Below are 48,439 nucleotides of genomic sequence, written 5' to 3' on the forward strand. Positions count from 1 at the left end.
GGAATTTCGTTAACTATTCAAAGCAAAAGATCGCGGAGTGGTAGTTCAGTTGGTTAGAATACCGGCCTGTCACGCCGGGGGTCGCGGGTTCGAGTCCCGTCCACTCCGCCAACTTTGTTTCATAATCTTCCTTGTTATTTCGAAAACCCTTCAGCATAGAAAATCCTGCAGTATAAATACCTTAAAAATAAAACTACGTGAATACTTTACCACAGTGTTTTAATTTAATTTTTATAAGACTCTTTATTAAAAATCATCAAAAGTATCCTATCGTCTTAGTCTATTTGACTTTATTCATCAGTTAACTACCTTCATCAGTTAATTACCCTGGTTTGTTGAACGCTACTTATGTGTCGTATTTAAGAGCTGTAGAAGTAGGTAGGCTTTTATAACGCGGATTTTTGCGGTTACGTCTAGTATGTATACCTAAGTAAAATTATTGAAGATAAGGTTCTGTTGAGCGGGAGGATTTGGTAAATATTTAAAGTAGTAGAGAAAGTGCAAAGGCAATAAAGCCTCTATAGTGTTTGGGCTATAATTGTCGATAAAGTTGAAATTGATGAGAATAAGCTATAACGATAATAAGCTCGTTATAGCTTATAGAAGTGTTATTTTATGATGTAGAGTCGGTATCTTTTTTCTTACGAATACTCAACCCTAATTCTTGACCACGATATTTGGCATAATAAGTCGCGCCTAAAAACATGGTAGTTGCAAAAAGTAATTCTAAACTCGCCCAAAGCGTATCTTCAGGCACAACCCAAAGGGTAGTCAAGCTATGTAAGAAATAAATCAATACAATAAAGTTAGACCATGCATAGGTAAAAGGGTTACCTTGGAGTATACCTTTAAGCGGAAATAATAGCGGCAAGGTAAACATAACTAAGGTAGTTACTGTATTTAAACTCTTACTCGGGCTTAATACTAGTAACCACAAAGGCATATAAATGAGTAAAGAGAAGTAGCCCGTTAATGCAATTTTCTTTAAATTGCTAGTTGATATTCGTTGTGTTGTCATAATGTCGTTAGGTAACTCTTAGTTGAAAAATGTTAATACATTTTCAGGAGGGCGTCCGATAATGGCATGGCTACCATTACTAACAATAGGGCGTTCAATTAATTTAGGTGTATTAACCATTGCGGTAATAAGTGTTTCTTCATCGGCACCTTTTAAATTTTGCTCGGAAAATTCAGCTTCTTTAATACGCATCATGTCAATAGCGTTGCAATTAAGTTGCGTTAATAACGTGCTAATAGTTTCACGGGTGAGCGGTGTTTTTAAGTACTCTACAATAGTGACTTCTTGGTTGTTTTTTGATGCACTTTCTTCGAGTAACGCTAAAGTTTGACGACTTTTAGAGCAGCGGGTATTGTGATAAATAGTAAACATAATCTTTCCTAAATGGCTAATATGGGCGCTTAATTATAAACGCTTTAAACGATTTTCTTGTTCTTGAAGTTGTAATATACGTGCTTTGATGCGCTTTTGTTGTAGCGGTTTGTCTTCAAAGAAGCTGTAACTGGTTTGTAACTCATCTACTGCCTTAGAGTAACCGCCTAAAAGAGCAAGTAACTCGGCTTTGTTAACATGCATTAGCCCCATATTACCTTGTTCTCGATATAATGTGGTCAGTAAATCATAAGCGATAAAGTTACCAGGGCTAACAATTAAGAAGTCTTGTAGTAAATGTGCAGCCTCTTGATATTCTTTAGCTTTTAATAACGCATTAGCATAGTTTAAAGTAACTACTTGGTTGTTTGGCATTAACAAGTTTAAGTAACTTAACATTGCTAAAGCATCTGAAACTTTACTATTAGCAATATACACGTCGGTTAGTGCATCTATGTAAAATAAATTATTTTTATCTTTAGCGCGTAAAGCCTCAAGTAAATCTTGTGCTTTATCTAACTCGTTGTTTTCAAAATATGACAAGGCTAGGCCATACTGAGCCCCTTCTTGAAGAGCGTAGTGCTTTTTATTTAATAAACGTTGGTAGTAACCAATATTTGTTTTAGGGTCGCTCTCGTAGCGTGCGGTAATGCGTGCTTTAGCCAGTTCAAAAGCTAAACTAGGTGCTAGAGGTCTTGCTGGGTAATTATGAGCGCGCTGCCTTGCGTCAGTAATACGACTCTCTGGTAAAGGGTGAGTGAGCAACATTGCTGGAGGTTTACTGGCATAGCGATATTTTTCCGACATTTTTTGGAAAAAGCTTGCTGCGCCTTGAGGGTTAAAATTACTACTTGCTAATAGAGCAATACCGACACGGTCTGCTTCTTTTTCATTACCTCGAGTATAGTTGATGCTAGCCTGTTGGGATGCAGCCATCGTGGTACTTAATGCCGCCATACCTAATGCTGGGTTTATTAAGCTAATAACAATACTTGATATCATTGCGGCGGCAGTAACACCTTGGCTTTGATTTTGTGACTCTAGTCGTCTGGCTAAGTGGCGTTGTGTTACGTGAGATATCTCATGAGCAAGTACCGACGCTAATTCACTTTCAGTATCGGCTGCGGTAATCAAACCGCTGTGTATACCTACATGACCACCAAAAAACGCGAATGCATTCAGTTCATTATTATTAACTAAAAAAAATTCAAAAGGGTAGCTAACATTTTCAGCATTCTTAACTAATTTATTACCCAACTGGTTTATGTACTCAATTAACACCGGATCTTGAATTAATGGCTGTGACGCACGAATTTGACGCATCATAGCTAAGCCAATTTGTCGCTCTTTATCGAGTGATAGTACGCTATAGCCTGATATTCCTATATCGGGCAATTTATTTTTGCTATATTCACTCGCCTTAATGGTGCTGGAAAATGAGGTTACACAAGCAATACTTAAGGATAAGGTGAGTGTACTTAATAACGGTTTTATATTCAGCAATCGTCAATCCTGTCGTTGATAGCCCTCAAATAAGTGAGCTTTTTAAGTAGGGGGCAAGTTTTAATCTTCGGCTAAAAGAATATTACCATTTTTTCTCGCAATTTCTTGGTAAAACTCAGCAATGTTATATCCTTTGACCGACGTTATTTGGAAATATTTCGATAAAGTTGTAACTAATTGTTCGACGCGTTGGTGGGCCTGCTTTAATAAGGCAATATCTGCTTCGTCACCATTTTGATAACAAAAAATGCTAAATGCAACTAAACTGTTGACTCTAAAGAGCATTTGCATACTTTCTGGTGACCAACGAATAAAAGGGCAATCAAGGTTGTTTTCAATGCTGTGTCTAATTATTTCGCCATTAATAACAGGGTAGCAGTGCAGTTCATAACCCATATCATTATATTCATGACGTAAGCTAATCTGAGGTTTTTTCTGATAAGTTACATTGCCTTGTAAGTCTTTCATCGGTGCAAAAGCTGCCATATTCCATGACTCGGTATTTAGCATACGTTTATAGGCACTATCAAAGCCGTGGGTTAAAATACCTTCAAGGTCGCCTAGCGATGTCGAAACCATATGGTAGATAGCAGGTACATCACCCCAGTTAATCTTTTTTTTATAGGCATTTATTTCTTTTAATGTTGATAGTTGAACTGTTGAACTCATTTACTTAATAACCTTAACAATTTTATAAGACTTGTTTACACAGGTAGGCTATGATGCCTAGAGGTAATTATTATGCTAATTTTGCAATATGGATTGTCGCAAATTAACGAATTAAACAAAAGGGCTGTTTAGACAATTTTCATGATTTATTCATATGACGGAACCCGTGAGCGATGCCCAATACCGTTAGTGCAAACACGATTACTACTGAAAAAAATGCGGGAAGGGGATTGTTGTCAGTTGCAATTAAAAGATAGTGGCTCCATTCAAGATATCCCTAAGTTATTAAGTAAGTTAGGTTACAGCTATACACAACATAAAAATAAAGATGATGTTGTTGAAATAACAATAAATAATAAGTTAAAGGAGTAAAGGTCAGGTTATGATCAAATTGTTTACTGAATGGTACACGCGCAAGTTTTCCGATCCACACGCCGTAACGCTAGTCGTTATTTTAGTTTGCCTTGCATTATTTATTGCCTTATTTAGTGATTTGTTGATGCCGGTATTTGTTGCAATCGCGATAGCTTTTCTCTTAGATTTACCAGTGAACAAGCTGATGCACATATCTTTCTCTCGTACCAGTGCAACGGTTATCGTTGTTGCTACTTTTGTCAGTATTACTTTAATTGGCTTATTGGGACTTATGCCGGTGATTTGGCAGCAAAGTAGTAATTTATTGCAAGAAGCACCGCAAATGATCACTCAAGGGCAAGGGTACTTATTAACCTTACCTGAAAAATATCCTGAGTTAGTACATGAAGCTCAAATCCAAGGGTTAATTGCCTTCGCTAACGATAAGTTTCTAGAATGGGGGCAAGTTGCGCTTAAAGCATCACTTAGTTCTATTTCTGATATTGTTGCTTTAATGGTCTACCTTATTTTAGTGCCATTAATGGTGTTCTTTTTTTTAAAAGATAAAAAAGCACTCTTAACCAGTATTACGTCTTTCTTACCCAAAGAGCGACGCATGGCAATACAAGTTGCTCATGAAATGAATCAACAAATTTTAAATTATATTCGCGGTAAAGTGATTGAGATTATCATTGTTGGCGCTGCAACAACTATTGCCTTTATGTGGCTGAACTTAGATTATGCAGTGCTATTAGGGGTATTGGTTGGGCTGTCTGTTTTAGTTCCTTATGTAGGGGCGACGGTAGTAACTATTCCTGTATTTTTAGTGGCATTATTTCAATTTGGTGTGAGCAGTGAGTTTGGCTATGTAATGCTTGCTTACGGTGTTATACAAGCTATAGATGGTAATGTTATTGTTCCTCTATTATTTTCTGAAGCTGTTAACTTACACCCGGTAATTATCATTGTCGCGGTGATATTTTTTGGAGGCTTGTGGGGTTTTTGGGGAATATTTTTTGCCATACCGCTAGCTGCGTTAGTTAAAGCGGTATTGAATGCATGGTCTTCAAATCAAGAAGCGGTAATCGCAAATATTACGGAATAGACCTTAAGTACTTTTCCATCAATTACTTATAGCTTGCAGCAAATTAAGTTGTTATAAAGTACTGATAGTAAAGTAGTAACAGTCAAGTAGTAAATATATCACCTTGGAGAACAATAATGAATATTGGCTCAACAACCAGAATCATGCCTAAACATAAGCGTATGGCATTGGTTGCTCATGATAATAAAAAGTCAGATCTTATCGAGTGGTCTACACAGAGGGTTGATGATTTAAAGTTTCATCATTTATTTGCAACAGGCACTACAGGACACATGTTAAGCAAGCATACAGGTTTACCAGTAAAGTGTTTATTTTCAGGCCCGTTAGGTGGCGATCAGCAGCTTGGTGCTTTGATTGCTGAGGGGGAAATTGACGTGATGATTTTCTTTTGGGATCCACTTGATGCTGTACCACATGACCCTGATGTTAAAGCCTTATTAAGGTTAGCAGCTGTGTGGAATATTCCTGTTGCTACCAATAAATCAACGGCAAACTTTTTAATGGATTCTGTTTTAATGAAACAAGAAAGTGAAATAGAAATTCCAGACTATAAGAGCTACCTTGAACAACGTCTTGGTTAACGTCAAGTTATCTCAAGTAGAGTAGCCAAATAAAAAGGGTTAACGCATTAATACGTTAACCCTTTTTTGTCATAATTTATTCGTTGTAAGTCTATTTGTCGTTTAAATAAGCAAGCACGACTTCATGGTGATCTTTGGTTTTAAACTTATTAAAGATGTGCTCTAAGTTACCTTGCTCATCAATGAGGAATGAGGTTCTAACCACACCCATATTTTCACGGCCCATGAATTTTTTTAATTGCCATACATTGTAAGCTTCACATGTGGCGTGGTCTTCATCGGCTAATAAAGTGAAGTTAAGCGCTTGTTTATTGGTAAAGTTAGTTAGTTTTTTTGGTGTGTCAGGGCTTATGCCTAATACCACAACATTTAATGCTTCAAGCTCAGCTTTGCTATCTCTTAATGCGCAAGCTTGAACAGTACAACCTGGGGTAGAAGCACGAGGGTAAAAGTAAACTAATACTTTTTTCCCTTTAAAGGAGTCGAGTGCTACTAGTGTGTTATTTTGATCACTTAACGTGAAATTTGGTGCGGGTTTACCTACTTCAAGCATATTTTAATTCCTAATTTCTAGTGTTAATTGAGTGGAGTAAACTCAGTAATTAAAGTAAATTTGCGTTTGCTTTTTTAATACAGCCTTGTACATCGATTTGTTGGCACAGTTCTAAAAAGTCATGCTCTAATTCATCGAAACTAATTTTTTCTGTTAGTGCAAATAAAATATTGGCGCTCATTTCATTAGTAACAGGGTCAATTTCTGACTTTAATGACGATATGTCAATTTTTCGAGTAGCAAAAAAAGCGGTCATTGCTTTCAAAATACCCGGTTGATCAATACCAGCATACTCGGCTTGATAATGTTTCACTAAGTCAAATACTCGGTGACCAGAGGTACGCTTCATCATCGTTATAAGCTCTAAAGAGTGAGCAACAGAAGGGAGGCGTACTTCAATTTTATTAATAGCTCTAGCGTCACCATTAAGTAACATAATAAAGGTAAACTCAGAGCCGAAAATAGCCATACGGCTATCTAAGATATTACATTCGCATTCACTTGCTAATTTAGTTAACTCACTAACACAACCTGTACGGTCTGATCCCATCGCTGTTAGCACTAAATATTGTGACATTCACTAAATCCAAGTTATCGAAAAAAAGCTATTATACCGAAGCCGATAATAAATGCGAGTTTGGCGCTAAAATTGAAACCAAGCATTTATTTCCTTTTACTTATTTTCGTTTAGGTGAAAATAAGTTGAAACTTTAGTAAGTTTATTGGTCATATATCTTGTGTTTGCAAAAACAGCCAAGTACCATGAGGCGCAATAATAATCTTAGTATTTTTACGTGTGCTTAAAATGGGTTTAACCATTATAGAGGTAAGCCACAGGAGCTTTAATGAGTCGTCGAGTATTATATTTTTCACTTTTATCATTATCACTAACGGCGTGTAGCTCAGTGAATAATAAACAAGCAGAGGGTGGTTTTGACTATGCTGAGCAGGAAGAAGCAGCACCGCTTATTATTCCTCAGGGGCTAACAAAGCCAAAACAACCTAATGACTATGCTGTTACCAACGAAGTCAATCATCAAGGACCTGTTGGTCAAAATATGGACATTAGGGCGCCATCACTTGTTATGCCTATAGCCGCTTCTTCACGGGTTGTTGAAGAGTCGGGTATTGCTATTATTTGGTTTGATAAAGTATTAGAAGAGCAAGATTTACTTAACTTTATTGATAAGGTTGTTAAAGATAAATTAGCTGACGATAACATCAGTTATAGCGTTATTAACGAAGATACCGAGCTTACGCTAAGTAAAGTGATTGAAGGAGCAACAAGCTTAAAAGAAACTTCAATCGATCGTGATGGTGTGAGAACTTCAATTATTGAGTCTGATTGGTACCATAATGAAGTCGACAATGGCTGGATATTTACCGATATAGAACAGTCAACCAGCTTACGTTTTCGTTATCAGCTATTAGCTAAACCACATGGGCGCAGCGTGTCATTACGTGTTTCGTTGGTCGATTATTTACAAACCGATAAACGTGGTGGCTCTAAAACTATGGACCCTATTGATAAACAGCGCGCTGAAAAGTCGATGCTTAACTCAATTATTTCATTGGTTGATTACAATTATCGAGTACAGCAACGTGAAAACCGCTTATTACGTGCTAATCAAAAATTAGTTACCTTAGGTCAAAATCCTGTATCCGAAGATGCTTTTGTTGTTGAAATGGGCATTGATAATCTTTGGGATAATATGCCAATTTTCTTTGAGAAACATGGCTTTACTATTAGCGATTTAAACGAAACTAAACGTATTTATTATGTTGATTTTGTTAAACCAGATACCAGTATTTGGGATTCGCTTTGGGGTGACGACGTACCTGTTATTGACGTGAGTGATGCTCATTACCAATTTGTACTGGCACCACTTGACGAGAAGAATGAAAAAACGTCAGTCACTATCTATAAAGCTGATGGAGAGCCATTAAGTAAAGAAGTACTTGATAAGATCTTCCCTGTTATTGAAGCTGGGTTATCTTTTAGAAACGTATTCTAGTACTAAATAGTGGCGCAACACTTAAGTGTTACGTTATATTGAATAGGTTAAGCGCCGTAGTTATTTTGTAGCTACGGCGTTTTTATTTGTGCTACTTTTACTAACGCGGCTCTTGGTAGCTGAAACGTTAGCACTCAAACACTAAATAGGTAATTTTATGTCAGATCACATTAATTATATTGAGTTTCCAGCAACCAACATTTCTGCTACCAAAGCGTTTTTTACGCAAGCATTTGGTTGGACATTTGAAGATTATGGGCCTGATTATACCGCTTTTAATAATCAAGGCTTTGATGGTGGTTTTTTTAAATCTGAACTTTGCTCGAGTATAGCGACTGGCGGAGCGCTTATCGTTTTGTTATCAGATGATTTAGAGCGTAGCCAAGCGAATGTTATTGCGGCTGGCGGGGTTATTAGCCAAGAGATTTTTAGTTTTCCTGGTGGGCAACGTTTTCACTTTATTGAACCTAGCGGTAATGAATTAGCGGTTTGGTCTAAAACAAGTTAAATAACCTGAATTCGCTTTAACTAAGCTCTTGATAACCTTGTAAAGGCTGGGTTTTGAAAAAGCGTAAATTAATTTGGCTATCTTGGTTGTTTTTATTACTGGCGCTTCTTAACGATAAGGCAATACGATGCTGCTCGTTAACTTGCGGATAAATTATCCAGCTACGCCATATGCTTGGTTCATCGACTCGATGTGGAGCGAAGCTTAACCGAATATTATCTTTAATCTGAAAATGGTTGTTGCTGACTGTTGATTGTTCTTGGTCTGTTATCAAAAAACTAAAGTCAGCTAACGGAATTGCTAACCCTAAACCCCATGCTTTAATATAGGATTCTTTTAAGGTCCAATAATCAAAAAATCGACTACGCTGCTGCTCACTTGGTAAGGAAAAAAGCTCTGTGGTTTCTTGGCTTGAAAAGTATCGCTCAGCAATAGCTAATACATCGTTACTACGACTAGTATCTTCTACATCACAGCCAATATCGTCATGCAAGGTTACCGCACAAGCAATAAGCCCTTTAGTGTGACTAATGTTAAAACGCAGTGCTAAGGGGGGATTAACCAGTTCAGGTTTATCTTTTTCACCTTTTTCAAAACGCCATGCTTGAGGGGCAATATCAGCGTAGTACGATAATAAATCACGGACAAAAGCACGAGTAATTAAAGCGTCATGTCGGTCTTTAGCAAACTTATAGCGCTGTTGTTTAATGGTTTCTTGCTCACTGAGTAGGGTACGATATTGACTGAGTAGCGACTCATCATTTGCTGTTATGTCGTTCGGATCTGTTAGCCATAAATGTATTTCATTTGGCGCTAAAGCAAGTTTTTCTTGGCATAACTTAAGCGTTGTAAAATTTGGCGTAGAGGTTGTCATAAAGTATCGTTAGGTTAGTGGCAGATAAGCCTTTTTACATGGTTAGAAAATTTTAACATAAAGGTGATTACTATATGTGATTTTTTAGACTTTTTATAAAGCAAAATTATTTTTTTATTTTAAGCTAACATAATATTTTTATTATGTTTTTTATTTTCGCTCAGGTAAGCCTTTAAAATTAAGTAAAAAAGTCAATAACTGGTCGAGCAGTTGTCGTTCATAAGACAAGTTAAAATTGTTACAGCCTGTATCGGGTGATTGTTTTGGGTGGTAAAGCTGTGTATATTAGCCATCCTTTATGAATTTATGATGACGCAAAACGGATGTTAAATGACTAAGTTACATGCAAATGCAACCACAACTCCCGAGATGCGTGCATTTATTCATGAATCAGATTTACCTACGGCAGTATTAGCACGTTTATTGAAAATTTCTGAAGCAACCGTTCGCAAGTGGCGTAAACGTGAATCGTTTACTGATGGCTCCCACGTCCCCAAACAATTAAATACTACGTTGACTGAAGCTCAAGAGTACGTGGTGATTGAACTGAGAACACGGCTACTACTATCACTTGATGAATTACTTGCGGTATGTAAACAGTTTATTAATGCCAATGTTTCACGTGCTGGCTTGCAACGTTGTTTGAAGCGTCATGGCGTGTCAAAACTCACTGACATGCAAGCATGCGGGACTATGGTTGATGCGGATAATAATGACAAAAGCCCGATTCAAGTCAGGCTGGAAGACAAGCAAGAAAACCAAGAGTTACTCGCTGAAATTAGTCCTCAGGCAATGCATCAAGTCTTAAACCGCTCACGTGAACTCAGTGTTGAGCAGGTAGTACAAGTGAAAGTAACCCCGCTCCCCGATTTTTCCAATAAAACCAGTGACATTACTGAGAAATTAAGCGAGCAATTAACTGAGCAATTAACCGAGCAGCTAACAGCGCATTCTAACGATAAGTTAGCTACAAACCGTACTCAGCAGACAAACCAAAACAATCAAACAAAACCAAGTCGCTTACTTATTGCTAATGATCCTGCATCTGGTTGGGTTTATGTCGATATTTATGATAGCAATGAGTCTGAAGCCGCCAGTCGTTACATGAGCTATGTGCTCACCAAAGCCCCATTTCATATTCGTCGAATTTTGGCGGGTAATTATAGTGAATTTTTAAGTCGTTTTCGTTTATTAAATGACAGTGCTGATAAGCAAGATGCTAGCACTGAACATCATAAGCAGAACGAAAATGCACGCAAGTCTTAATCGGAGAAGCCAATGGCTAACAAGAATACTTCCCACGAAAACGCACAAGAACATAATGACGAGCAACACGCACAGTTAAACTCTCGTCTTCAAGAGTGTCCCATCGCTGTTGTTGGTATGGCATCAATGTTTGCTGATGCGAAAAATTTAGACGAATACTGGGATAATATTTTTGAGTCGGTTGATGCGATTAAAGATGTTCCAAGTGATCGATGGGCCATTGAAGATTACTATAATAGCGACCCTAAAGTTGCCGATAAAACCTATTGTAAACGTGGTGGTTTTTTACCTGATATTGACTTTGACCCAATGGAGTTTGGTTTACCACCGAACATTTTAGAGTTAACTGATATTGCACAGTTGCTTTCTTTAGTGGTGGCTCGTGAAGTATTGAACGATGCCGGCATTGGTGACGGCTCTGGTTACGATCGCGATAAAGTAGGTATCACCTTAGGTGTCGGCGGCGGTCAAAAGCAAATCTCGCCATTAACTTCTCGATTACAAGGGCCAGTACTTGAAAAAGTATTAAAAGCCTCAGGGGTTGATAGTGACGATCGCGCGATGATCATCGAAAAATTCCAAAAAGCCTATATTAGCTGGGAAGAAAACTCATTTCCAGGCATGTTAGGCAATGTTATCGCAGGGCGTATTGCTAACCGCTTTGATTTTGGTGGCACTAACTGTGTGGTTGATGCTGCTTGTGCTGGCTCATTAGCGGCAATTAAGTTAGCTATTTCAGACTTATTAGAATATCGCTCAGAAGTGATGATTTCAGGTGGCGTTTGTTGTGATAACTCGCCATTTATGTATATGTCATTTTCGAAAACACCAGCCTTTACCACAAATAATGATATTCGTCCGTTTGATGTTGACTCAAAAGGTATGATGATAGGTGAAGGTATTGGCATGATGGCGTTTAAGCGCTTAGAGGATGCTGAGCGTGATGGCGATAAAATTTATGCGGTACTAAAAGGTATTGGTACTTCATCTGATGGTCGTTTTAAATCAATTTATGCGCCGCGTCCTGACGGACAAGCAAAAGCGTTAAAGCGTGCCTATGAAGACGCAGGTTTTGAGCCGAAAAGTTGTGGTTTAATTGAAGCTCATGGCACAGGCACTAAAGCGGGTGATGCCGCTGAATTTAGTGGTTTGATGAAGCATTTTTCTCAAAATAACGACGGCAAGCAGCATATTGCTTTAGGCTCGGTTAAATCGCAAATTGGTCACACTAAAGCAGCCGCTGGTGCTGCTGGTATGATTAAAGCAGTATTAGCGCTGCATCATAAAGTGTTGCCGCCAACATTACATATTGATCAACCTAATCCTGCACTTGATATTGAAAACAGCCCACTGTATTTAAACAGTGAAACTCGTCCATGGATGCCTAGAGCCGATGGTTTACCGCGCCGTGCTGGTATTAGTTCGTTTGGTTTTGGTGGTACTAATTACCATATGGTATTAGAAGAATATCAGCCAACAGCACAAGGCCAGTATCGTTTAACTAATGTTGCACAAACTATTGTTATGGTTGGTAATGATGAAAGCTCGCTTAAAGATCATTTACGCCAATGGCAAGAAAAACTAACCGTTAACGTGGATGAACAGCCATATATGTTTAATGCGTTAGTGACGCAAAATACGCTAACAACACCAGCAAACGATTATGCTCGTTGTGGTTTTACTGCTAAAAACGCTACAGAAGCTTTAGCGATGATTTCAGCAGCGTTAACACAGCTCGATAAGCAAGCGGGTAGTGAGCAATGGTCATTACCGCATGGTATTTATTACCGCAAATCGGCAATTACTGCCAATGATAAAGTTGTCGCGCTATTTTCTGGGCAAGGCTCGCAATATGTAAATATGGGTCGTGAACTGGCGTGTAATTTCCCAAGTGTGATGCAAGCGGCTAGTGATATGGATAATGAATTCACCGCGGCACAATTAAGCCAATTATCACCGGTAACTTACCCGATTCCTGCGTTTACGAATGATGCTCGTAAAGCACAAGAGGAGGCATTACGTTTAACACAATATGCACAACCGGCCATTGGTTGCTTCAGTGTAGGATTATATAAAACGTTTACTAATGCTGGCTTTAAGGCAGACTTTACTGCAGGGCATAGCTTTGGTGAATTAACTGCCTTGTGGGCTGCTGGGGTTGTTAACGATAAAGATTATATGATGTTAGCACGTAGTCGTGGACAAGCAATGGCTGCGCCTGTTGGTGATAACGCCAAAGATTTTGATGCTGGTACTATGGTTGCCGTTGTGGGTAATCCTGATGCAGTTGCTAATGACATTAAAGATATTGCTGATGTATCTATTGCTAACTACAACTCAAATAATCAAGTGGTTGTTGCCGGCGTTAGTGCGCAAATCGCGTTAGCCTCAACGATATTAAAAGATAAAGGTTATAAAGTGGTGCCATTACCGGTTTCGGCTGCATTTCACACACCGTTAGTCGGTCATGCTCAAAAACCTTTTGCCAAGGCAATAGATAGCGCTAAATTCAACAAGCCAACTATGCCTGTATTTGCAAATGGCACGGGTAAAGCGCATTCAAATAAGGCCGCTGATATCAAAAAGGCTCTTAAAAATCATATTTTAGAGTCAGTACATTTTAATAAAGAAATAGATAACCTCTATGATGCAGGTGGTCGAATATTTATTGAATTTGGTCCTAAAAATGTGTTGACTAAATTAGTTGAAAATATTCTCAGCGATAAAGACGATGTGGTGGCTATTGCGGTTAATGGCAATGCCAAAAAGTCAGCCGATTTACAATTACGCCAAGCAGCAGTACAGCTATGCGTTTTAGGTCTGTCGTTAAATGAAATTGACCCGTATTCAGCGGTTAAACGCCCATTAACCCCGCCTAAAATGTCAGCGTTGGCAATGAAGCTTAATGGCGCATCTTATGTGAGTGAAAAAACGAAAAAGCAATTTAGCGACGCGCTATCTGATGGACGAACGATTAAGCAAGCGATAGCAACACCGATTGAAAAGCCTGTTGAAAAAGTAGTAACCAAAGAAGTCGAAAAAATCGTAGAAAAAGTGGTTGAAAAAATTGTATACGTTGATGTGAACGGCAATATTATTGATGAAAGTCAGATTGATAAACAGTCAACTAACACTCACTCAGCTAATAGCCACAGTGTAAATAAAGCTGTTGACGCTACAGACTTAGCGGTAAGTATTGAGCGCAGTGTTGCTCAGTTTGTTGAACATCAACAACAGTTATTGTCAGTGCATGAACAATACATGCAAGGACCAAAAGAATACGCACAAACAGTTGATAAAGTACTTAGCGCAGTAGCGCAATCTGAAGGTGAGAGTCAATTATCTGAAAGTTTAGATCGTACTTTAGGTATGTATCATCAATTTCAATCTGAAACGCTACGTGTGCATGAGCAATACCTAAATAGTCAAAACGATACAATGGCATTACTGTTAAATAATGCCTCTGCAAGCTCAAATGTGGCAACGTCAACTACTGAAAGTAGTAGCGCAGCTAATACCGGGCTAGCTAGCTCAAATACATCGGCAATATCGCAAAAGACTGTACCTGAAAGTAAAGCACCTGCAAGCATAGCGCCTGAAAGTATAGCCCCTCAAAATATAGCGCCGAAAAGTGTAGCTGCCAGTGTTTCAGCCGTTAATGCGGTAGCTACTATGTCAACAAGTGTTAGCGCGCCAGCTAATACTCAAACTCAAGTTGCAGCAGCATTAGCGCCACAAACTGTTGTTGAGCCTTCACTTGATCTTGAGTTGATTAACAACGTGATGTTAACGGTTGTTGCAGATAAAACCGGTTATCCCACTGAAATGCTAGAGTTAGGCATGGATATGGAAGCCGATTTAGGTATTGACTCTATCAAGCGTGTTGAAATTTTAGGGGCAGTACAAGATGAAATTAACGACTTGCCTGAGCTTAACCCAGAAGACTTAGCACAGCTTCGTACTTTAGGTGAAATTGTTGATTATATGCAATCAAAAGTGAGTGTTGCAGCGCAGCCGCAAAGCACTACTTTGCATTTAGTCGAAACATCAGCAGAAGCTACGCATAGCGTTGCTACTACTCTTAACCTAGATCATATTCAATCGGTAATGATGGCTGTTGTTGCTGATAAGACTGGCTACCCCACTGAAATGCTAGAGCTAGGCATGGATATGGAAGCGGATTTAGGTATTGATTCAATTAAACGTGTTGAAATTTTAGGGGCGGTACAAGATGAAATTACTGACTTACCTGAGCTTAACCCAGAAGACTTAGCACAGCTGCGCACCTTAGGTGAAATTGTTAGTTACATGCAATCAAAAGTATCCGTTGCAGCGCCTGCCAGTACCCCAATAGCTAGTACCGCAACATCAACAGCCAACTTGGCACCCGCAATCGACTTAGATCATATTCAATCAGTAATGATGACGGTTGTTGCAGATAAGACTGGTTATCCCACTGAAATGCTAGAACTAGGTATGGATATGGAAGCGGATTTAGGTATTGATTCAATTAAACGTGTTGAAATTTTAGGGGCGGTACAAGATGAAATTACCGATTTACCTGAGCTTAACCCAGAAGACTTAGCACAGCTGCGCACCTTAGGTGAAATTGTTAGTTACATGCAATCAAAAGTATCCGTTGCTGCGCCTGCCAGTACCTCAATAGTCAGTACCTCAATAGCCAATACTTCAATAGATAGTACCCCAATAGCTAGTACCTCAACATTAGCAGCTAACTTGGCACCAGCAATAGACTTAGCTCATATTCAAGCGGTGATGATGACGGTTGTTGCAGATAAGACTGGTTATCCTACTGAAATGCTAGAGTTAGCGATGGATATGGAAGCGGATTTAGGTATCGACTCTATTAAGCGTGTGGAAATTTTAGGGGCGGTACAAGATGAAATTACCGACTTACCTGAGCTTAACCCAGAAGACTTAGCGCAATTACGTACCTTAGGCGAAATTGTTAGTTATATGCAATCAAAAGTGAGTGTTGCAGCGCCTGACAGTACCTCAATAGCCAATACTTCAATAGATAGTACCCCAATAGCTAGTACAGCAACATCAACAGCCAACTTGGCACCAGCAATCGACTTAGATCATATTCAATCAGTAATGATGACTGTTGTTGCAGATAAGACTGGTTATCCCACTGAAATGCTAGAGCTAGGCATGGATATGGAAGCGGATTTAGGTATTGACTCTATCAAGCGTGTGGAAATTTTAGGGGCAGTACAAGATGAAATTACCGACTTACCTGAGTTAAATCCAGAAGACTTAGCGCAGCTTCGTACTCTAGGTGAAATTGTTAGTTACATGCAATCAAAAGTGAGTGTTGCAGCGCCTGCCAGTACCTCAATAGCTAGTACCTCATCATTAACAGCTAACTCAACACCCGCAATCGACTTAGATCATATTCAAGCGGTGATGATGACTGTTGTTGCAGATAAGACTGGTTATCCTACTGAAATGCTAGAGTTAGCGATGGATATGGAAGCGGATTTAGGTATTGACTCTATCAAGCGTGTTGAAATTCTAGGGGCGGTACAAGATGAAATTACCGACTTACCTGAGTTAAATCCAGAAGACTTAGCGCAGCTTCGTACTCTAGGTGAAATTGTTAGTTATATACAGTCACGCGTTACCAACAATAATCCGCCGCCGACAGAGCCGACGCCACCTACAAGTAATAAGTCATTAAGTGCTATTGAACAGGCGCCAAGTGCCATAGTGGCGATAAAATCACTTCCTTCAGTGACTAAAATTGTTCCCGCCGTTGGTGGTAACGCTTTAATTGTTGATGATGGTAGTGGCGTAGCGATACCACTAAGTGAGCAATTAATCGCAGACGGTTTTAAGGTGAATGTGCTGCAACCAGCGTGGATAAAATCACAAACAAACAAACCTTTTAACAACCAAGTCAATGTTGTTGAACTTGTTAATGCTTCAGACGACAACGTAGAAATTGATGAGACGGGCGTTAAACAAGCTCTGGAAAACATACAAACAGCGCAAGGTAATATTGACGCGGTATTTTATCTGCATGCTAATACCGAAATTACCGCAATTGAATACCCGCAAAGTGCAAAACAGGGCTTAATGCTTGCTTTTGTTTTGGCGAAGCTTTGTCATGTAAAGGGAGCGACTACCACCCGTGCTAGTTTTGTTGTGGTAACACATCAAGGAGGAAGCTTAGGTTTTTCAAATGATGACTTTAAAGCTCATGAACAAAGTGATTTAGTACAAGCGGGGTTAAATGGTTTAGTAAAAACCTTGTCCCATGAATGGCCAACGGTTTTCTGTCGTCTTATTGATTTACCTCTAGTAAGTGCCTCATCAACAAAAGTTAGTGCAGCGAAAGCAGCAAGTTATATTTACGATGAGTTTTTAGATGCAGATGCCTCGTTGATTGAAGTAGGCTATAACAGCACATTATCAACCAGTATTAATCGCGTGACATTAGTGGCACAAACCACTAATAGCTATAATCTTGAAGCGGGTAATCGTATTGATAACAACGCCGTTTTTTTAGTGAGTGGTGGCGCCAAAGGTGTTACTGCGCATTGTGTCATTGAATTAGCTAAGCAATATCAAGCGAGCTTTATTTTACTTGGGCGATCTGCTTATGAAACGAGCGAAGCAACCTGGGCGCAAGGGGTTAACGATGAAGCTGAGCTGAAAAAGTCAGCGATGCAAGCGCTAATTGCTCAAGGTGAAAAGCCAACGCCAGTGAAAGTGAGTCAACTTACTAGCGCGGTATTAGCTAATCGTGAAATTGCTCAAACACTTGATGCTATTACTGCTGCTGGCGGCAAAGCACATTATGTTGCGGCTGATGTAACTAATGCCAAAAGCGTTAATAATGCCGTTGCGCCTCTAGTAAAAACCTTGGGTGACATTAGCGGTATTATTCACGGAGCAGGGGTTTTAGCCGATAAGTTTATTGAACAAAAAACCTTAAGTGAATTTAACCGTGTTTACCGTACTAAAATTGATGGTTTACTGTCGTTACTATCGTGTGTTGATCAACGTCAACTTAAACATTTAGTACTGTTTTCATCGGCTGCTGGTTTTTACGGAAACCCAGGACAGTCTGACTACGCCATTGCTAATGAAATTTTGAATAAAACCGCGTACCGTTTTAAAGCATTACACCCTCAAAGCCAAGTATTAAGCTTTAACTGGGGACCTTGGGATGGTGGTATGGTTACCTCAGAGTTAAAGCGCATGTTTAATGACCGTGGTGTTTATATTATTCCACTAGATGCTGGCGCGCAGCTATTAGTGAGTGAATTAGGCGCTAATAGTAATCGTTGTCCGCAAATTTTAGTTGGTAACGACCTTTCTAAAGATAGCACTAAAACGACTGAAAATGAGCAAGGTGCGCAGGTAAAAAAGCCGCAAGTTAGTCGCTTATCAAACCGTGTTATTAAAACACTACAAGTGACTAACAATGCTTTTTTAGTCGATCACACCATAGGAAATGATCAAGTACTACCCACCGTGTGTGCCTTAGCGTGGATGAGTGAAGCCTGTCAGGCAAGTTACCAAGGTTATTACTATCAAGGCAGTAGTGATTATAAGCTTTTTAAAGGCGTTACCTTTGATGAGGCGACAATTGCGCTTGCTCAGGCTGTTGATTTTATTATTGAGATGAACGCTCAAGAGCAAAATAATAACCACTTACAGGTAGAGGTCACGATATCGAGTAAGGTTATTGATGAGCAGGACAATGAAAAAACGATTTATCATTACGGCGCAAAAATTCACTTAGCGCCAGCTAGCCAAGTAAAGCAAGCAATTACTGAAATGACGCTTACTGATCAGCAGCGCCTTTTAGTTGATGAACTAAATAGTGATGCAGCTAAGCAAACAGTTGCAGCGACTAACGCAACTGACCAAGCACAAGCCTTGTATAACAATGGTACTTTATTTCACGGAGAAAGCTTACAAGGCATTCGTGCGATATTGCATTGTGATGACACTAGCTTATTACTTGCTTGTCAGGTTGCTGAATTAGCTCAGGTTAAACAAGGTGATTTTCCATTAAGCGCAAATAAAGACAGTGACGTGCATAATGTTTTTGCCAATGATTTGGTTTATCAAGCGATGCTAGTTTGGGTAAAACAGCAGTTAGGTTTAGGCAGTTTGCCATCAAGTACGCAGCAGTGGACGGTTTATCGTCAAGTTGCATTAAATGAGCGTTTTTATTTACTACTCAATGTTGTTAAAGCCACAGGTAGTAAATCTACTAGTAAAGCTGCCAGTAAACGTGGCTCTTTGGTGGCCGATATTCAATTGTTCAGCGAAGATTACCAATTACTGGCTGACGTTAAATCAGCAAAAGTTACCGCAAGTGCAACTTTAAATAACGTATTTTTACCTGAAAATACGTTAAGTAAAAGCCAAGCGACAACAAAGGTACAAGCTAGCTCAAGTCTCAAAGAACATGCACAAGAGAATGTACAAGAAAGTGCACAAGAGAGCGCAAAGGGAACAGCAAAAGATAAAGCTGAACTAGTGTAATGATAGATAATTTTAATGATAGATAACAGACTCGCCATTATTGGCATCGACAGCCACTTTGGTCAGTATGAAAATATTGATCAAGTGGCGCGAGCACTTTATTTAGCGAAAGTGGAAAACACCACAGAGCAGAATCATACCGCTTTTAATCTTGGTGAGCATAACCTTGCTAAGTACGTTGCAAAGTCAGTTGAACGTATGATTGCGCCTTGTCACTTTCCTGCAAATAACGTTGCTAATATTGAAGAGCAATTAGTCACCATTGTTGTTTGTGAAAGCCCTGCTTGTGAAACTGCTGTTGATGAATGTATTACAGCTCAGCGTTTAAACAGCTTTACCGAAAAAGCAGCAACGGCAAACTCTATATCCGTTGTTAGTGAGCTTGCTCAAGCATTAACCTTAAGTGCAACCTTAATTGAGCAAGGTAAAATAGTGGCCTTAGTTGGTATTAATTTTAATGTTAATGTTAATCAAACCATTAACGAAAAAATATCAACTAATACGGTCAGTTTCGATAGCCACTTTAACGGATATCAAACAACGAGTGGTTTAGCAGCAGTTTTACTTTGTAGTGAAAGATTAGCAATAACGGAAAAGTTCGCGATTTATAGTTGGATAAATGGTATTAAAAGCCTTATCAGTAAGGCTGTATCCGCAAATGATATTAATCAAATAGCTGAGCAAGCGTTAAAGCAATCAGGGGTAACAACAAGCAATATTGGCTTACTTGAAAGCTCAGCTTTAGCCCAGCAAGATTTAAGAAATGCAGAGTTACAAGGCTTGTGTCAGCTTTATTGTGGTGGTGATGACCAAAACGCATTGTCTACTGTATTCTCTACTGCAATGACTTCTGCGCGAAGTATTGTTGGGGAAGGGGCTGGTTTTTCACAAGTGCTGGGTTTAGTCCGCACCGTTATTGCATTGCAACAACGTTATATTCCCGCTATTAGTGATTGGCAATCACCACTTGATACGCAATTACCATGGTTTGAGCAATCTAGCTTTTATTTAGCAACTGAGGCGCGCCCTTGGTACCCTAATGTTAATGGAGATTGCCATAGTGCGGCATACAGTTGTTTAACCGAGCACAGTTATTGTCATCTTATTTTAACGGAACATAGCCTTGCATTCGAAGCCGATGTTGCAGTTGATGTCGTCGCTGATAAGTTCCCATTAGCCGACGTGAGAAAAAATGGTTTTATCGCCAGCAGCCCAATGAAATTAATTTTGGTTTGTGGTGAGAGCCAACAGGTATTAACCCAAAATTTACAGCAGGTAACAACGCAAGTTGCTAATTTAGCCAAGGCCTCGTTAACGTTCTCACCAAGCGCTGAACTCACTTTATTAGCTAAACAGCAATACCAGTATTTTTTACAATGTAACGCAGCAGAGCAAAATAAAGTATTCACGATAGCGTTACTTTGTGAGTCTATACCTGAGTTACAAAAAGAGCTTAGCTTAGCGCAATTAGGTATTGAAAATGCTTTTGAAAGTGGTATTGATTGGAAAACACCTAAAGGCAGTTATTTTAGCGCTCAGCCGGTTACTCAGTCTGTTATTCAGTCACCTACTCAACATAGCCGCGTAAATAGTACTGTGCCTTTGGGAGCAAATAACCGTAAAGGTGATACTAGTCAGGTAGGCAATAATATTGCCTTTATTTACCCTGGCATTGGCGCAACGTATGTCGGTTTAGGACGTGATTTATTTCACTTGTTTCCTGAAATATACCAAAGCGTTGCCGCACTAGCCGATGATATTAGTAGTAGTTTAAAAGATAGATTACTTAATCCTCGAACGATTATTCGGCCAACATTTAATGAATTAAAACAGCTTGATATTCAATTACGTGGCAGTTTAGCGGATATTGCTGAGGCTGGTGTTGGTTTTGCTTGTGTATTCACCCAAATATTTGAGCGCGTTTTTAAGGTCAAGGCTGATTTTGCTACCGGCTATTCTATGGGTGAAGTTAGTATGTATGCTGCGTTAGGCTGTTGGCAGCAACCTGGTTTAATGAGTGCGCGCTTAGCACAATCAAGCACTTTCAATCATAAACTTTGTGGTGAATTATCAACGTTACGTGAATGTTGGGATTTATCAAATGATGAAATAGCCCAGCAACCCTTATGGGAAACTTACACTATAAAAGCGACTTTAGCTGAGTTTGAGCAAGCGAATGTCGGCGAAAAGCGAGTTTACTGCACCATAGTGAATACTCCTGATAGTTTACTGGTTGGCGGCTTTCCGCAAGATTGCTTACGGGTGATTAAAAATTTGGGTGTTAGAGCCATGCCATTAACCATGGCAAATGCTATTCATAGTGCCCCAGCAAAAGCCGAATATGATGCCATGGTTGAACTCTATACTATGGCGGTTAATCCACGTATTGCCACCAGAATGTACTCGAGCTCATGTTATTTACCAGTACCGCAATTTAGTGGCAGCATTGCTAACTCAATTGCCAAATGTTTATGTGAGCAGGTCGACTTTCCACGCTTAGTGAATACCTTGTATGAACAAGGCAGCAGAGTATTTATTGAAATGGGGCCAGGGCGATCATTATCGAGTTGGGTCGATAAAATTTTACCTCATGGTAGTCATCCGCATTTATCCGTTCCTGTTAACGCCAAAGGAACCCGTGATGAAGTCACCTATTTTAGAGCATTAGCGAAATTACTTAGCCATGGCGTTAGTGTTGATCTTGAGAGTGTTTTTAATGGTTCAATGATCATTAATCATAAAAACCCACACCAAAATTGAATGTAATTAAATAACTGATTGATTAAAAACATAAAAATTAACCTATGTTAAAGAGAGAATTCATGGAAAACATTGCCGTTGTCGGTATCGCAAATTTATTTCCCGGATCATCACAGCCCGATGAATTTTGGCAACAATTACTTAACAAGCAAGACTGTCGCTCAAAAGCGAGTCATGCTCAAATGGGCGTTGATCCTGATAAATATACCGGTAAAAAAGGAGACACCGATAAGTTTTATTGTGTGCATGGCGGTTATATTCGAGACTTTAACTTTAATGCCACAGCTTTTGTAACTGATGCACAGGGCAAAGCGTTAAGTAATGGTTTAACTGCTGAGTATTTAACGCAACTAGATGATTTAAATCAATGGGCATTATATGTTACTGAGCAAGCTCTTAGTGATGCAGGATATTGGCGCTCAACGGCACTAGAAAACTGTGGGGTGATTTTAGGTAATTTATCGTTTCCAACTAAATCATCAAACCATTTGTTTCTCCCTTTATACCATCAAGTGGTTGAAAATAGTCTTAAAGAAATCATCAATCAAGACTTACAGTTATCAACATTTTCAACCGATACTGCCAATGTTAATACCAGTTTAAATCAGGCTCCACATGCTGATAATGCACTGGTAGCTGGTTATCCTGCGGCGCTACTTGCGAAAGCTGCTGGTTTAGGCGGAGCACATTTTGCACTTGATGCGGCTTGTGCATCCAGTTGTTACTCGGTAAAACTGGCATGTGATTATTTGCATACTGGTAAGGCTGACATGATGCTCGCAGGTGCAGTGTCGGGCGCCGATCCTATGTTTGTGAATATGGGATTTTCAATATTCCAAGCATACCCTGAAAACAACGTGCACGCGCCATTTGATAAAAATTCACAAGGGCTTTTTGCCGGTGAAGGCGCTGGTATGATGGTGCTAAAACGTCATAGTGATGCGGTGCGAGACGGTGATAAAATTCACGCTATCATTAAAGGTGGTGCGTTATCTAACGATGGTAAAGGCGAGTTTGTGTTAAGCCCTAATACTAAGGGACAAGTACTCGTTTACGAACGTGCTTATGAAAATGCAGACGTTAACCCTGCCGATGTTGACTACATTGAGTGCCATGCCACGGGTACCCCTAAAGGGGATAAAGTTGAGCTTGGCTCGATGGAAACCTTTTTTAGTCGTTATCACAACAAACCGCTGTTAGGCTCTGTTAAATCAAACTTAGGTCACTTACTTACCGCCGCAGGTATGCCGGGGATGACTAAAGCGATCCGCGCCTTAAATGAAAAAATTATTCCGCCGACCATTAATTTAACCGATCCTATTCGCTCTAAGCAGGAATATTTAACGGCAGCGCAAATGCCAACACAAACCGTTAATTGGCCCGTTGCCAATAGCGCTGCCAGTGCAACTAAACCACGTATTGCTGGCGTTAGTGTTTTTGGTTTTGGCGGCGCTAATGCACATATTGTATTACAAGAGCAGAGTGATACGCTTGATAATGCAGCTAGCACTCAAAACCAGGTGAATGCTCAAGAGCCATTGGCTATCATCGGAATGGATGCTCATTTTGGCCATGCTGAAAACTTAAGTGCTTTTTTGCAGTTACTCTCCAATCAAGGTAATACCTTTACAAAGCTACCCGTTAAGCGCTGGAAAGGCATTGAGCAAGATAGCAGTGTGATGAATGCATTAGGGTTAGCACATGCACCCAAAGGTGGCTATGTGGAGCAGTTTGATATTGATTTTTTACGCTTTAAAGTGCCGCCAAACGAGCAAGACTGTTTGATTCCACAGCAATTAATGATGATGAAAGTGGCTGATAATGCTGCTAAAGATGCTGGCCTAAAAGAGGGTAGCAATGTTGCGGTTTTAGTCGCTATGGGTATTGAGCTTGAGCTGCATCAATATCGCGGTCGCGTTAATTTGGCGACTCAAATTGAAACTAGCTTGCTTGAGCAAGGCGTCACGTTAACTGACAAACAACGTAATACCTTAATCAATATTGCTAAAGATGGCGTTGCTTCAGCTGCACAGTTAAATCAATACACCAGTTTTATTGGCAATATTATGGCGTCGCGTATCTCGGCGTTATGGGATTTTTCAGGGCCAGCAATTACGCTCTCAGCAGAAGAAAACTCGGTGTACCGTTGTGTTGAGTTGGCGCAAAGCTTATTTCAAACCAGTGATGTTGAAGCTGTTATTATTGCTGCGGTCGATTTAGCAGGCTCAGTTGAAAATATTACCTTACGTCAACATTACGCAGAGGTTTCGTTGAGCGCTGATGGCAATACTGATAGCCATCAATGGAAAGTTGGTGAAGGTGCGGGTGCCTTAGTTGTTGTTCCTCACTCAAAAGTTAGCTGTAGTGCCATGGGCGAGCACAGTGTTTATGCACAAATTGACAGTAACTGCTTTGCTAATTATCAGGGTAAAGTCAGCGCTGATGTTATTAACACTGCGGCGAAAAAAGCGTTAAATAGCGCAGGTATTAGTGCTGAGCAAGTGAGCGAAGTAGAAGCGCATGGCAGTGGTTTTATTGATGAAGATATTGCCGAACAACACGCTTTACCAAGTATTTACCCGTCAGTGAGTCAGCAGCAAAAAATTAGCTCGGTAAAAAATACTATCGGGCACACTTTTAATGCATCAGGCATGGCCAGTATTATTAAATCTGCGTTGCGATTAAATGCTCAGTCCAATAAAAATAATAAAACTTATATTGCGATTAATGGCTTAGGTAAAGATGAAAGCTGTGCACATTTGATTTTATCGTCAAGTGGAGATCAGCACCAAAGTGCGCCAAGTCAAATAACGAAAAAGCGTCCAGAGCTCATTAAAACAATTACCTTGGGCGGCGATAGTATTCGTCAATTAATACATCAACAAAGTCATAACGAGCATATAGCCGAAATTAAACAGGCATATAGCCATGTTAATGCGAAGCACGGCATTAGCGCGCCTATTGCGTTAGCTAATTTAGTGCCGCAGCGTTTACTTAAAAGCGTTGCGAAAAGCACTTCAAAGCCAGTATTAGCAAACTTATCAACAAACAGCGCCGCAAATATCGCGACTGTTATTGGAGTACCTGTGAAAAATAATAGTCAAGATAACTCTCATGCCAATTATCAAAGTAAGCACCTAAGTCAGCATCAAGTCGTGGCAAATAATACGCACCATGTTGAGACAACCGTCAGCAAAACCATTGCCCAAGCAACGGCAACTCATCAGTCGTTTTTAACTAGCCGTCAATTAGCGCAACAGCATATTGCCCAGTTAATTAGCTTACAAGCCGATGTGTCTCAAGGTGTTGATGTTATAAACTCTGGCGACAATGCACATATACAAGACAGTCCAGCGATGAAATTGGACAGTGAATCTCAAGGTTTAGGGTTTGCCATTAAAGGGCCTGCTGGTTATCACTATCCACCTTTGCAATTACAAGAGCGCTTTAATCAACCCGATCATCTTATTTGGGATACCGCCGATTTAGTAGAGTTTGCCGAAGGTGATATTGCAAAAGTGTTTGGTGAAGAATATGCCATTATCGATAACTACTCACGCCGCGTTAGATTACCTACCACAGACTACTTATTAGTGTCACGCGTTACCGAATTAGATGCCAGAGTACATGAGTATAAAAAGTCTTACATGTGCACTGAGTATGACATTCCGGTCGATGCGCCTTTTTTAATTGATGGTCAAATTCCTTGGTCAGTTTCGGTTGAATCAGGTCAGTGTGATTTGTTATTAATCTCTTATATTGGCATTGATTTTCAGGCGAAAGGTGAACGAGTTTATCGCTTACTTGATTGCGAACTAACCTTTTTAGAAGAAATGGCCTTTGGCGGAGAAACCCTGCGTTATGAAATTCATATTGACTCGTACGCCAAAAATGGTGAACAGCTGTTATTTTTCTTTCACTACGATTGCTACGTTGGCGATAAAAAAGTACTGATCATGCGTAATGGTTGTGCTGGTTTTTTCACGGATGAAGAATTAGCTGACGGTAAAGGTGTTATTTTAAATGATAAAGATAAAGCACAACTTGCTAATGCGGTTAAAAGTCGCTTTACGCCATTAATCACTAATAAAGATTCAGCCAAGCAGGCGAAACAACACTTCGATTATAACGATATGATGAAGCTAGTTGATGGCGATGTTGCAGGCTGTTTTGGTGAAGAATACAACCAACAAGGGCGCAATCCGTCATTGAAATTTTCATCAAAGAAATTTTTAATGATTGAGCGTATTACCAAAATTGATGCTCATGGTGGACATTGGGGCTTAGGTTTACTTGAAGGACAAAAAGATCTCGACCCAGAGCACTGGTATTTTCCGTGTCACTTTAAAGGTGATCAAGTCATGGCTGGTTCATTGATGAGCGAAGGCTGTGGGCAAATGGCAATGTTCTTTATGCTAAAATTGGGCATGCATGCCAATGTTAATAACGCACGTTTCCAGCCTATGCCTGGAGAGTCACAAACGGTGCGTTGTCGTGGTCAGGTTATTCCGCAGTACAATACCTTAACTTACCGTATGGAAGTAACTGAAATGGGCATGCAGCCTTATCCGTACTTAAAAGCCAATATTGAAATTATTCTTGATGGCAAAGCGGTAGTTGATTTTAAAAACTTGTCAGTGATGATCACCGAGCAAACTGATGAGTCGCCTTATCCTGTAACATTACCTGATAATACGGTGCTCGTTAATTCGCAAACGGCTATCGATACAACCGATACAAGGGTTAGTGAATTTGCTGAAAGTAATAGTGATAAACAAGGCGTTGATGAACGTGGCATAGTGCCATTTAAAAATGCACAGCGTCCATTAATGAAAGTAATGTCTGATCACCTTGCACCTAAAAATAAAGGCGTAACACCCATTCAGCATTTTGAAGCGCCGTTCGTTGCAGGGCAAAACCGTGTGCCTAATACTGCACCTTTTACCCCGTGGCATATGTTTGAATTTGCCACCGGCAATATTTCTAACTGTTTTGGCCCTGATTTTGATGTTTATCAAAATCGCATTCCACCGCGTACGCCTTGTGGTGACTTACAAGTGGTTACGCAAGTTGTTGAAGTTACTGGTGAGCGCTTAGATCTTAAAAACCCAGCAAGCTGTATTGCAGAATATTTTGTTCCAGCAGATGCTTGGTACTTTAGTAAAAATAGTCATAACAACTGGATGCCATATTCATTGATTATGGAGATTGCACTGCAACCTAACGGCTTTATTTCTGGCTACATGGGCACTACCTTAAAGTACCCTGAAAAAGATTTATTTTTCCGTAATCTTGATGGCAGTGGCGATTTAGTTAAGCAGGTAGATTTACGTAACAAAACTATCGTCAATAAATCAGTGCTATTAAGTACAACCATGGCTGGCGGTATGATAGTACAAAGTTTCACTTTTGAACTTTACGTGAAAAATGAAACAACAGTGGCACAAGACATTGATGCACACGAGCTGTTTTATCAAGGTACTGCCGTATTTGGTTATTTTGGCGCAGATGCATTATCTAACCAATTAGGCATTGATAACGGTAAAGTAACTCACCCTTGGTTTGTTGATCATAAAACCCCTGCGAGTAATATTGAAATTTTTGATCTTAGCAATAAATCATTAAGCTTATATCAAGCGCCAGAGGCTAAGCCGCATTATAAATTAGCTGGTGGTCAAATGAACTTTATTGACACTGTATCTATCGTGGAAGGTGGCGGTAAAGCCGATATTGCTTATGTGCATGGCCAACGCGCTATTGACGCCACCGACTGGTTCTTCCGTTATCATTTTCATCAAGACCCAGTCATGCCTGGCTCTTTAGGTGTTGAAGCTATTATTGAGCTGATGCAAACCTACGCATTGAAAAACGATTTAGGCGCACAGTTTACTAATCCACGCTTTATTGCACCAACAACACAGGTTAAATGGAAGTATCGTGGGCAAATTACGCCACTAAATAAGCAAATGACGTTAGATGTGCATATTACCGACATTGTAAAAACCGCAACAGAAGTGCGTTTAGTTGGAGATGCTAACTTGTCTAAAGACGGCTTACGTATTTATGAAGTAAAAGACATAGTGTTGGCGTTAGTTGAAGCTTAAGAAAGCACTCTTAGCGCTTATCAAAGTATTTATAAAGATAAGTTAAATAGCGTGAAAAAAAATATCAAACGAAAAGTTAAGCATCATTTAAAACGATGTCGAGCACAGTGGTGGTGCGGTAAAGCGGAGTCAAACTCACAAAACCGACAAACTAAAGCAGCGAGCTAGTATTGATCTAGTTTTGAGCAAGCCATTACGTCGCAACGAAAATGAAAAATTTAAGTATAGGAATGAAAATGTCAAACATAGGATTTACACAACGCAATACCACTGATTGGGCATGGCATGTTGATAGCGAAGTATTGAGCACTGACGATAGCGCAATTAAAGCCGCATTATTAAATGTTGATATGCCCGTGTATATTGCCAAAAAGGGTAATGAATTTGCCGTAACGCAAAACAAAAACGCGAGTGAAACGTCTACTAGTACTGAGGTACTGGCATTTGCACAGCAACTTAATCCTGAAAATTTAGGAGATGCCGACTTTAAAGCGCAGCATGGGGTGAAATACGCTTATCATGGCGGCGCTATGGCTAATGGTATTGCCTCTGTTGAATTGGTAGTTGCGTTAGGTAAAGCAGGGCTTTTATGTTCTTTTGGTGCCGCTGGTTTAGTACCTGATGCAGTAGAAGATGCTATTAAACGCATTCAAGCCGAATTACCTAATGGCCCATATGCGGTTAATTTAATTCATGCGCCAGCAGAAGAAGCTTTAGAGCGCGGTGCTGTTGAGCGTTTTATTAAATTAGGCGTTAAAACGGTAGAAGCGTCAGCCTACTTAGGACTAACCGAGCATATTGTTTGGTATCGTGTTGCTGGTTTAAGTGAGAATAGCGATGGCAGTGTTAATATTGCCCATAAGGTTATTGCGAAAGTTTCACGCACAGAAGTAGGTCGTCGCTTTATGGAGCCAGCACCACAAAAGCTACTCGATAAATTACTGGTCCAAGGAAAAATAACACCACTACAAGCAAAGCTTGCGCTACGTGTTCCTATGGCTGACGACATTACCGCAGAAGCGGATTCAGGCGGACACACCGACAACCGCCCGTTTTTAACCTTACTACCAACCATTATTGCACTACGTGATGAAGTGCAGGCCAATTATAACTTTTCTCCAGCACTACGTGTTGGCGCAGGGGGGGGTATTGGTACGCCTGAAGCGGCACTTGCCGCCTTTAATATGGGCGCTGCCTATATTGTACTTGGTTCAGTTAATCAAGCGTGCGTTGAAGCTGGCGCTTCTGAATATACGCGTAAGTTATTAGCCAGTGTTGAAATGGCTGATGTTACTATGGCTCCTGCAGCGGATATGTTTGAAATGGGAGTTAAATTGCAAGTGGTTAAACGGGGCTCTATGTTTGCGATGCGCGCGAAAAAACTCTATGAGCTTTATGTTACCCACGACTCAATTGAAGATATTCCTAGTGCTGAGCGTGAAAAAATAGAGAAACAAATATTTAGAGCAAACCTAGATGAAGTTTGGGCAGGTACCGAGGCCTTTTTTACAGAGCGCGACCCTGAAATGCTTGCCCGTGCACAAAGTAGCCCTAAACGTAAAATGGCCTTAATTTTCAGATGGTATTTAGGCTTAAGTTCTCGCTGGTCTAATATTGGAGAAAAAGGCAGAGAAATGGATTACCAAATTTGGGCAGGTCCTAGTTTAGGGGCATTTAATAGTTGGGTAAAAGGCACTTATTTAGAAGATTACACACGTCGAGGTGCGGTTGATGTTGCCTTACATATGCTTAAAGGGGCAGCTTACTTACAGCGTATAAATCAACTTAAATTGCAAGGGGTTAGTTTAACGACAGACTTAGCAAGTTACCGAGTAGACAACTAACTTAACCCGAACTCGATTTAAGAGATATTGTTAACGAAGAAGTTAGAAAAATAGCCGCGAGATAAACATTTTGAAGCCACAAGCAGGTTAATTTACCGTAAACTTCGATAAAATTAATGAATAACATCCTATAACATTGTTTATATTATGTTATTCATTTTTACATTTAGGTGGCTAATTTAGTGTTGAGGTCTATTATAAAATAAAGGAATGAGAGGGCTCAGTAAAGCATGAAATCACACAGCGTTAACAATGCACTGACACAACAGTATGTTATTAATGATTCACTTCATCAATTGTTTGACGCGGTGAATGTTGTTTCAGTACAAGGATACGATGAAGACCGTCGGGTTATTTATTGGAATGTTGGCAGTGAATTACTGTACGGATATAGCAAAGCTGAAGCCTTAGGTAAAAAAATAGAAGAGTTAATTATTCCTGAAGCTATGTGCGAATTTGTTATTGCAGCACATCGTGAGTGGATAACCAAGGGCGTTGAAATTCCCGCGGCAGAAATTACATTACAAGATAAGTATGGGCAAGACATTAATGTCTTTTCAAGTCATGTTCTCTTTACTAATCAATATAATAAAAAACAAATGTACTGTCTTGATGTTAACTTAGCTGATGTTAAACAGGCACAATCTCAAGCACAGTTAAAAGAAAGAATGGTGAAAACCATTATTGAAGCAATACCCGATTTGTTCTTTTTAATGGAAGTTGATGGAACAATTATTGATTATCATGGCTCTGATCAAAAAAACCTATACTTTGCACCCGAGCAATTTATTGGTAAACGCTTAGTTGAGCTATTACCCAGTGCCGTTGTTAATAAATTTCAAAGTCATATTGATAAAATAATCAACCAAGAGGGCATGATAAGCTTTGAATATGAGCTTAATATGTCACATGGCATAGTCTACTTTGAAGCAAGAGTTAGCTACTTACCTGAATCCCATCAAATTGTCGCTATTATTCGAGATATTAGTGAACAATACAAATCAGCAGAAATAATTAGAAACCAAGCCTATTTTGATAAGTTAACTGGCTTACCTAATCGCTTTTTAGCACTTGATCGTTTATCACAAATGTTAAGCGAAGCTGAGCGTAATCAGGAAAAAATAGCAGTATTGTTTCTTAATTTAGATGATTTCAAAAAAATAAATGACTCGTTAGGCCATGAAACTGGCGATAAAGTGTTAGTACAATCCGCAAGTAGGTTAACCGAATGCTTAGGAGAGGGAGATACTGTAGGGCGCTTAGGGGGCGACGAATTTATTATATTACTACGTGCTACCACTGAGCAGAGTGATGTTTTATCAATTACTGAAAATTTACTCACTAACTTTAGAACCCCCTTTGTTATTGATAACCGTGAGCTAATGATGACCTTAAGTATTGGTGTAGCAACGTTCCCTGAAAATGGCAGTAACGCAGCAGATTTACTGCGTAATGCTGATAGTGCTATGTACCAAGCTAAAAGGTTAGGGCGAAATACCTACTCTTTTTTCTCTAAAGAAATGAATGCCAAAATGTTGCGCCGCTTTAAAATTGAAGAGCAAATGCATGGTGCTTTAGAGCGTAACGAACTTGAATTATATTACCAACCGCAATTTGATGTTAAAAGCCAAAAAATTATTGGCGTTGAAGCACTATTACGTTGGCATAATATTGAGCTAGGTAATGTTACACCCGATGAGTTTATTCCAATTGCCGAGCACACCGGATTAATTATTCCTATTGGGCGGTTTGTATTACAACAAGCACTAAGCTTTTTGTATGAGCTGCAACATATCCATCATAAAAAGCTGACGATGGCGGTAAATTTATCTCCTCGTCAATTCAGAGATGCTGAATTGCTTAGCTTTATTAAAAAATCACTCAGCATAGCCGGTGTTAGCGCCGAATATTTAGAGCTAGAAATAACCGAAGGCGTATTAATGAGTGGCCAATCTCATATTCATGATGCCTTAATTGAAATTAGCAACATGGGTATAAAGCTATCTATGGATGACTTTGGTACGGGCTATTCATCATTAAGCTATTTAAGACAATATGCTTTTGATGTCCTGAAAATAGATCGGTCTTTTATTAATGGCATTCCTGCAAGTAAAGAAGACTGCGAGTTAGTTAATACCATTATTGCAATGGCACATAGCTTAGGGTTAATGGTTGTTGCTGAAGGAGTTGAAACCGCTGAACAGCTTAGTTTACTCGATAAATTAAATTGTAATTTGGTACAGGGTTATTACTTTAGCAAGCCACTCCCAGCCAAAGGTTTACTGAGTTTTCTTGTTGATTAAATTTCTGGCTAGCGGCTATTTTTCGAACTGCTTCGCTAAATTTAATGAGTTTTCCTCGCTACTTATGTTTCACAATTGAAGTCACACTACAGCTATTTAAGTCACGCTTATACCTATACCAAGATAATAATCCTTTAAAATGTTATTAAACAGTTTAATTTATGCTGTTTATTTGTAATGATACCAGCTCTTAATTTTTCAAAAACTTTTCAAAGTCTCATCAAGATTTAAATGTAATATATTGAAAAATGGTTATTTACAGGTTCTGACCTATTGTTAAGCAAGGATTGTTTAGGTGATTGATAATAATGAATTTAAAGGCATCAAGTCTATTTTACTGGTGTGTATGGGCAATATTTGTCGCTCGCCAAGTGCCGAGGCAGTATTACGTCATAAGGCCATGGAACGTGGCATATCTCTTAAAATAGATTCTGCAGGAACCGTTGGTGCACATGCGCGAGAAAAACCTGATCATCGCTCTATTAAAGCAGGTGCTGCTCGTGGTTACTCATTTGATGGCATTAAAGCTCGTAAAGTGGTTGTGCAAGACTTTGTTGATTTTGATTTAGTATTAGCAATGGATGAGAGCAACTTGGCCGAGCTTTATAAATTATCACCCGTAGCGTTTCACCATAAAATTCATTTGTTACTCGCTTTTGCGACTGAGTTAGAAGAAATGCAAGTGCCAGATCCTTATTACGGTGGAGCAAAAGGCTTTGATTATGTACTTGATTTAGTTGAGGCCGGTAGTGATGCTGTACTCGCAAAAATTAGCGACTAGTTGAAGTTGTTTAGGGTTGCTAGCTTAAAAATTATTAGCATTAAAAAAGGAAGCCATGACTTCCTTTTTTAATGAATTTTTGGGTGATAAAATAGGTGGTTAGCGTGTTTTTACTGCATTAGCGAGTAGCTCAAGAATTTCTTCACTAACGGTTAAATCAACACAGGCATCGGTAATACTTTGTCCATAAGTTAGCGGTGTACCTGCTTTTACAGCTTGATTTCCTGGCACTATAAAGCTTTCAATCATAACGCCAAAAATGCTCTTTTCACCATGAGTGATTTGCTCAGCTAAAGAGCGAGCAACATCAATTTGTTTGTTGTGATCTTTGTAGCTATTACCGTGGCTACAATCAATCATAATACTTTGCGACAACGAGGCTTGCTCAAGCTTAGTGCAAGTATCTTTAATATCTTCAGCGTGGTAATTAGGCACTTTACCGCCACGTAAAATAACATGCGAGTATGGATTACCATGAGTTTGATAAATACACATTTGACCGCTTTTATCAGGAGAATACAGCACATGCGGTACGCTTGCCGCTTGAATAGCATCGAGTGCTATTTTAACGTTACCGTCAGTACCGTTTTTAAAGCCAACAGGACAAGATAACGCTGAGGCTAATTCACGATGAACTTGGCTTTCAGTCGTTCGAGCACCAATAGCGCCCCAACTGATCAAATCAGAAATATATTGACCGGTAACCATGTCTAAAAATTCAGTACCAGCAGGTAAACCTAGCTCATTTATTTCAACCAATAAATTACGTGCTAACTTTAAGCCCTTAGCAACATGAAATGATTTATCTAAATCAGGATCACTAATTAACCCTTTCCAGCCAACTGTTGTGCGTGGCTTTTCAAAGTAGACGCGCATAACAATCAATAATTCGTTTTTGTATTTGTCACGTAATACGGTTAACTTTTTAGCGTAGTCAATTGCTGCGGCGGTGTCGTGAATTGAACAAGGGCCAATAACAACCAATAAGCGCTTGTCTTCACCGCTGATCACCGCTTCAATTTCTTTACGGCTTTGCATAATAAAGTCAGCAGTGGCTGCACTTAATGGAATTTGCTCAGCAAGCTCAGCAGGCGAGGCTAAATTTTCAATTAGCGTAGTACGTAATTCATCAGTTTTAATGGTCATGTAGTTTAAATTTTTTAAATTGGTGCGTTTATATACGCTAAAAACAACGTATAAAGTATTTTATCGCGCTAACATAGCTAAATTCACTACTAATGTGAACCGTTTTACTGATAAAAAACCAATAAAAGTACCAGTGCTCCGATACTCCCTTGCTATTAGTTAGCACAAATTAGTATTTATATCGTTGTAAACCTGTTTGACTAAGCACTTTGGCGGCAATTTCTTCAACCGATAGTTTGGTGGTATTGATAAAAGGAATTTTCTCTTGTTTATAAAGTTTTTCAACTTCTCGTACTTCCATACGGCACTGCCTTGCTGACGCATATTGGCTATGCGCCAGTCTACCTTCTCGGATGTCAATTAACCGCTGTGGGTCGATGGTTAAACCAAAGAGCTTTTTTTTATGTTCTTTTAAAAAAGCAGGTAAAGATAAGTTTTCCATATCATCATCAGTAAAAGGGTAGTTAGCTACTTTTACTCCGTATTGCATTGCCAAATAAAGTGAGCTTGGGGTTTTTCCAGATCGTGAAACACCAATTAAAATAACATCGGCCTGTTCAAAATTGGTAATACTACTGCCATCATCATTTGCCAGCGCGTAATTAACCGCATCAATTCGGTTATCGTAGCTATTCTTATTAATACTGTGTGTGCGGTGTGCTTTGGGACAAGCTGTTATTTGTAACTCTTGCTCGAGTGGTTTTACAAAGTGTTCTAAAAAGTTATAAATAACGCCATCGCAACTATCAATAATTTCACGTACTTCAGGGTTAACAAAGGTATGAAACACTAATGCTGGCTCACCATTTTGGTTACAAACCTTATTAATAAGCGCTTTAGTGGCTTGTGCTTTTTCAACTGTTTCAACAAACGAAATAGTGCGATGTTGAAATTGCATTGGAAATAACGAGAGTAAAGCATGACCAAAAACTTCTGAAGTAATGGCTGTACCATCAGAAATATAAAAAACGGTGCGCATTATTTAATCCTTAAAGTATGGTGAGCTTGTATTTATGTTCTATTCTTAACATGCGTTTACTCACAAAAAACCGTACAGCATTAATGATAGCAATATCGTCAAAAAATGGAGATTTATTATGCAAGAGAATATTCGTTGGTATAGAGACTTAGGCATGAATGATGTGGAGTGTGTTGGCGGTAAAAATGCTTCGTTAGGTGAAATGATCTCAAACTTAAGCAGCGCCGGTGTACAAGTACCTGATGGCTTTGCAACGACAGCTTTTGCGTTTAATGAATTTTTAGAGCAAAGCGGCATTAATGAAAAAATATACCAATTGCTTGATGGCCTTGATGTTGACGATGTTAATGCGCTAAGCCAGTGCGGAAAAACCATTAGACAATGGATTATTGACACCCCTTTTTTACCTGCAATGCAGCACGATATTGAAGCGGCCTACGCCACTTTGGCTGATGGCTATGCTAGTGATGCCTCTTTTGCGGTTCGCTCATCGGCAACTGCAGAAGATATGCCAGATGCCTCTTTTGCAGGACAACAAGAAACTTTTTTAAATGTACGTGGTTTTGAGTCGGTAATGATTGCCATCAAGCATGTATTTTCGTCACTGTTTAATGATAGAGCTATTTCATACCGTGTTCACCAAGGCTATGATCACCGTGGTGTTGCCTTGTCGGCAGGTATTCAACGTATGGTACGCAGTGATATTGCCTGTGCGGGTGTTATGTTTACCTTAGACACTGAGTCGGGCTTTGATGATGTTGTTTTTATTACCTCTAGTTTAGGCTTAGGCGAAACCGTTGTGCAAGGTGCAGTAAACCCCGATGAATTTTATGTACATAAACCCACCTTAGCCAAAGGCAAGCCCGCTATAGTACGTCGCAATATTGGTAGCAAGGCAATTAAAATGGTGTTTACCGATTCGCAAGTTCATGGTGAGCAAGTTGAAACATTAAATGTTAACCCAAATGAAGCTAATGCATTTTCCTTAACGGATGAAGAAATCACACAGTTGGCAATACAAGCGGTAACGATAGAAAAGCATTATCAGAGACCAATGGATATTGAATGGGCAAAAGATGGTGTCGATGGCAAGTTATATATAGTACAAGCTCGGCCTGAAACGGTAAAAAGTCGAGAAAATAGTAATGTAATGGAAGAGTTTCAACTCAACAGTAAAGAGCAGCTTACGGTGGTTTGTGAAGGGCGCTCAATTGGTCACAAAATAGGGGCGGGCACAGCTAAGGTTTTATCGTCACTGGCTGAAATGGATAAAATACTACCAGGAGATGTTTTAGTCACAGATATGACTGACCCTGACTGGGAGCCTATTATGAAACGCGCCTCGGCCATTGTAACTAACAGAGGCGGGCGTACATGTCATGCTGCCATAATAGCTCGAGAAATGGGTATTCCTGCGGTGGTAGGTTGTGGCAATGCAACAAGTTTAATTCATACCAATGATGAAGTTACGGTATCGTGTGCTCAAGGAGATACTGGCTTTATTTATCAAGGTAACATTAGCTATGAAATAAATACTTCACAAATTGAGACAATGCCTGATATACCAGTAAAAATTATGATGAATGTTGGTAACCCCGATCGCGCTTTTGGGTTTGCTAAACTACCTCACCATGGGGTTGGTTTAGCGAGACTTGAGTTTATTATTAATAAAATGATTGGTATTCACCCAAAGGCCTTACTTAATTTTGATGAGCAAGCGCCAGAATTACAAGCAGATATTAACGATATTATTGTTGGTTATAACAGCCCAGTAGAATTTTATATTGCAAAGTTAACAGAAGGTATTGCGACGTTAGCAGCCGCTTTTTATCCCGAAAAAGTCATAGTGCGAATGTCAGACTTCAAATCAAACGAATACGCTAATTTAGTGGGCGGAGAATATTATGAGCCTGAAGAAGAAAACCCTATGATAGGTTATCGTGGGGCCGCCCGTTATGTATCTCCAGACTTTAAAGGCTGCTTTGCTTTAGAATGCCAAGCAATGAAACGTGTTAGAGATGAGATGGGTTTTACCAATGTAGAGGTGATGATTCCTTTTGTTAGAACGGTTGATGAGGGGGCGCAAGTTATCGCAATACTTGAACAAAATGGCTTGCAACGTGGCATAAATGGCTTGCGCGTAATTATGATGTGCGAGTTACCAAGTAACGCCTTACTCGCCGATGAATTTTTAAACTTGTTTGATGGCTTTTCTATCGGCTCAAATGATTTAACACAATTGACTTTAGGTTTAGATAGAGACTCAGGTCTAGTCGCCCACTTATTTGATGAACGAAACCCCGCGATTAAAGCTTTACTGTCAATGGCAATTAAAGCCTGTAAAGATCGAGGGAAATACGTGGGAATATGTGGACAAGGGCCCTCTGATCATGAAGACTTTGCAGCATGGCTATTAACGCAAGGCATAGAAAGTTTATCGCTAAATCCTGATACCGTGATCCCAACATGGCTTTACCTAGCTGGAAAAACAAAGCAATAGAAAATCTGTGATTAAATATAAGCGATACAACAGATAAATTGATTTAAGTTAAGCTCATTAGTCAACGCTATACGCTTACAATTGCTATGTTAAATGACTATTTTTACGATAATAATATTGATTCATATATCGATATTATTATCTTTTTTAATGAAGATTGAAGATTGAAGATTGAAGATTAGTAGCTGACAAATGCTATAGCAGATCTGATAACGGACTGCGGACACCATGACCGCCATGCTCAATAACATGGGTATAAATTTGCGTGGTGCGAATATCGGTATGCCCTAGTTGCTCTTGCACTGTTCTAATGTCTGCTCCGCGCTGTAATAAATGTGTTGCGAAAGAGTGTCTTAGTGTGTGGCAGGTGACATTTTTTTCAATACCTGCTTGTTTAGTTGCTATTTTTACCGCTTTACGCAGTACGGTTTCATTAATATGGTGTCGTCTTGTTAGTTCACTTTCAGGATCAATACTTAAGCGAGTAGAAGGGAACAAATAATGCCAACCAAGCTCTTGGCTTGCTTGTGGAAATTTTCGCGTTAATGCAAATGGGAGCCAAACTCCTCCGTAGTTATGTTTAGCACTATCAATCTCATAATAGCTTTTGGCTAAGGCTATTTGTTTTTTTAACCCATCGTGTAACTCTTTAGCTAACGTAACTCTACGATGTTTACCGCCTTTACCATACCACACTTGTACAGCGTGATAATCAAAGTCGATATCGTTAATACGTAAGCGAACCGCCTCCATTAAACGTAAACCACTGCCATACATTAGTTTGCAAGGTAGCATGTATTTGTCACTTATGTTCTTTAATAAATTGGACACTTCATCGGGTGTTAAAACACAGGGCAGCTTCGGGCTTAAATGACTCTTATTGAAGTTTAACGATAATGTTAATGGGGATTTAAGCACATGTTCGTACAGATAAACTAAGGCGTTAAGTGCTAACGATTGCGTACGGGGCGCGACATTTTTATTGTTGACCAAATATGATAAAAACATTTCAACTTCAGCATCATGGGTTTGGATAGGGGGTTGCTTATGAGTAAAATTGATATAGGCTTTTATCCAGTAAATATAAGATTCAATAGTGCGCTTAGCATAACGTTGCATACGCATTTGCTCTATAACGATGGTTAAAAATGGCGATGACATTATGAATCCCAATTAATTACTGTTTTTATATACAGATTAGTCGTGTTTTAATTTTACGCAAGAAATAGAGCAAAATGCACGCTTTCTACGCAACTTAATGATTATGCACTAAGGTGAACTTAACTTATTGATTCGGTGTGATTACTCGTATAAAGTTGTTAACAATTAATTTTTACGGGGAAAGAGCGCAACTGGAAAAGGGCGCATTTTTCCTCCTAATAAACTGTTATAAGCCAGGAGTAAAATGGATTTTGTAATCAAGCCGAATGATGGAATTGGCCCCATAAAACTTGGAATGCTTAGAAAGCAAGTTAAAGAGTTGCTTTCCAAATATTTCGTATCTTCAGAAGGTTCTATTGATTATTATTTTGAAAACAGTCTTCAAATTGAATTTGAAAATGAATTAGCTAATTTCATCGGTATATCACAAAGTAACTTTTACAATGTTATATATGAAAATATTGATGTTTTTAAAACTGATGGGAGTGAACTATTTCGTTTAATAGCTTCAAATGAAACAGGAAGTCATACATTAAATGCATCTGAGTATATGTTTCCTGAGCAAATAGTTACTTTATGGGATTTAGATTCGCAATACGATCATATTGGTAATTACAAAAAGGCCGTTTGGGCACAAATTGGCATAGGTACAAATTCGTATCTCCAATTCGTAAACGGCTTATAACAAGTTGCTTAAACGGACGTGTAACAGTTGGCTCACGCTCGTACCTCGCAAGTTTAGCCAACTGTTCCACGCCGCTTAGCAAGGCGTTAGCTTTACAGGAGAAAACTTTGAAACATTTGTTACTTCCAATTTTACTTTCTTTTTCTTTTATCTCGTATGCCGATGATAAATCAGATATCGATAATTTAGCCAATCCTGTAATTGAGCTATTTGAAAAAGGAGAATTGAGTAAAATTGCTTCAACAGCTTTATCAAAAAGCTCTGTTTCTGATTACATAAGTAAATCAGACATGGATCAAACTGACAGTCAGTTTGAAGGTAATTTCAAAATAATGGGAGAATTCTTTAGTTCTGAAATACTTCACGAACAAGGAATAGAAGGAACTTTTATAGCTCGGTGGTACCTTTTGAAATTTCAACGTCAACCCGTACTTTTACACATAGAATTCTATAAAGCAGATAAAAAATGGAATGTTCATTCTATTCAAATGGTAACAGAGCTCGATGACTTTATTGAAGAGAGAGGCAAATTAGACTTAGGCCTTAAAGGGGCTAAGCTCCACAAGTAAAGCTAACAAGGCATTAAAGTCGGACTTGTAACAGTTTGCTCAGTTCCGCTTCGCTTCACATTTTAGCAAACTATTACAAGCCGCTTAATGTGGCGTTATATTGCCGGAGAATTATGCACTATCTGCTAGTTCTAATCATGTTGCCTTTTTTAGCTTTTGCCAATTCTGTATCTATTTCTACGAAAGTATTAACGCAAAGTGAAGCTAGCAATTTTGGTATAAATAGACTTGTTTCAGGAAACCAAAGTAATTGGATTGTTTTGGTATACCCGCACCAAGCAAACGATGGCCAAAAGTTAACAGAAATCATTGTAACCCTTAGTGAGTCGGGGGAACGTATAACTACATTTCCTGCGCAAATTAGAAACTTTGAAGTTGCACCATGGAAGCGTTTAGATTTAGTGCTAGAGAAGCACTCTAAACGTATTATGCAAGTTGAAATTACTTATGGTTCAAAAAGCTACATTGTCGAGAATGTCATGAATTTACAAGCACTTGAATATGAGCAGTTTACACGGCAATATAACAAGCCAATTAAGCGGGACTAAAAACAGTTTGCTCGGTTTCGCTTCGCTACACATTTTAGCAAACAATTTTTAGCCCCTTATTGGGGCGTTATGCGTCAGATGCGAATTCGAATAAAATTATTTGTTAGGTTTGGCATTTTACTAAAAATTCTGCGTTTGTTGCCTTTTCTTTACCTTGGTAACTTACGCGCAATAATTCTGTTTCAGCTTTTAGTTAAACAGTTTTTCGCCAAAATAGGGCAGTTATAAAAGTCACTGTAATTCAGTGGCTCAAAATTCATGGTTTTGTGGGTTGCACTGAGGTGTTTTTTACTACTGCTTTTGCTGCCACGAAATTTTATATACGTTGTGCGGTTTGTGGTTATTGCTACCAGTCGCATAACAAGGTGCTTAAAAGGACTAAAACAGTTTGCTCGTTTTTTGCAAAGCAACGCAAAAAAGCCAGCCAACTATTTTAGCCTCTTAGCAAAACGTTAGCCGTCTCCAGCATTTACCGTAATCAAGGGGTTTATTTTGATCCGAGTTATTTCTCCATCCTCCACAAATAACAAGAAAGAAAAAAGTATCAAGTTCTACTTGCGACAAGATAATTGGAATGATCATAGCTTCCAAACGCAGTATCAATTATTTTTATCTGGTGCATTTAGCTCAGATGGAGAGCCCGTTTCTATTGGAGATGTCAAAATCCTTAAAAAAGGTCAAGAGTCTAGCGACTCTCATGCGCTTGTCGTTGGAGATATAGATAGTCTTGGCTCAGAATTTTGTTCTTTAGGCCAGTCTTTAGATTATTATGAACGCTTAGCTAATATTGACTCTGCTTTAAGAGATTACATATTTTCTGCGTTGAATGATGTAGTTATAGAACCAAAATTAAAAGAGCCTTTTGCTAAGGAAGAAGGTTGGGGTACTTCTGTAATGAGGTATATCGATGAAAGTGATGATCTCTTTATATTACCGCCGATGATGATCAGTAAAGATTATCAAAAATTACCTAGTATTGATTTAAGCTTTAAATTTAGCAATGAGTCATTAATCTCTCCGATAGAGTTTAACTTCGACTCACCAGAATATTCTCACCGTAGTAAGTTACCTAGTAGAGTTATTGTGTTAGTAGGAAGGAATGGCTCAGGTAAAAGTACACTACTGTCAAAGATTTCGCGAGTAGCTTTTGCTTCTGGAGCGGACCGAAGAGACCCTGTACTTCGCGAAGTTGGGGAGTTTGAACCTGTTGGATTGGGTTTCCCTAAAATAATTAACATTTCATATAGTGCATTTGATAGCTTTCAGGTGCCTGGAATATATATCCATGAAAAAGAACAAATACTAAAAGATATGGATAATGGTCAAGGAAGATATATATTTTGCGGTATAAGAGATATATGTAAAGAGCTAGATACTTCAATTGAGAACTTTGAGCGAGATACGCGAGGAAAACTCACTAAAGATGAAATTTTAAAAGATCGCCAATCATTCACAAACCTTAAATCAATAGAGATTCTACTGTCTGAAGTTGAAGGTTTGGTTGATAAAATTACTGATTTGAAAAGGGTAGATATTTTATTCGCGGTATTCAAGATCTTATCAAAAGAAAGTTCTTTTTATGATCTATTTAAAAGTATAGATTTTGATAATTTATCTAGCAGCTTATCAGATGTGTTTAGTAATTCTTCAACAGGCCATAAGTTCGTCATACATTCAATAGTTAATATTATTTCTCATGCTGATAAGCGTAGTTTGGTTTTATTTGATGAACCAGAGACACATCTTCACCCACCTCTATTAGCTGTCTTAATGAGCTCAATCCGGTATGTATTAGAACAACTGGACGCTTTTGCTATAGTTGCTACCCATTCCCCTGTTGTTGTTCAAGAAACATTAAGTAGACATGTAAACATTATTAGAAGGCGTGATGATGTTACGAAAATTATATCACCTGAAATACAAACATTCGGCGAAAATCTTGCGTCCATCACATCTCATGTCTTTAGTCTATCAAGTGAGGTAACAGATTTTCACTATGAATTAGACAATGTAATAACAGAACTTAGGACAGGGTTTATAGTTCCAGATAATTCTGAACTAATAAGTAAGGTAGAAAAGCTATTTGATGACGGAATGAGCATGCAGGCTAGAGCTTATGTTATGTCAGCCTTGTTCAAGGAGAAGTAATATGTGGTCACTGCCATTACCTGATAATGAAAATAGTAGAGAAATCATAACCACAGCGTTAACGTATAAAAATGGTGATCCTAAATATCAACTAGAAGAAGAAGAATATGAAACGTTAATTTCCACATATGATCGATATGAAGAACTCAATGGAAAAGTTCATGATGATTTACTTGCAAATACTTTATCTGATGAAACAAAACAAGCAATTCATGATGGTTACAGTGAAGTGCAAGAAAATAAACGTTTAACAGATTATCGTTCAGCATTACTATTATCAGCTGAACGCTGTCCTTGCTGTAGCATTAGCGCTGCTGACGAATTAGACCATCATTTGCCTAGATCAATATACAAATCATTAGCTCTATATTCTAGTAATCTTGTTCCTATGTGTCACAAGTGTAATAACAAAAAAAGGACAGCCGCAGGTACAGAACCTTCAAATAGTTTTCTTCATATATATTATGATCAGATCCCTACTGAGGATAGGTTTGTAAAAGCAAATGTTGAATTAGTCGATGGTAAGTTAAAAGTTTCATTTGAAATAGAAAATATAGAATCTTTGGATGATGACTTATATGAAATGATGACGTTTCAATCAACGAGAGTTAATCTAAACGATAGGCTTTTAAAAGAAATCAATCTCTTCTTAACACCATTTTATGTATCTATGGAGCCACTTTATGAAGTTACATCTGAACCTAATATGATAAAAAACCTTTTATTAGCTGCTGAAGGGAAGTTCAATTCTACGATGGGACTTAATGATTGGCGTTCATCATTACTTTACGCTTTAGCACATAACCATGAATTCTGCGATGGTGGCTTTAGAAATGCATTGGGTGTTATAGAAGACGGCTAACAAGGCAATTAAACGGAACTAAAACAGTGGGTTAAGTTTCGCTTCGCTACACATCATAACCCACCATTTTAGTCCGCTTATTGCGGCGTTAACTGGCTTGGAGGCTAATTGAATCTATACACCAAGCATCACATTCAGAGGTTTTTTCAAAAATATAATGAACGAAGTTTTTGTCAAGATGACGTCGCGTTATTTATAGTTTTGATTCGAGATTATACGCCCAAAAACACTGTCTTTAGAGAGCTAGGGGATTTCCTTGCGCATCCAGACAAAAAAACTAAAGGGCTAGTGATCGATAGCTTTCAACCGATAGCTGATTTTTTTGATGACAATACAGAGTCAGTTATGAGCGGCATCGATATAAATATTGAACGGCCAAGTGGAATTCGTGTTCTAGAGGATATCCAAACTAACCTTAATAACATTTTTAAAAAAGTGAATTTAAGCTTTAATATCAAAGATAAAAATGATTTACCATTTAGAGACTTTATCTTTTGCATCATCTTTTTATTAGGAAACTTTAGACTCAAAATAAATAAAAAGGTGTTAGATTTAAAAATCTCTTACGGAAATTCATTAGCGCTATCAATTTCATACGAGAGTAGCACTGTTAAAAGAAATTTTATAACTCTAAATGTTTTGTTCTTAAATACCGTTTGGATAACGAATTGTGGAGATTACTCAAAAGACTTGAAAGACCATATTGCGCGTAGGTTCTCTAACGGGTGTTTAGGAGCAATACATTACTCTCAAGATGTAAGTGATTTATCAACGGATATGAGTTCATTCCCTAAAGGGGAGGTTTGGCCTTTACCTGATTATAGATAAAAGCCAGTTAACAAGTTACTCAAACGGACGCTAAATTGTTGGCTAGCGCTCGTTCCTCGCAATTTTAGCCAACAATTTAGCGCCGCTTAGTAAGGCGTTAGTTGCCCGCACTAATTCGAGTAAAATTATTTGTCGTTTAGTGCATAACATAAGCTTTTGCGCTTGGTTCAATTCTTTGGTTTGGCAATGGAAGTGCCTTTTAATATTTACTTCCTTTTTGCCAATCAGTTTTCGCCTTGCGTAGTTTAGTGATTAAATTGCTTTAGTTGTTAAGGCTCAAAGTTCACGTTTAGATGTTTATTGCGGAGGCGTTTATTGGCTCTTTCTGCCATCCCGTAAACATGGTAACTTGTTGTAAAGTTGGTGCTTTTAACTACCAGCAACTAACAAGCCACTCAAAAGGACAAAAAACAGTTGGCTTTTTGCTCCTTCGTCGCTAATTTTAGCCAACAATTTTTTGCCTCTTAGTGGGGCGTTATGCGTCAGATGCGAATTAGATTAAATTTATTTGCTAGATTTGACGTTTTACCAATAGTTTTGTCGTTGTTGCCTTTTCTTTAACTTGGTAACTTACGAGCAATAATTCTGTTTCAGTTTTTGGTTAAACAGTTTTTCGCCAAAATAGGGCTGTTATAAAAGTCACGGTAATTGAGTGGCTCAAAATTCACGGTTTTGTGGGTTGCACTGAGGTGTTTTGTACTTCGGCTTTTGCTGCCATGAAATCTTATATAAGTTGTGCGGCTTGTGGTTATTGCTACCAGTCGCATAACAAGGTGCTTAAAAGGACTAAAACAGTTTGCTCGTTTTTTGCAAAGTAACGCAAAAAAGCCAGCCAACTATTTTAGCCTCTTAGCAAAACGTTAGCAGTTTTTCTAAGTTAAGTATTTTAAAATAATAATGGAGATTCAATCATGGATGAAAACCAATCAAATAAACCTGTATTAAACTTTCTAATTCCATTTTTAGTTGCGTACTTGGGGTCAAAAGGTATCTTTTACTATTTTTCTTTTGAGTACTCTGTATTTTCTGATGCATTTGATATTCAAAAATTACTCATAGATCTAGGCGTTTTTGCGGTGTTATTTTATTTAGGTACAATTCTGGCAAGATATTTAATTAAGACCAAAAGCAAGCCTGTGCAATAAACTGCTAACAAGGCACTCAAAAGGACAAAAAACAGTTGGTTTTTGCTCCTGCGTCGCCTATTTTAACCAACTAATTTTTGCCTCTTAGCGAGGCGTTAGCAATCTTGTCTATCCATGCAGCACTCATACTTGTTATAATCTAGGCATCCAATTCATAAACTGAAAAAACAATGGCAAATAAAGATATTTACACCTCAGTTAAGAGCTATAAAGAAAGTATTGATAGCTTATACGACACCTCATTAAAAGAGCGTGATGACATAGTTGATAAATTCGAAGGTTTTATTAATTGTGACTCCATGAAAAGTAAATATGATGAGTTAGACTCTGAAAAATATGATGAGTTTGATAAAAATCTATTTAGTTTTTTATCCGATATATTCGATGTCATTGAAAGTGACTCCTTACAGAAAGAGTACAAAAAGAGCCTTAATAAATATAAAACGCTTCTTAAAGAAATTAAGGAGATTGATTAAATGGCTACTTTAAGCTGGAAGGAAATTAAACAAAAAACCAGACCCCATAACAACCCACTAAATGAAAACTCCTCAGAAGTAAGTAATTTAGAAAACGAAATAGAGAAAAAATTTAAAGAGAAAGAACATAGTGCAAGAAGCTGGTTAACTACGACATTCATTCTCGGTCTCTTTATATTAATAATATTAGCCGGATTCTATGTGGTTTATTACAATGAAAATGTTTTAGCTATTAGCTTAAAGCTTAAAGAAAGTAATATTGATTTAGACACAGCATCGCTAAAATTTCTTTCTTTCGACTCAATTTTTAGCCTTATATTCAATAGCTTCGGAACACCTTTAGGCTTTATAATTGGTTACTATTTTAAAGAAAAAGTGACTAAATAGGGTGCGATTGCTAACAAGGCAATCAAACGGACTTGTAACAGTTGGCTTTCCGTTCGTGCCTCACTTATTCTAGCCAACTATCACAAGCCGCTTATTGCGGCGTTAGCAGTATCAGGAGTGTTGTTCTAAATGGATTCACCAGAGTTATCAATCCTATTATTAAATCTAGTAATAGTTTTAGTTGCGTACCTTTCTGTTTACCCTAAGTTAGCTGGAAATAGTTTTAATAAAATTTCATTTTATGACATGTTCACTTCAGGTTTTGCATTATTGGTAGTAGGTTTAAATTATTGGGGCAGTGGACATGAATTTAGTTTGCTCACTTTTAATGTAAATTGGTTTTGGTTTACTCTAGTAACTTACGGAGCAATCGAAATACCTATCGCTATTTGGTACTTCAAAAAACAAGATGTTAAAGTGTAAATACTGCTAACAAGGCACTCAAGCAGGACAAAAAACAGTTGGCTTTTTGCTCCTTCGTCGCTAAGTTTAGCCAACAATTTTTTGCCTCTTAGTGAGGCGTTATATTTTTATCGGAAAGTTGATGCCTATATCACTTAAATTCACTTTAACATTTTTACTCAGTTTTCTTCTTACCTCTGTAAATGTTGCTACCCTGAGAACTAACTTGTTAGATGTTGGTTGTGAGCCAAAGTTTAAATGCCTTTGCTCGTTAAGTTGTTTAATAACACCGATAATAATTTGTACATTAATTCTGGGGGGCTCATTTTTATTAGTTTATTGGTTATTTGCTAAAGGTAAATTTAAGCAAATAAATAAGCATCAAATGCTCATATTGTCTGTAATTGGTGCTTTATTTGGTTTGTTAGTGTTTGGCTATCCGTTGGTTACAATAATTATTATTTATGGCGGCTATTACACTATTTGGTTACCGTTAAGTATCATTCTCAGTGTTATGGCAATTCAGTTGTCAAAAAAATATAACAAGTCGTTAAAGCAGGACAAATAACAGTTGGCTTTTGCTCCTGCGTCGCTTATTTTAGCCAACATATTATTTGCCTCTTAACGAGGCGTTATGTGAATGGAGTTTTAATTGTCATCTGTACCTAAAAATAAAGCAGAGTTACAGAAATCAATAAGCGTAGCTTTCCAAAAAATATTAGCCGATTATGCAACAATTCCTTCTAAGGTTTCACGTGAGATAGGTGTTATTGGAAATGTTAAAGGAACTGAGATTAGTGTTAGTGATACTATTTCTTATCTAATTGGTTGGGGTAAACTAGTTTTAAAATGGTACGATTTAAAATCTAAAAACCAACCTGTTGATTTTCCTGAGACTGGATATAAATGGAGTGAACTAGGTAAATTAGCTCAACACTTTCACTCGGAATACCATGATTGGTCTTATGACAATCTCATTAAGGAGTTCACGGCTACGACAGATCGTATTTTAGTATTGGTTGAATCTTTAGATAATCAAAAACTTTATGGTGAAGCTTGGTTCGAGAAATATACTTTGGGGAAAATGATTCAATTTAATACATCATCACCAATGGCGAATATGCGTGGCAAAGTAAGAAAGTTCAAAAAGCTGAATGCTATTAAATAGTAAATTCACATAACAAGCCACTCAAGCAGGACAAATAACAGTTGGCTTTGTTCGCTTCGCTCTCTATTATAGCCAACTATTATTTGCCTCTTAGTGGGGCGTTATGCGTCAGATGCGAATTCGATTAAATTTATTTGCTAGGTTTGGTGTTTCACTAAAAATTCTGTATTTGTTGCCTTTTCTTTACCTTGGTAACTTACGCGTAATAACGCTGTTTCAGCTTTTGGTTAAACAGTTTTTCGCCAAAACAGGGCGGTTATAAAAGTCACTGTAATTCAGTGGCTCAAAATTCACGG

At 38.5% G+C, this 48,439-nt stretch carries 35 protein-coding genes and 1 tRNA gene; 26 read left to right on the plus strand and 10 right to left on the minus strand.

What is annotated here, in order from left to right; genetic code table 11:
• The first annotated feature begins 34 nt into the window (after nucleotides 1-34).
• Nucleotides 35-111, plus strand: a tRNA-Asp gene (locus KO495_RS05740).
• Nucleotides 112-613: 502 nt separating this feature from the next.
• On the opposite strand, the gene KO495_RS05745 is transcribed toward KO495_RS05740, so the two are convergent.
• From KO495_RS05745 to KO495_RS05760, 4 genes are read right to left on the minus strand one after another with little or no spacing between them, the layout of a single operon-like run.
• Entirely contained in the window at nucleotides 614-1,018 is a 405-nt protein-coding gene (locus tag KO495_RS05745; protein ID WP_215979443.1) for a DUF2069 domain-containing protein, read from the minus strand.
• A gap of 18 nt (nucleotides 1,019-1,036) precedes the next feature.
• On the minus strand, nucleotides 1,037-1,390 hold the full coding sequence (arsC, locus tag KO495_RS05750) for an arsenate reductase (glutaredoxin) (RefSeq protein WP_215979444.1): 354 nt from the start codon (nucleotides 1,388-1,390) through the stop codon (nucleotides 1,037-1,039).
• Nucleotides 1,391-1,423: 33 nt separating this feature from the next.
• A complete protein-coding gene (locus KO495_RS05755; protein WP_252738829.1) occupies nucleotides 1,424-2,893 on the minus strand; it encodes a M48 family metalloprotease in 1,470 nt (489 codons plus the stop codon).
• A 60-nt stretch (nucleotides 2,894-2,953) separates the two neighbouring features.
• Nucleotides 2,954-3,562, minus strand: coding sequence for a hypothetical protein (locus KO495_RS05760; protein WP_215979445.1), 609 nt, complete (start codon nucleotides 3,560-3,562; stop codon nucleotides 2,954-2,956).
• 141 nt (nucleotides 3,563-3,703) lie between these two features.
• Between KO495_RS05760 and KO495_RS05765 the strand changes: the two genes are divergently transcribed.
• The 3 genes from KO495_RS05765 to KO495_RS05775 all read left to right on the plus strand — a co-directional run bounded on the left by KO495_RS05765 (nucleotide 3,704) and on the right by KO495_RS05775 (nucleotide 5,602).
• The gene (locus KO495_RS05765) at nucleotides 3,704-3,934 is read left to right on the plus strand and encodes a sulfurtransferase TusA family protein (RefSeq protein WP_215979446.1); all 231 of its coding nucleotides are present in this window, start codon (nucleotides 3,704-3,706) and stop codon (nucleotides 3,932-3,934) included.
• Nucleotides 3,935-3,944: 10 nt separating this feature from the next.
• On the plus strand, nucleotides 3,945-5,021 hold the full coding sequence (locus KO495_RS05770) for an AI-2E family transporter (protein ID WP_215979447.1): 1,077 nt from the start codon (nucleotides 3,945-3,947) through the stop codon (nucleotides 5,019-5,021).
• A gap of 122 nt (nucleotides 5,022-5,143) precedes the next feature.
• Complete coding sequence (locus KO495_RS05775; RefSeq protein ID WP_215979476.1) at nucleotides 5,144-5,602, plus strand: methylglyoxal synthase; 459 nt, start codon at nucleotides 5,144-5,146, stop codon at nucleotides 5,600-5,602.
• A gap of 91 nt (nucleotides 5,603-5,693) precedes the next feature.
• Here the strand turns inward: KO495_RS05775 and bcp are convergent, their stop codons facing one another.
• Nucleotides 5,694-6,155, minus strand: a complete 462-nt coding sequence (bcp, locus tag KO495_RS05780) for a thioredoxin-dependent thiol peroxidase (RefSeq protein WP_215979448.1) — start codon at nucleotides 6,153-6,155, stop codon at nucleotides 5,694-5,696.
• A 49-nt stretch (nucleotides 6,156-6,204) separates the two neighbouring features.
• Nucleotides 6,205-6,732, minus strand: coding sequence for an ACT domain-containing protein (locus KO495_RS05785; RefSeq protein ID WP_215979449.1), 528 nt, complete (start codon nucleotides 6,730-6,732; stop codon nucleotides 6,205-6,207).
• 268 nt (nucleotides 6,733-7,000) lie between these two features.
• Here KO495_RS05785 and bamC point away from each other — a divergent pair, with 268 nt between their 5' ends.
• Nucleotides 7,001-8,170, plus strand: a complete 1,170-nt coding sequence (bamC, locus tag KO495_RS05790; protein WP_215979450.1) for an outer membrane protein assembly factor BamC — start codon at nucleotides 7,001-7,003, stop codon at nucleotides 8,168-8,170.
• 157 nt (nucleotides 8,171-8,327) lie between these two features.
• Entirely contained in the window at nucleotides 8,328-8,678 is a 351-nt protein-coding gene (locus KO495_RS05795; RefSeq protein WP_215979451.1) for a VOC family protein, read from the plus strand.
• A gap of 16 nt (nucleotides 8,679-8,694) precedes the next feature.
• Here KO495_RS05795 and KO495_RS05800 read toward each other — a convergent pair whose 3' ends face one another.
• Nucleotides 8,695-9,552: a 4'-phosphopantetheinyl transferase superfamily protein gene (locus KO495_RS05800; protein ID WP_215979452.1), complete on the minus strand. Its 858-nt coding sequence runs from the start codon at nucleotides 9,550-9,552 to the stop codon at nucleotides 8,695-8,697.
• A gap of 330 nt (nucleotides 9,553-9,882) precedes the next feature.
• On the opposite strand from KO495_RS05800, the gene KO495_RS05805 reads away from it, so the two are divergent.
• The 7 genes from KO495_RS05805 to KO495_RS05835 all read left to right on the plus strand — a co-directional run bounded on the left by KO495_RS05805 (nucleotide 9,883) and on the right by KO495_RS05835 (nucleotide 33,139).
• Complete coding sequence (locus KO495_RS05805) at nucleotides 9,883-10,818, plus strand: helix-turn-helix domain-containing protein (protein WP_215979453.1); 936 nt, start codon at nucleotides 9,883-9,885, stop codon at nucleotides 10,816-10,818.
• A gap of 12 nt (nucleotides 10,819-10,830) precedes the next feature.
• The gene (locus KO495_RS05810; protein ID WP_215979454.1) at nucleotides 10,831-19,347 is read left to right on the plus strand and encodes a type I polyketide synthase; all 8,517 of its coding nucleotides are present in this window, start codon (nucleotides 10,831-10,833) and stop codon (nucleotides 19,345-19,347) included.
• A 15-nt stretch (nucleotides 19,348-19,362) separates the two neighbouring features.
• Nucleotides 19,363-22,107, plus strand: coding sequence for a PfaB family protein (locus tag KO495_RS05815; RefSeq protein WP_215979455.1), 2,745 nt, complete (start codon nucleotides 19,363-19,365; stop codon nucleotides 22,105-22,107).
• A 62-nt stretch (nucleotides 22,108-22,169) separates the two neighbouring features.
• Nucleotides 22,170-28,211 carry a beta-ketoacyl synthase N-terminal-like domain-containing protein gene (locus KO495_RS05820; protein ID WP_215979456.1) on the plus strand — a complete coding sequence of 2,014 codons (6,042 nt, stop codon included), beginning with the start codon at nucleotides 22,170-22,172 and terminating at the stop codon, nucleotides 28,209-28,211.
• Nucleotides 28,212-28,447: 236 nt separating this feature from the next.
• On the plus strand, nucleotides 28,448-30,055 hold the full coding sequence (locus KO495_RS05825; protein WP_215979457.1) for a PfaD family polyunsaturated fatty acid/polyketide biosynthesis protein: 1,608 nt from the start codon (nucleotides 28,448-28,450) through the stop codon (nucleotides 30,053-30,055).
• A 230-nt stretch (nucleotides 30,056-30,285) separates the two neighbouring features.
• Nucleotides 30,286-32,358, plus strand: a complete 2,073-nt coding sequence (locus KO495_RS05830) for a bifunctional diguanylate cyclase/phosphodiesterase (RefSeq protein ID WP_215979458.1) — start codon at nucleotides 30,286-30,288, stop codon at nucleotides 32,356-32,358.
• A gap of 295 nt (nucleotides 32,359-32,653) precedes the next feature.
• A complete protein-coding gene (locus KO495_RS05835) occupies nucleotides 32,654-33,139 on the plus strand; it encodes a low molecular weight protein-tyrosine-phosphatase (protein ID WP_343817701.1) in 486 nt (161 codons plus the stop codon).
• Nucleotides 33,140-33,238: 99 nt separating this feature from the next.
• On the opposite strand, the gene KO495_RS05840 is transcribed toward KO495_RS05835, so the two are convergent.
• Nucleotides 33,239-34,285 (minus strand): 3-deoxy-7-phosphoheptulonate synthase, encoded by a 1,047-nt coding sequence (locus KO495_RS05840; protein ID WP_215979459.1) that lies wholly within the window; start codon nucleotides 34,283-34,285, stop codon nucleotides 33,239-33,241.
• Nucleotides 34,286-34,454: 169 nt separating this feature from the next.
• Complete coding sequence (locus KO495_RS05845; protein WP_215979460.1) at nucleotides 34,455-35,264, minus strand: pyruvate, water dikinase regulatory protein; 810 nt, start codon at nucleotides 35,262-35,264, stop codon at nucleotides 34,455-34,457.
• A gap of 118 nt (nucleotides 35,265-35,382) precedes the next feature.
• Here KO495_RS05845 and ppsA point away from each other — a divergent pair, with 118 nt between their 5' ends.
• Complete coding sequence (gene ppsA, locus KO495_RS05850) at nucleotides 35,383-37,764, plus strand: phosphoenolpyruvate synthase (RefSeq protein ID WP_215979461.1); 2,382 nt, start codon at nucleotides 35,383-35,385, stop codon at nucleotides 37,762-37,764.
• 195 nt (nucleotides 37,765-37,959) lie between these two features.
• Here the strand turns inward: ppsA and KO495_RS05855 are convergent, their stop codons facing one another.
• The gene (locus KO495_RS05855; RefSeq protein ID WP_215979462.1) at nucleotides 37,960-38,925 is read right to left on the minus strand and encodes an integron integrase; all 966 of its coding nucleotides are present in this window, start codon (nucleotides 38,923-38,925) and stop codon (nucleotides 37,960-37,962) included.
• A gap of 244 nt (nucleotides 38,926-39,169) precedes the next feature.
• On the opposite strand from KO495_RS05855, the gene KO495_RS05860 reads away from it, so the two are divergent.
• From KO495_RS05860 to KO495_RS05915, 12 genes are all read left to right on the plus strand, one after another.
• On the plus strand, nucleotides 39,170-39,610 hold the full coding sequence (locus KO495_RS05860; protein ID WP_215979463.1) for a hypothetical protein: 441 nt from the start codon (nucleotides 39,170-39,172) through the stop codon (nucleotides 39,608-39,610).
• A gap of 107 nt (nucleotides 39,611-39,717) precedes the next feature.
• The gene (locus KO495_RS05865) at nucleotides 39,718-40,179 is read left to right on the plus strand and encodes a hypothetical protein (protein WP_215979464.1); all 462 of its coding nucleotides are present in this window, start codon (nucleotides 39,718-39,720) and stop codon (nucleotides 40,177-40,179) included.
• A 113-nt stretch (nucleotides 40,180-40,292) separates the two neighbouring features.
• A complete protein-coding gene (locus KO495_RS05870) occupies nucleotides 40,293-40,727 on the plus strand; it encodes a hypothetical protein (protein ID WP_215979465.1) in 435 nt (144 codons plus the stop codon).
• A gap of 492 nt (nucleotides 40,728-41,219) precedes the next feature.
• A complete protein-coding gene (locus KO495_RS05875; RefSeq protein WP_215979466.1) occupies nucleotides 41,220-42,875 on the plus strand; it encodes an AAA family ATPase in 1,656 nt (551 codons plus the stop codon).
• Between the two features lies 1 nt (nucleotide 42,876).
• A complete protein-coding gene (locus tag KO495_RS05880) occupies nucleotides 42,877-43,737 on the plus strand; it encodes an HNH endonuclease signature motif containing protein (RefSeq protein ID WP_215979467.1) in 861 nt (286 codons plus the stop codon).
• A gap of 108 nt (nucleotides 43,738-43,845) precedes the next feature.
• Nucleotides 43,846-44,565, plus strand: coding sequence for a hypothetical protein (locus tag KO495_RS05885; RefSeq protein ID WP_215979468.1), 720 nt, complete (start codon nucleotides 43,846-43,848; stop codon nucleotides 44,563-44,565).
• Nucleotides 44,566-45,476: 911 nt separating this feature from the next.
• Nucleotides 45,477-45,710, plus strand: a complete 234-nt coding sequence (locus KO495_RS05890) for a hypothetical protein (RefSeq protein ID WP_215979469.1) — start codon at nucleotides 45,477-45,479, stop codon at nucleotides 45,708-45,710.
• Between the two features lie 170 nt (nucleotides 45,711-45,880).
• On the plus strand, nucleotides 45,881-46,186 hold the full coding sequence (locus KO495_RS05895; protein ID WP_215979470.1) for a hypothetical protein: 306 nt from the start codon (nucleotides 45,881-45,883) through the stop codon (nucleotides 46,184-46,186).
• Nucleotides 46,187-46,573: a hypothetical protein gene (locus KO495_RS05900; protein WP_215979471.1), complete on the plus strand. Its 387-nt coding sequence runs from the start codon at nucleotides 46,187-46,189 to the stop codon at nucleotides 46,571-46,573.
• Nucleotides 46,574-46,702: 129 nt separating this feature from the next.
• Nucleotides 46,703-46,996 carry a hypothetical protein gene (locus KO495_RS05905; RefSeq protein ID WP_215979472.1) on the plus strand — a complete coding sequence of 98 codons (294 nt, stop codon included), beginning with the start codon at nucleotides 46,703-46,705 and terminating at the stop codon, nucleotides 46,994-46,996.
• 364 nt (nucleotides 46,997-47,360) lie between these two features.
• Nucleotides 47,361-47,543 carry a hypothetical protein gene (locus KO495_RS05910; RefSeq protein ID WP_215979473.1) on the plus strand — a complete coding sequence of 61 codons (183 nt, stop codon included), beginning with the start codon at nucleotides 47,361-47,363 and terminating at the stop codon, nucleotides 47,541-47,543.
• Nucleotides 47,544-47,627: 84 nt separating this feature from the next.
• Complete coding sequence (locus KO495_RS05915; RefSeq protein ID WP_215979474.1) at nucleotides 47,628-48,143, plus strand: ClbS/DfsB family four-helix bundle protein; 516 nt, start codon at nucleotides 47,628-47,630, stop codon at nucleotides 48,141-48,143.
• The last annotated feature ends 296 nt before the right edge of the window (nucleotides 48,144-48,439 follow it).

This window comes from Colwellia sp. D2M02 (assembly GCF_018860755.1).
GTDB lineage: Bacteria > Pseudomonadota > Gammaproteobacteria > Enterobacterales > Alteromonadaceae > Colwellia > Colwellia asteriadis.

Excerpts from the sequence above, each read along its gene's own strand:
- KO495_RS05815 (WP_215979455.1), top strand. The coding sequence starts at position 19,363 with ATGATAGATAACAGACTCGCCATTATTGGCATCGACAGCCACTTTGGT.
- KO495_RS05840 (WP_215979459.1), bottom strand. The coding sequence starts at position 34,285 with ATGACCATTAAAACTGATGAATTACGTACTACGCTAATTGAAAATTTA.
- KO495_RS05855 (WP_215979462.1), bottom strand. The coding sequence starts at position 38,925 with ATGTCATCGCCATTTTTAACCATCGTTATAGAGCAAATGCGTATGCAA.
- KO495_RS05770 (WP_215979447.1), top strand. The coding sequence starts at position 3,945 with ATGATCAAATTGTTTACTGAATGGTACACGCGCAAGTTTTCCGATCCA.
- KO495_RS05880 (WP_215979467.1), top strand. The coding sequence starts at position 42,877 with ATGTGGTCACTGCCATTACCTGATAATGAAAATAGTAGAGAAATCATA.
- KO495_RS05845 (WP_215979460.1), bottom strand. The coding sequence starts at position 35,264 with ATGCGCACCGTTTTTTATATTTCTGATGGTACAGCCATTACTTCAGAA.
- KO495_RS05825 (WP_215979457.1), top strand. The coding sequence starts at position 28,448 with ATGTCAAACATAGGATTTACACAACGCAATACCACTGATTGGGCATGG.
- bamC (WP_215979450.1), top strand. The coding sequence starts at position 7,001 with ATGAGTCGTCGAGTATTATATTTTTCACTTTTATCATTATCACTAACG.
- ppsA (WP_215979461.1), top strand. The coding sequence starts at position 35,383 with ATGCAAGAGAATATTCGTTGGTATAGAGACTTAGGCATGAATGATGTG.
- KO495_RS05890 (WP_215979469.1), top strand. The coding sequence starts at position 45,477 with ATGGATGAAAACCAATCAAATAAACCTGTATTAAACTTTCTAATTCCA.
- KO495_RS05805 (WP_215979453.1), top strand. The coding sequence starts at position 9,883 with ATGACTAAGTTACATGCAAATGCAACCACAACTCCCGAGATGCGTGCA.
- KO495_RS05760 (WP_215979445.1), bottom strand. The coding sequence starts at position 3,562 with ATGAGTTCAACAGTTCAACTATCAACATTAAAAGAAATAAATGCCTAT.
- KO495_RS05830 (WP_215979458.1), top strand. The coding sequence starts at position 30,286 with ATGAAATCACACAGCGTTAACAATGCACTGACACAACAGTATGTTATT.
- KO495_RS05870 (WP_215979465.1), top strand. The coding sequence starts at position 40,293 with ATGCACTATCTGCTAGTTCTAATCATGTTGCCTTTTTTAGCTTTTGCC.
- arsC (WP_215979444.1), bottom strand. The coding sequence starts at position 1,390 with ATGTTTACTATTTATCACAATACCCGCTGCTCTAAAAGTCGTCAAACT.
- KO495_RS05795 (WP_215979451.1), top strand. The coding sequence starts at position 8,328 with ATGTCAGATCACATTAATTATATTGAGTTTCCAGCAACCAACATTTCT.
- KO495_RS05895 (WP_215979470.1), top strand. The coding sequence starts at position 45,881 with ATGGCAAATAAAGATATTTACACCTCAGTTAAGAGCTATAAAGAAAGT.
- KO495_RS05900 (WP_215979471.1), top strand. The coding sequence starts at position 46,187 with ATGGCTACTTTAAGCTGGAAGGAAATTAAACAAAAAACCAGACCCCAT.
- KO495_RS05765 (WP_215979446.1), top strand. The coding sequence starts at position 3,704 with ATGATTTATTCATATGACGGAACCCGTGAGCGATGCCCAATACCGTTA.
- bcp (WP_215979448.1), bottom strand. The coding sequence starts at position 6,155 with ATGCTTGAAGTAGGTAAACCCGCACCAAATTTCACGTTAAGTGATCAA.
- KO495_RS05820 (WP_215979456.1), top strand. The coding sequence starts at position 22,170 with ATGGAAAACATTGCCGTTGTCGGTATCGCAAATTTATTTCCCGGATCA.
- KO495_RS05910 (WP_215979473.1), top strand. The coding sequence starts at position 47,361 with ATGCTCATATTGTCTGTAATTGGTGCTTTATTTGGTTTGTTAGTGTTT.
- KO495_RS05860 (WP_215979463.1), top strand. The coding sequence starts at position 39,170 with ATGGATTTTGTAATCAAGCCGAATGATGGAATTGGCCCCATAAAACTT.
- KO495_RS05800 (WP_215979452.1), bottom strand. The coding sequence starts at position 9,552 with ATGACAACCTCTACGCCAAATTTTACAACGCTTAAGTTATGCCAAGAA.
- KO495_RS05785 (WP_215979449.1), bottom strand. The coding sequence starts at position 6,732 with ATGTCACAATATTTAGTGCTAACAGCGATGGGATCAGACCGTACAGGT.
- KO495_RS05905 (WP_215979472.1), top strand. The coding sequence starts at position 46,703 with ATGGATTCACCAGAGTTATCAATCCTATTATTAAATCTAGTAATAGTT.
- KO495_RS05745 (WP_215979443.1), bottom strand. The coding sequence starts at position 1,018 with ATGACAACACAACGAATATCAACTAGCAATTTAAAGAAAATTGCATTA.
- KO495_RS05810 (WP_215979454.1), top strand. The coding sequence starts at position 10,831 with ATGGCTAACAAGAATACTTCCCACGAAAACGCACAAGAACATAATGAC.